The 56,484-nt window shown below is 67.2% G+C and carries 50 protein-coding genes, 2 tRNA genes and 1 pseudogene (1 of these 53 only partly in view); 25 read left to right on the forward strand and 28 right to left on the reverse strand.

All coding sequences use genetic code 11. From position 1 onward, the window contains the following. Positions 1 to 270: pseudogene (locus tag D5084_RS04420) on the forward strand (erythrose-4-phosphate dehydrogenase); the annotation flags it as partial. Positions 271 to 445: 175 nt separating this feature from the next. Beyond that, the gene (locus D5084_RS18530) at positions 446 to 616 is read left to right on the forward strand and encodes a DUF1127 domain-containing protein (protein ID WP_187644568.1); all 171 of its coding nucleotides are present in this window, start codon (positions 446 to 448) and stop codon (positions 614 to 616) included. 5 nt (positions 617 to 621) lie between these two features. On the opposite strand, the gene D5084_RS04425 is transcribed toward D5084_RS18530, so the two are convergent. The 4 genes from D5084_RS04425 to D5084_RS04440 all read right to left on the reverse strand — a co-directional run bounded on the left by D5084_RS04425 (position 622) and on the right by D5084_RS04440 (position 3,620). Beyond that, positions 622 to 1,644: a sensor histidine kinase gene (locus D5084_RS04425; protein ID WP_128514308.1), complete on the reverse strand. Its 1,023-nt coding sequence runs from the start codon at positions 1,642 to 1,644 to the stop codon at positions 622 to 624. An 8-nt stretch (positions 1,645 to 1,652) separates the two neighbouring features. Then, the gene (gene coaD, locus D5084_RS04430) at positions 1,653 to 2,147 is read right to left on the reverse strand and encodes a pantetheine-phosphate adenylyltransferase (RefSeq protein ID WP_128514309.1); all 495 of its coding nucleotides are present in this window, start codon (positions 2,145 to 2,147) and stop codon (positions 1,653 to 1,655) included. A 73-nt stretch (positions 2,148 to 2,220) separates the two neighbouring features. Continuing rightward, positions 2,221 to 2,655 (reverse strand): CBS domain-containing protein, encoded by a 435-nt coding sequence (locus D5084_RS04435; protein ID WP_128514310.1) that lies wholly within the window; start codon positions 2,653 to 2,655, stop codon positions 2,221 to 2,223. A 56-nt stretch (positions 2,656 to 2,711) separates the two neighbouring features. Then, positions 2,712 to 3,620, reverse strand: coding sequence for a LysR family transcriptional regulator (locus D5084_RS04440; RefSeq protein WP_128514311.1), 909 nt, complete (start codon positions 3,618 to 3,620; stop codon positions 2,712 to 2,714). A 129-nt stretch (positions 3,621 to 3,749) separates the two neighbouring features. Between D5084_RS04440 and D5084_RS04445 the strand changes: the two genes are divergently transcribed. From D5084_RS04445 to D5084_RS04455, 3 genes are all read left to right on the forward strand, one after another. Beyond that, positions 3,750 to 5,249, forward strand: coding sequence for a CoA-acylating methylmalonate-semialdehyde dehydrogenase (locus D5084_RS04445; protein WP_128514312.1), 1,500 nt, complete (start codon positions 3,750 to 3,752; stop codon positions 5,247 to 5,249). Between the two features lie 82 nt (positions 5,250 to 5,331). Continuing rightward, entirely contained in the window at positions 5,332 to 5,970 is a 639-nt protein-coding gene (locus tag D5084_RS04450) for a Crp/Fnr family transcriptional regulator (RefSeq protein WP_128514313.1), read from the forward strand. A gap of 68 nt (positions 5,971 to 6,038) precedes the next feature. Then, a complete protein-coding gene (locus tag D5084_RS04455; protein ID WP_128514314.1) occupies positions 6,039 to 6,248 on the forward strand; it encodes a YgaP family membrane protein in 210 nt (69 codons plus the stop codon). Between the two features lie 25 nt (positions 6,249 to 6,273). On the opposite strand, the gene uvrA is transcribed toward D5084_RS04455, so the two are convergent. Further along, entirely contained in the window at positions 6,274 to 9,138 is a 2,865-nt protein-coding gene (gene uvrA, locus D5084_RS04460; protein WP_128514315.1) for an excinuclease ABC subunit UvrA, read from the reverse strand. A gap of 161 nt (positions 9,139 to 9,299) precedes the next feature. Here uvrA and D5084_RS04465 point away from each other — a divergent pair, with 161 nt between their 5' ends. Beyond that, on the forward strand, positions 9,300 to 9,662 hold the full coding sequence (locus tag D5084_RS04465; protein ID WP_128514316.1) for a rhodanese-like domain-containing protein: 363 nt from the start codon (positions 9,300 to 9,302) through the stop codon (positions 9,660 to 9,662). On the opposite strand, the gene D5084_RS04470 is transcribed toward D5084_RS04465, so the two are convergent. Continuing rightward, positions 9,650 to 10,810 (reverse strand): MFS transporter, encoded by a 1,161-nt coding sequence (locus tag D5084_RS04470; RefSeq protein WP_128514317.1) that lies wholly within the window; start codon positions 10,808 to 10,810, stop codon positions 9,650 to 9,652. The two genes, D5084_RS04465 and D5084_RS04470, sit on opposite strands and share 13 nt — an antisense overlap. Positions 10,811 to 11,027: 217 nt before the next feature. Between D5084_RS04470 and D5084_RS04475 the strand changes: the two genes are divergently transcribed. Continuing rightward, positions 11,028 to 11,495, forward strand: a complete 468-nt coding sequence (locus D5084_RS04475) for a DUF6647 family protein (RefSeq protein WP_128514318.1) — start codon at positions 11,028 to 11,030, stop codon at positions 11,493 to 11,495. Here the strand turns inward: D5084_RS04475 and D5084_RS04480 are convergent. From D5084_RS04480 to D5084_RS04510, 7 genes are all read right to left on the reverse strand, one after another. Next, positions 11,489 to 12,055, reverse strand: a complete 567-nt coding sequence (locus D5084_RS04480) for a class I SAM-dependent methyltransferase (protein ID WP_128514319.1) — start codon at positions 12,053 to 12,055, stop codon at positions 11,489 to 11,491. The genes D5084_RS04475 and D5084_RS04480 overlap by 7 nt on opposite strands. Next, complete coding sequence (lpdA, locus tag D5084_RS04485; RefSeq protein ID WP_128514320.1) at positions 12,055 to 13,452, reverse strand: dihydrolipoyl dehydrogenase; 1,398 nt, start codon at positions 13,450 to 13,452, stop codon at positions 12,055 to 12,057. The genes D5084_RS04480 and lpdA overlap by 1 nt, the downstream gene beginning before the upstream one ends. Before the next feature lie 75 nt (positions 13,453 to 13,527). Then, complete coding sequence (locus D5084_RS04490; protein WP_128514321.1) at positions 13,528 to 14,112, reverse strand: DUF924 family protein; 585 nt, start codon at positions 14,110 to 14,112, stop codon at positions 13,528 to 13,530. 61 nt (positions 14,113 to 14,173) lie between these two features. After that, positions 14,174 to 15,400 (reverse strand): MFS transporter, encoded by a 1,227-nt coding sequence (locus D5084_RS04495; RefSeq protein WP_128514322.1) that lies wholly within the window; start codon positions 15,398 to 15,400, stop codon positions 14,174 to 14,176. 12 nt (positions 15,401 to 15,412) lie between these two features. Continuing rightward, positions 15,413 to 15,763 (reverse strand): DUF3147 family protein, encoded by a 351-nt coding sequence (locus D5084_RS04500; protein ID WP_128514323.1) that lies wholly within the window; start codon positions 15,761 to 15,763, stop codon positions 15,413 to 15,415. Then, positions 15,763 to 16,806, reverse strand: coding sequence for a tRNA preQ1(34) S-adenosylmethionine ribosyltransferase-isomerase QueA (gene queA / locus D5084_RS04505; protein ID WP_128514324.1), 1,044 nt, complete (start codon positions 16,804 to 16,806; stop codon positions 15,763 to 15,765). Before queA ends, D5084_RS04500 begins: the two co-directional genes overlap by 1 nt. Beyond that, a complete protein-coding gene (locus D5084_RS04510) occupies positions 16,803 to 20,219 on the reverse strand; it encodes a hypothetical protein (protein WP_238382524.1) in 3,417 nt (1,138 codons plus the stop codon). Before D5084_RS04510 ends, queA begins: the two co-directional genes overlap by 4 nt. Positions 20,220 to 20,374: 155 nt before the next feature. Here D5084_RS04510 and D5084_RS04515 point away from each other — a divergent pair, with 155 nt between their 5' ends. The 5 genes from D5084_RS04515 (at position 20,375) to D5084_RS04535 (ending at position 25,171) form a co-directional block, all read left to right on the forward strand. Further along, a complete protein-coding gene (locus D5084_RS04515; protein ID WP_128514325.1) occupies positions 20,375 to 20,836 on the forward strand; it encodes a peroxiredoxin in 462 nt (153 codons plus the stop codon). A 71-nt stretch (positions 20,837 to 20,907) separates the two neighbouring features. Beyond that, positions 20,908 to 21,723 (forward strand): ferritin-like domain-containing protein, encoded by an 816-nt coding sequence (locus D5084_RS04520; RefSeq protein ID WP_238382525.1) that lies wholly within the window; start codon positions 20,908 to 20,910, stop codon positions 21,721 to 21,723. A 168-nt stretch (positions 21,724 to 21,891) separates the two neighbouring features. Next, positions 21,892 to 23,229: a M23 family metallopeptidase gene (locus D5084_RS04525; protein ID WP_128514326.1), complete on the forward strand. Its 1,338-nt coding sequence runs from the start codon at positions 21,892 to 21,894 to the stop codon at positions 23,227 to 23,229. Then, positions 23,219 to 23,719: a bactofilin family protein gene (locus tag D5084_RS04530; protein WP_128514327.1), complete on the forward strand. Its 501-nt coding sequence runs from the start codon at positions 23,219 to 23,221 to the stop codon at positions 23,717 to 23,719. Before D5084_RS04525 ends, D5084_RS04530 begins: the two co-directional genes overlap by 11 nt. A 45-nt stretch (positions 23,720 to 23,764) precedes the next feature. Beyond that, positions 23,765 to 25,171, forward strand: coding sequence for an MFS transporter (locus D5084_RS04535; protein WP_238382526.1), 1,407 nt, complete (start codon positions 23,765 to 23,767; stop codon positions 25,169 to 25,171). Here the strand turns inward: D5084_RS04535 and D5084_RS04540 are convergent. The 4 genes from D5084_RS04540 to D5084_RS04555 all read right to left on the reverse strand — a co-directional run bounded on the left by D5084_RS04540 (position 25,164) and on the right by D5084_RS04555 (position 31,111). Continuing rightward, a complete protein-coding gene (locus D5084_RS04540) occupies positions 25,164 to 25,931 on the reverse strand; it encodes a DUF2189 domain-containing protein (RefSeq protein ID WP_128514329.1) in 768 nt (255 codons plus the stop codon). The two genes, D5084_RS04535 and D5084_RS04540, sit on opposite strands and share 8 nt — an antisense overlap. A gap of 100 nt (positions 25,932 to 26,031) precedes the next feature. Then, on the reverse strand, positions 26,032 to 27,159 hold the full coding sequence (gene prfB, locus D5084_RS04545) for a peptide chain release factor 2 (protein ID WP_128514330.1): 1,128 nt from the start codon (positions 27,157 to 27,159) through the stop codon (positions 26,032 to 26,034). Positions 27,160 to 27,248: 89 nt separating this feature from the next. Beyond that, positions 27,249 to 29,807: a penicillin-binding protein 1A gene (locus D5084_RS04550; protein ID WP_128514331.1), complete on the reverse strand. Its 2,559-nt coding sequence runs from the start codon at positions 29,805 to 29,807 to the stop codon at positions 27,249 to 27,251. 101 nt (positions 29,808 to 29,908) lie between these two features. Then, positions 29,909 to 31,111: an N-acetylmuramoyl-L-alanine amidase gene (locus tag D5084_RS04555; RefSeq protein WP_128514332.1), complete on the reverse strand. Its 1,203-nt coding sequence runs from the start codon at positions 31,109 to 31,111 to the stop codon at positions 29,909 to 29,911. 156 nt (positions 31,112 to 31,267) lie between these two features. Between D5084_RS04555 and D5084_RS04560 the strand changes: the two genes are divergently transcribed. Then, on the forward strand, positions 31,268 to 32,017 hold the full coding sequence (locus D5084_RS04560) for a DsbA family protein (RefSeq protein ID WP_128514333.1): 750 nt from the start codon (positions 31,268 to 31,270) through the stop codon (positions 32,015 to 32,017). Positions 32,018 to 32,284: 267 nt separating this feature from the next. On the opposite strand, the gene ispG is transcribed toward D5084_RS04560, so the two are convergent. The 3 genes from ispG to hemA all read right to left on the reverse strand — a co-directional run bounded on the left by ispG (position 32,285) and on the right by hemA (position 36,054). Further along, the gene (gene ispG, locus D5084_RS04565) at positions 32,285 to 33,409 is read right to left on the reverse strand and encodes a flavodoxin-dependent (E)-4-hydroxy-3-methylbut-2-enyl-diphosphate synthase (protein ID WP_128514334.1); all 1,125 of its coding nucleotides are present in this window, start codon (positions 33,407 to 33,409) and stop codon (positions 32,285 to 32,287) included. Positions 33,410 to 33,478: 69 nt separating this feature from the next. Then, on the reverse strand, positions 33,479 to 34,702 hold the full coding sequence (locus D5084_RS04570) for a helix-turn-helix domain-containing protein (protein ID WP_128514335.1): 1,224 nt from the start codon (positions 34,700 to 34,702) through the stop codon (positions 33,479 to 33,481). A gap of 119 nt (positions 34,703 to 34,821) precedes the next feature. Further along, positions 34,822 to 36,054: a 5-aminolevulinate synthase gene (gene hemA / locus D5084_RS04575; RefSeq protein WP_128514336.1), complete on the reverse strand. Its 1,233-nt coding sequence runs from the start codon at positions 36,052 to 36,054 to the stop codon at positions 34,822 to 34,824. Between the two features lie 198 nt (positions 36,055 to 36,252). Between hemA and D5084_RS04580 the strand changes: the two genes are divergently transcribed. Further along, positions 36,253 to 37,638 carry a M20/M25/M40 family metallo-hydrolase gene (locus D5084_RS04580; protein WP_128514337.1) on the forward strand — a complete coding sequence of 462 codons (1,386 nt, stop codon included), beginning with the start codon at positions 36,253 to 36,255 and terminating at the stop codon, positions 37,636 to 37,638. A gap of 13 nt (positions 37,639 to 37,651) precedes the next feature. Beyond that, positions 37,652 to 38,092 carry a GNAT family N-acetyltransferase gene (locus D5084_RS04585; protein ID WP_128514338.1) on the forward strand — a complete coding sequence of 147 codons (441 nt, stop codon included), beginning with the start codon at positions 37,652 to 37,654 and terminating at the stop codon, positions 38,090 to 38,092. Between the two features lie 22 nt (positions 38,093 to 38,114). Here the strand turns inward: D5084_RS04585 and D5084_RS04590 are convergent, their stop codons facing one another. From D5084_RS04590 to D5084_RS04610, 5 genes are all read right to left on the reverse strand, one after another. After that, positions 38,115 to 38,336, reverse strand: coding sequence for an RND transporter (locus D5084_RS04590; protein WP_128514339.1), 222 nt, complete (start codon positions 38,334 to 38,336; stop codon positions 38,115 to 38,117). 80 nt (positions 38,337 to 38,416) lie between these two features. Next, positions 38,417 to 38,773: a hypothetical protein gene (locus D5084_RS04595; RefSeq protein ID WP_128514340.1), complete on the reverse strand. Its 357-nt coding sequence runs from the start codon at positions 38,771 to 38,773 to the stop codon at positions 38,417 to 38,419. Positions 38,774 to 38,860: 87 nt separating this feature from the next. Further along, a tRNA-Asp gene (locus D5084_RS04600) sits at positions 38,861 to 38,937 on the reverse strand. Between the two features lie 257 nt (positions 38,938 to 39,194). Beyond that, positions 39,195 to 39,271: transfer RNA gene (locus D5084_RS04605), tRNA-Asp, on the reverse strand. 49 nt (positions 39,272 to 39,320) lie between these two features. After that, on the reverse strand, positions 39,321 to 40,256 hold the full coding sequence (locus D5084_RS04610; protein ID WP_128514341.1) for a pirin family protein: 936 nt from the start codon (positions 40,254 to 40,256) through the stop codon (positions 39,321 to 39,323). Positions 40,257 to 40,588: 332 nt separating this feature from the next. Here D5084_RS04610 and D5084_RS04615 point away from each other — a divergent pair, with 332 nt between their 5' ends. The 7 genes from D5084_RS04615 to D5084_RS04645 all read left to right on the forward strand — a co-directional run bounded on the left by D5084_RS04615 (position 40,589) and on the right by D5084_RS04645 (position 50,944). Next, positions 40,589 to 42,577, forward strand: a complete 1,989-nt coding sequence (locus D5084_RS04615; protein WP_128514380.1) for a CocE/NonD family hydrolase — start codon at positions 40,589 to 40,591, stop codon at positions 42,575 to 42,577. Between the two features lie 102 nt (positions 42,578 to 42,679). Continuing rightward, positions 42,680 to 44,278: an ABC transporter substrate-binding protein gene (locus D5084_RS04620; RefSeq protein ID WP_128514342.1), complete on the forward strand. Its 1,599-nt coding sequence runs from the start codon at positions 42,680 to 42,682 to the stop codon at positions 44,276 to 44,278. 10 nt (positions 44,279 to 44,288) lie between these two features. Beyond that, a complete protein-coding gene (locus tag D5084_RS04625) occupies positions 44,289 to 45,245 on the forward strand; it encodes an ABC transporter permease (RefSeq protein ID WP_128514343.1) in 957 nt (318 codons plus the stop codon). Next, positions 45,242 to 46,057 carry an ABC transporter permease gene (locus tag D5084_RS04630; RefSeq protein ID WP_128514344.1) on the forward strand — a complete coding sequence of 272 codons (816 nt, stop codon included), beginning with the start codon at positions 45,242 to 45,244 and terminating at the stop codon, positions 46,055 to 46,057. Before D5084_RS04625 ends, D5084_RS04630 begins: the two co-directional genes overlap by 4 nt. Beyond that, entirely contained in the window at positions 46,050 to 47,684 is a 1,635-nt protein-coding gene (locus tag D5084_RS04635; RefSeq protein ID WP_128514345.1) for an ABC transporter ATP-binding protein, read from the forward strand. The genes D5084_RS04630 and D5084_RS04635 overlap by 8 nt, the downstream gene beginning before the upstream one ends. Before the next feature lie 65 nt (positions 47,685 to 47,749). Further along, positions 47,750 to 48,583, forward strand: a complete 834-nt coding sequence (locus tag D5084_RS04640) for an alkaline phosphatase family protein (RefSeq protein ID WP_128514346.1) — start codon at positions 47,750 to 47,752, stop codon at positions 48,581 to 48,583. A gap of 345 nt (positions 48,584 to 48,928) precedes the next feature. Next, complete coding sequence (locus tag D5084_RS04645) at positions 48,929 to 50,944, forward strand: AfsR/SARP family transcriptional regulator (protein WP_162302379.1); 2,016 nt, start codon at positions 48,929 to 48,931, stop codon at positions 50,942 to 50,944. A 12-nt stretch (positions 50,945 to 50,956) separates the two neighbouring features. On the opposite strand, the gene D5084_RS04650 is transcribed toward D5084_RS04645, so the two are convergent. Further along, on the reverse strand, positions 50,957 to 51,334 hold the full coding sequence (locus D5084_RS04650) for a hypothetical protein (protein ID WP_128514348.1): 378 nt from the start codon (positions 51,332 to 51,334) through the stop codon (positions 50,957 to 50,959). Positions 51,335 to 51,479: 145 nt separating this feature from the next. On the opposite strand from D5084_RS04650, the gene D5084_RS04655 reads away from it, so the two are divergent. The 3 genes from D5084_RS04655 (at position 51,480) to D5084_RS04665 (ending at position 54,869) form a co-directional block, all read left to right on the forward strand. Further along, complete coding sequence (locus D5084_RS04655) at positions 51,480 to 52,538, forward strand: YcaO-like family protein (RefSeq protein WP_128514349.1); 1,059 nt, start codon at positions 51,480 to 51,482, stop codon at positions 52,536 to 52,538. Between the two features lie 22 nt (positions 52,539 to 52,560). After that, positions 52,561 to 54,222: a peroxidase family protein gene (locus D5084_RS04660; protein ID WP_128514350.1), complete on the forward strand. Its 1,662-nt coding sequence runs from the start codon at positions 52,561 to 52,563 to the stop codon at positions 54,220 to 54,222. Positions 54,223 to 54,374: 152 nt separating this feature from the next. Continuing rightward, positions 54,375 to 54,869, forward strand: a complete 495-nt coding sequence (locus tag D5084_RS04665) for a hypothetical protein (RefSeq protein ID WP_238382527.1) — start codon at positions 54,375 to 54,377, stop codon at positions 54,867 to 54,869. Here the strand turns inward: D5084_RS04665 and aroB are convergent. Together aroB and D5084_RS04675 are read right to left on the reverse strand one after the other, a co-directional pair. Then, entirely contained in the window at positions 54,866 to 55,972 is a 1,107-nt protein-coding gene (gene aroB, locus D5084_RS04670; protein WP_128514351.1) for a 3-dehydroquinate synthase, read from the reverse strand. The genes D5084_RS04665 and aroB overlap by 4 nt on opposite strands. Further along, positions 55,969 to 56,484: the 3' portion of a shikimate kinase gene (locus D5084_RS04675; RefSeq protein WP_128514352.1), read on the reverse strand. Its footprint extends 30 nt past the window's final position; only the last 516 of its 546 coding nucleotides appear in the window; its start codon lies off the right edge, out of view; its stop codon occupies positions 55,969 to 55,971. Before D5084_RS04675 ends, aroB begins: the two co-directional genes overlap by 4 nt.

A 56,484-nucleotide genomic window follows, 5' to 3' on the forward strand; every position in this document is an offset into this window, starting at 1 on the left:
TTCATCGCCAAGCGCGCGACCAGCGTGGAAGAGGTGAACGCGGCGATCAAGGCGGCTGCCGATGGTCCGCTGAAGGGGATCTTGGGCTATACCAACGAGAAGCTGGTGAGCAGCGACTTCAACCACGACCCGCATTCCAGCGTCTTCCACATGGACCAGACCAAGGTCATGGACGGGACCTTCGTGTCGATCCTGTCCTGGTATGACAACGAATGGGGCTTCTCCAACCGCATGGCTGATACGGCCGTGGCGATGGGCAAGCTGATCTGAACCCATTGAAATCACGAAAGAAAGGCGCCTGCGGGCGCCTTTCTTCATGCGCCAAGACATGCGTCGGGCGCATAGCTGCACCGCAGCATTGGGCATTGTTGGCGCTAACAGAGAGCCTATGTTCCGGTCATGCGAAAAGGAAAAGCAGACCTTTCGCCGATGAAAGGAAAAGACCATGACCTCTGTCTATGAAATGCTGAAAACCGCTGCGGCGAATTACGCGCTCTACCGCCAGACCCGCAACGAGATCGCCAACCTGCCCGCCGACATTGCGCTGGACCTTGGGATCTACCCGGGCGACGCCGAACGGATCGCGCGCGAAGCGGTGTACGGCAAGGCCGCCTGAAGCGGCTAATAGCTGAATTCCAGGCGGGCTTCGGTCCCGCCTTCCGGGCGGCGCTCCATCACCAGGGTGCCGCCCAATTGTCTGGCGAATTGCCGCGCGATGGACAGGCCCAGGCTGCGGGCCGTCTCGATGTCGAAACCCTCGGGCAGGCCGCGGCCATTGTCGCGGATCTGCAAGAGCGCCCTGCCCTCTGCCCCCCTGGCGCCAAGCGACACCCCGATCTTCCCGGCGATTTCTCCGGGAAAGCCGTGTTCGAGCGTGTTTGCCAGCAGCTCTGTCGCGATCAGCCCCAGCGGCACCGAGACCTCGGGGCCGACCAGAAGCGGATCCGCCTCGACCGTCAGCGTGATGCGATCCGCGGCGCCGGTGCTTTCCAGGATGTCGCGGCCGGTATCGTGCAGGAACCGCGCCATGTCGACCGACTGGCCCGAAGGGTCATGCAGGTTGCGCATGATCCGTGAGACGACGTCGATCCGGCGCACGGAATCGTCCAGCGCCAGCTGCGCGGCCTCATCCGTCACCATCCGGCGTTGCAGCTTCATCAGGCCCGACACGGTGGCGAGATTGTTCGACACCCGGTGCTGGAGTTCATGGAACATCAGCCGCCGCTGCTCGGCCAGTCGCGCGTTTGCCTGCCGTTCGGCGCTCAAGGCGCGGCGGGCATGTTGGGCAAGGCTGGTGAGGCCGATTTCGGTCGCCACGACGAAGGCGAAGAAGAAAAGCGCGACCAGCGTGGCCCCGGTGACGTCAAAGCTGTGGAACGGCGCGATGAAGTAGTACCAGGCCGCGAGGCCGGATGCGACGGCGACAGCAATCCCCTGCGCCGTGCCCAGGAAATAGGCGCTGATGAGAACCGCGGGGAAGAAGGTCAGGTAGGGGAAGCCGGGCGGCAGAAGGCCATCCAGCTCGTGACGCAAGGCCAGGGCGACGCCCCAGGCCAGCACGGCCAGCCCCCAGCGCAGACCGGGTGAAAGATCGTTGGGCTCCCACCGGCCGATGGTTTCCACAAGTTTCGACAGTGCCGACATTCCCGTGCCTAGCGTTTCAGGTGCGACCGAAGCGCAGCCTGCACCGGCGGCGTGACGAATTTCGACACATCGCCGCCCAGCCGGGCGATCTCCTTGACCAGCTTCGAGGCAATCGCCTGGCGCCGGGCATCGGCCATCATGAACACGGTCTCGATCGAGGCATCCAGCGCCCGGTTCATGCCGACCATCTGGAATTCGTATTCGAAATCCGCCACCGCCCTGAGGCCGCGGACGATGATCCCCGCGCCGACATCGCGGGCGCAGTCGATGAGCAGGTTCTCGAACGGGTGGACGACGATCTCGCCCCCGGTCCTGGCCTGAATCGCGGCGCATTCCGCCTCGACCATGGCCACCCGTTCCTCAAGGCTGAACATCGGGCCCTTGTCGCGGTTGATCGCCACGCCGATCACCAGACGGTCGACCAGCGCCATCGCGCGCTGGATGATGTCGATATGACCCAGGGTGATCGGATCGAAGGTCCCCGGATAAAGCCCGATGCGCATGGATCCCCTCCGAAGCCAGACTGCTTGCGCACGCAACAATATTGCGCGCGTCGGCGCAAGCGGTTTCCCGACGTCAGAAGCCCTTGATCATGCCTTCCAGCGCATCCTTTTCCGCCGCCAGTTCCATCAGCCGCGCCTTGACCACGTCGCCGATCGAGATGAGGCCGACCATCTGGCCGTCCTCGATCACCGGCATGTGGCGAAAGCGGCCGTCGGTCATCCGGCCCAGCACGGCATCGGTGCCTTCGGACCGGGTGCAGGAGACGATATTTGCCGTCATCAGGCTTTCGACCTTGTCGTTCAGGCAGGCCGAGCCGCGCTTGCCCAGCTCGCGCACGATGTCGCGTTCCGAGACGATGCCCTTCGCGGTCTTGCCGTCGGCCGAGACGACCACCGCCCCGATCCGTCTGGAGGACAGCAGTTCGGCAACCTTCTGGACCGACGTGCCGGGCGCGACCGTAACCACGCCATGGTCGCCTTTGGACGCAAGGATTTGCTGTACGAGCATGGGACGGCCCCTCCCTCTGACCGGAGGTCAAGCGTCGGGCCGGAAAGGGGATTCTGTCAAGCGCGGCTTTCGTCGCCTGCCAGCGCGGCCTCCAGACGGCCCATTTCGGCCCTCGCCTCGCGGGTCAGCTGGTCGGCAAAGCGGTTCAGCCGGTCCAGCCGCGCGTCGCTTTCGTGCCGGATCAGCCAGAAGGACCGGGTGAGGCTGACGCGGTCGGTCAGCAGGCGGACGAGGTTCGGCGCGGCGGGCAGCGCGAAGTCATGGACAACGCCGACCCCCGCCCCGTGCCGCAGCCAGTTCAACTGCACCGAGACGGAGTTCGAGGTCAGCACCGCCGGGCCGACCCCGATCTCGGCCAGATAGTCCAGTTCCTTGTCGAAGATCATGTCGGGGATATAGCCGACGATCCGGTGCGCCTTCAGGTCCTGCGTCCCGCGGATCGGCGGTGCCTTGGCCAGATAGTCGCGGCTGGCCGCCAGATGCAGGCGGTAGTCGGTCAGCTTCTGCACGGTCAGCCGACCCGCCTCGGGGCGCGAAACGGCGATGGCCATGTCCGCCTCGCGCTTTGACAGGTTGAACACGCGGGGCAGCGCCACGATCTGCACCTCGAGCCCCGGATTCGCATCGCAGATCCGGGCAAGGATCTGCGGCAAGAGGTAGTTCGCGCAGCCGTCGGGTGCGCCAAGGCGGATCAGGCCGGTAAGGCCCCCGGGGCCGGACAGGCTTTCCTCGGCGCCAAGCGCCGCGCGTTCGGCCGCTTCCGCATGGGGGATCAGCCGGGCGCCTTCGTCGGTCAGCGCATAGCCCTGCGGAGACTTGGAGAACAGCCGGGCCCTTGTCGCCTCTTCCAGCCGGGCGATACGGCGGCCCACGGTGGCCGGGTCGATCTTCAGCCGCTTGCCCGCCGCCGAGAGGCTTTCGGTCCTCGCCACCGCCAGGAACACGCGCAGGTCGTCCCAGTCCATCCGAGCTCCTCGCAGGGTGGGAAATATTGCCCACCCTATCATGCATTCCTGCAAAACCTTTTTGGCAGATTGCCGCTTTGTCTGGCGTTTGTGCAAGAGTAAACAGGGTCCAACTCAAGGGAGGATTCCATGCAAGAGATCGGACACTGGATCAACGGCAAGATCGTGAAGGGCACCTCGGGCCGTTTCGCGGATGTCATGAACCCCGCCACGGGCGAAGTGCAGGCAAAGGTTGCGCTGGCCACGCTTGGGGAACTCGACCATGCGATCCAGGAGGCCGCCAAGGCCCAGGTCGGCTGGGCCGCGACCAACCCGCAGCGCCGGGCGCGGGTGATGATGGCCTTCGGGGCTCTCATCAACCAGAACATGGACAAGCTGGCCGAGATGGTGGCGCGCGAACACGGCAAGACCATCCCCGACGCCAGGGGCGACGTGCAGCGCGGGCTTGAGGTGATCGAGGTCTGCATGGGCGCGCCGGCGATGTTGAAGGGCGAGATGATGGATAGCGCCGGCCCCGGCATCGACCTTTACGCCATGCGCCAACCCCTTGGCGTCGTTGCCGGAATCACTCCGTTCAACTTCCCCGCGATGATCCCCCTGTGGAAGATCGGGCCTGCCCTGTCCTCGGGCAACGCGATGATCCTGAAGCCCTCGGAACGCGTGCCCTCGACCTCGCTGTTCCTGGCCGAGCTTCTGCAACAGGCAGGCCTGCCGGATGGCGTGTTGCAGGTGGTGAACGGCGACAAGGAGGTGGTGGACGGCATCCTCGACCATCCGGTGATCCAGGGCGTGGGCTTCGTGGGATCGACCCCGATCGCGCAGTACATCTATGGCCGGGCGGCCTCGAACGGCAAGCGCGCGCAGTGCTTCGGCGGGGCGAAGAACCACATGGTCATCATGCCGGATGCCGATCTGGACAAGGCCGCCGACGCTCTGGTCGGCGCGGGCTATGGCGCGGCGGGCGAGCGTTGCATGGCGATTTCGGTGGCAGTCCCGGTCGGCGAAAAGACGGCCGATGCGCTGATCGAACGGCTGATCCCGCGGATCGAGAAGTTGAAGGTCGGCCCCTATACCGCTGGAAACGATGTGGATTTCGGCCCCGTCATCACCAAGGCGTCGAAGGACCGTATCCTCGGCCTCATCAATTCCGGCGTCGAACAGGGCGCGAAACTGGTGGTCGATGGCCGCGGCTTCACGCTGCAGGGCTATGAAAACGGCTTCTTCGTCGGCCCGTCGCTCTTCGACCACGTCACCCCGGACATGGAGATCTACAAGCAGGAGATCTTCGGCCCGGTCCTGTCCACCGTGCGCGCCCGGTCCTATGACGAGGCGCTGAAGCTGGTGATGGACAACGAATACGGCAACGGCACCGCGATCTTCACCGCCGACGGCGACACGGCGCGCGATTTCGCAAGCCGGGTCAACGTGGGCATGGTCGGGATCAACTTCCCGATCCCGGTGCCGCTGTCCTATTTCAGCTTCGGCGGCTGGAAGAAATCGGCCTTCGGCGACCTGAACCAGTACGGGCCCGATGCGTTCCGGTTCTACACCAAGACCAAGACCGTCACCGCGCGCTGGTTCAGCGGCATCAAGGAAGGCGCGAGCCTGAACTTCAAGGCGCTGGACTGATCCGCGTCACCACACCGGGAAAGGGGGGCCTCGGGCCCCCCTTTTCGCTTGCGCCCCGGCCGGCCTTCGGCATGATCGCGGCATGTGGTTCGACGATCTCGGCCTTCTGCCCGAAAGCTGCCGCCTGCTGGCCGACCTGCCCGCACGGCAGCTTGCCAAGGGTCAGGTGCTGTTCCGCCCCGGCGATGCGGCGCAAGGCTTCGTCGTGGTGCTGGAGGGTCGGATCGAAGTGCGCCTGACCGCCGCTTCGGGCCGCGAGATCCTGCTTTACGCAGTCGAACCCGGCGAAAGCTGCGTGCAGACCACGCTGGGCCTGATGGGGGACGAACCCTATTCGGGCGAGGCGATCGCGGCCTCGGACATCCGGGTGGTGGTCATCCCGCGCGCGCTGTTCCGCCGCCTGATCGACGGCGACCCCGGCTTTCGCGGCTTTGTCCTGCGCGCCTTCGGGCAGCGGATGGCCGAACTGACCCAATTACTGGAACGGGTCGCCTTCGAGCGGATCGAGGTGCGTCTGGCCGGGGCCCTGCTCGACCTGGCCGAGGGGGACGCGGTTGCCGCCACCCAGGCCGAGCTGGCCGCCCGCATCGGCTCGGCGCGCGAAGTGGTGTCGCGGCGGCTGGAAGCCTTCGAGCGTCAGGGCTGGGTCACGGTCGAGCGTGGCCATGTCCGGTTGCGCGACCTGCCCGAATTGAAGCGCCTGGCCGATCAGGCTGTGTGACGAGGTCACAGACAATTCCTGCCCGACTCGCCAGAATGGGCACATTCGGTCAACCAAGGAGAACGGACATGTTCAAGACCAACGTCGGCGGTATCGACCGCGTGCTGCGGATCGTGGTGGGGCTTGCCCTTCTGGTGTGGTTCTTCGTCGATCAGGGCCAGGGCTTCTGGCACTTTGCCAAGCTGATCGGGATCGTGCCGCTTGCCACGGGGCTGTTCGGCACCTGCCCGCTGTATTCGATCCTCGGCATCTCGACCTGCCCGATGAAGAAGGCCTGAGCGGGTTAACCGGTGCGGCGGCGGATCACTCCGCCGCCATTTTCCGGGGCCGCAGCAGGTCTTTCAGGTAGCGGCCGGTGTGGCTCGCCTCGACCTTGACGATGTCCTCGGGCGTGCCGGTGGCCACGATCTCGCCGCCGCCGTCGCCGCCCTCGGGGCCGATGTCGATGACCCAGTCGGCGGTTTTCACCACATCGAGGTTGTGTTCGATCACCACCACCGTATTCCCCTGATCCACAAGGGAATGAAGCACTTCGAGGAGTTTCCTCACATCCTCGAAATGCAGGCCCGTGGTCGGTTCGTCCAGGATGTAAAGCGTCCGCCCCGTCGCCCGGCGGGACAGTTCCTTGGACAGCTTCACCCGCTGCGCCTCTCCGCCTGACAGCGTCGTCGCCTGCTGGCCGACCTTGATGTAGCCCAGGCCCACTTCGCACAGCGCCTCCATCTTCTCGCGGATCGCGGGGACGGCCTGGAAGAAGTCGCGCGCATCTTCACATGTCATGTCAAGAACATCGGCGATGCTCTTGTTCTTGAACCTGATTTCCAAGGTCTCGCGGTTATAGCGCCGGCCCTTGCAGGTCTCGCAGGTGACATAGACATCGGGCAGGAAGTTCATCTCGATCTTCAGCACACCATCGCCCTGACAGGCCTCGCAGCGCCCGCCCTTGACGTTGAAGCTGAACCGCCCCGGCCCGTAGCCCCGCGCCTTCGATTCCGGCAGACCGGCGAACCAGTCACGGATCGGTGTGAAGGCCCCGGTGTAAGTGGCTGGATTCGAACGCGGAGTCCGCCCGATGGGCCGCTGGTCGATGTCGATCACCTTGTCCAGATGCTCGAAGCCCTTGATCGTCTCGCAAGGCGCGGGCGTCTCATGCGCGCCGTTCAGGCGCATGGCCGCGGTCTTGAACAGGGTCTCGATGGTCAACGAGGATTTGCCCCCGCCCGACACGCCGGTCACGCAGATGAACTTGCCCAGCGGAAACTCTGCCGTCACGTTCTTGAGGTTGTTTCCCGTCGCGCCGACCACGGTCAGCACCTTGCCGTTCCCCTTGCGCCGGGTCTTCGGCACCGCGATCTCTCGCGCGCCGGAAAGATACTGTCCGGTCAGGCTCGCGGGATCGGCGGCCACCTGTTCGGGAGTGCCGTGGCTGACCACCCTCCCGCCGTGCACCCCGGCCCCCGGCCCCATGTCGAAGACATAGTCCGCCTCGCGGATCGCGTCCTCGTCATGTTCCACCACCAGCACCGTGTTCCCCGCATCGCGCAGGTTCTTCAGCGTCGTCAGAAGCCGATCATTGTCGCGCTGGTGCAGGCCGATGCTCGGCTCGTCCAGCACATAAAGGACGCCGGTGAGGCCGGAACCGATCTGCGAGGCCAGCCGGATCCGCTGCGATTCCCCGCCCGACAGCGTGCCCGCCGCACGGCTGAGCGTCAGGTAGTTCAACCCGACATTCACAAGGAATCCAAGACGTTCGCGGATTTCCTTAAGAATTGCCCTGGCGATTTCGTTCTGCTGTTTCGTCAGCGTTCCGGCGACACCTTCGATCCAGGCATGGGCCTCGGTGATCGACATTTGCACCACCTGCCCGATGTGCAGTCCGGCGATCTTCACCGCCAGCGCCTCGGGCTTCAGCCGGTAGCCGCCGCAGGCCCCGCAGGCGCGGTTGGACTGGTAGCGCTCCATCTCCTCGCGGCTCCAGGCCGAATCCGTCTCGCGGTAGCGGCGTTCCATGTTGGGGATGATCCCCTCATAGACACGCTTGACCTGATAGACCCGCCCGCCCTCGTCATAGCGGAACTCGATCTCCTCACCCTTGGAGCCATGCAGGAACAGGTCCTTCACTTTCTCGGGCAGGTCTTTCCACTTGGCCTTGAGGTTGAAGCCGTAGTGCTTGGCCAGCGCCTCCATCGTCTGCGTCAGGTAGGGCGATTTCGACTTGGCCCAGGGCGCGATGGCGCCTTGCAGCAGGGTCAGGTTCTGGTCGGGCACGACAAGGCGTTCGTCGAAGAACAGCTCCACGCCCAGACCGTCGCAGACCGGACAGGCACCGAAGGGGGCGTTGAAGCTGAACAGGCGCGGCTCGATCTCGGCGATGGTGAAGCCGCTGACGGGACAGGCGAATTTCTCGGAATAGGTGATGCGGGTGGGCTCCTCGCCTTCCTTCACGTCGGCCAGCTCGATCACCGCGATCCCGTCGGCCAGGTTCAGCGCGGTGCGGAAGCTGTCGGCCAGCCGCGTCTGGATCCCGTCGCGCACCACGATCCGGTCCACCACCACGTCGATGTTGTGGCGGAACTTCTTGTCCAGCGTGGGCGGCTCTTCCAGTTCGTAGAAGGCCCCGTTGACCTTCACCCGCTGGAAGCCCTGCTTGCGCAGCTCCAGGAACTCCTTCCTGTACTCGCCTTTCCGGTCGCGGACGATCGGGGCCAGCAGATAGGCGCGCGTGCCTTCGGGCAGGGCCATCACCGCATCCACCATGTCCTGCACCTGCATCGCGGTGATCGGCAGGCCGGTCGCGGGCGAATAGGGTGTGCCGACACGGGCGAAAAGCAGACGCAGGTAGTCGTAGATTTCCGTCACCGTGCCGACGGTCGAGCGGGGGTTCTTCGAGGTGGTCTTCTGTTCGATGCTGATCGCGGGGCTGAGGCCCGAAATGTGATCGACATCCGGCTTGCCCATCATGTCGAGGAACTGGCGCGCATAGGCCGACAGCGATTCCACATAGCGCCGCTGGCCTTCCGCATAGATCGTGTCGAAGGCGAGACTGGACTTGCCCGACCCCGACAACCCGGTAATCACCACCAGCTGATCGCGCGGGATCAAGACATCGACGCCCTTGAGGTTATGCTCGCGGGCGCCCCGCACTTCGATGAACTTCTGTTCCGCCATGACCGACCCCAAAGGTGCAGGCGCTAGACATAGGACGGTTTTGCCGAGTCTCCAATCGGAAAAAGTGAACGGACCATGAACACAAAAATCGTCGACGGGGGCTTTACTTTATCACCTTCAAATCTGTATATATATTTCTGAAAAACAAACCGAGGTGCCCCATGTTCTCTGCTTTCCGCAAAGCCCCCGCTCCGCCCCTGACCGTGGCCGAGGTCGCCGACCAGGTGGCCCAGGGCAAGATGCTGCTGCTGGACGTCCGTGAAGTGGCCGAGGCAAAGGCGTCCGGCGTGGCCAAGGGGGCGAAACTGATCCCTCTGTCGATTCTTGGCCTGAAATGCGACCCGAACCAGCCGAACTGTGAACTTCCGCAAGGCTTGCCGATCGCGGTCTACTGCGCATCGGGTGGGCGGTCGGGGATGGCCGCCGATGCTCTGGCCCGGCTGGGCTATGGCCCGATCACCAACCTTGGGGGCCTGCGCGACTGGGTGGCGGGCGGCGGTGCGGTCGTGCCCTACGCGGCCTGACGCGCGCGGCGGGCCTTTTGCAGGGCGTGCACCGCAATGCCGAAGGCACATAGAACGACGGCGGCGACCGTAAGTCCCGCCGGACCGGCGCTGGCCAGCAGGGCTGCCAGCACCGGCGTGCCGGTGGTGGTGCCCAGGTTCCCCAGCTGGGCCACCGCCCCGGCGGCGCGGGCGCGATCCTCGGCCGTGGCATTGAGCTCGGGGATCGCGGCGAAGCTCGCCCCCTGAACGATGCCGAGCGCAGCGGACAGCAGGAACCCTCCCGCCACCATCCCGGCCCCCTGCCCCCAGAACAGCCACAGGATCAGGAACCCCGGGACGGCCAGCGCATAGCCGATCTGGACGATGCGGACGGCTGACATCCGTTTCAGCAGCCTGACGCCCAGGGTCAGCGACACGGCGATGGAGACGAGCGGCATCCCGGCGGCGATGAGGGCGCGGTGGGTCTCGGGCGTCGCGGGCGGCAGCAGGGTCAGGACTGCGACATACAGGAAAGTATAGCAGCAGAACCCCATCGCCGGGGCAGAGAGGCGGGGGGAGAGGTAGATCTGCGCGTGCTGTCGCAGCAGGTTGCCCATCGGCAAGGCTGTCCCGCGCGGGTCGGGCGGCAGGGTCAGCGCGAGGATCGCGGCGAGGGCCGCCATATAGGCGGCGTGGCCGAGAAAGAGGCTTGTGGGGCCCAGGTGGGGGCCGATCAGGGCGAGGATCGTGTAGGTCACGCCGAAGAAGCTGGACCAGAGGGTCATGGCAAGGGGGCGGCGCGCCTCGGGGGCGAGGGCCGCGATCATCGTGGGGCCGACGACGACGATGGCGAGGTGGGAGGCGCCCTCGACGATGCGGGAGGCCAGCATCAGGGGGTAGGCGGGCAGCAGCGACTGAAGGGCGGACATGGCGGCCCCGGCAACCAGCGCGGCGACGATGGCGCGGCGGGGGCCGATGCGGGCGACGAGGAGGCCGGCGGTCGTGCCGAAGATCAGGCCGACCATGCCGACGATCGAGACGACGAGGCCGAGGGCGACCTCGCCGTTCCCGCCATAGGTCGCCCGTAGGGAGTCGTACAGGATCGAGATCTTGCCGAACTGGGCGGCCGCACCAAGGCCGGCGGCCCAGAGGAGGAGGACGAGCAGCATGGGGGGAAGCGGGCGCATGGGGAAGTGGTAGCGGGAAGGGCGGCGGGATGCCAGAGGGGCGCCGCGCGTGGCGCGTTTTGCGGGGCGTTTGTTTTCAAGGGCTTGGCTGCGGGCGTTCAGGATTTCTTAACCTCTCGCGTCTTCCGATTCGCGAAGGAGCAGAGGGCGATTTCTCTTTCAGTCACAGGTGCATGACGCTCTTGCAAATTTTCCGTGACAGTTCAGCATGGGTTTCATGAAAGCCCTGTGCGCCGCCCTGCCCCTTGCCGCCTTTGTCGGTGCCCTCCCGGCGCAGGCCGGGGACCTGTGTCCGCTGGTGGCCGACCTCAATGCGGCCCTGGTCAGGACCACCGATCATGCGCCCGTCGCCTGCCCCGAGATCGGCTTTGCGCTGCTGGATGACCAGCCGGGGCTGCGGTCGCAGGCGGGGGCCTATTTCCCCGACAGCGGCCGGATCGAGCTGGCCCCGGACCTCGACCTGACCACGGCCTATGGGCAGAGCTTCCTGCTGCACGAAATGGTCCATGCCGCACAGTTCGCCGAAGGTGCGGACCGGGTGGCGCGCTGTCCGGCGGCGCTGGAGGCCGAAGCCTATCGGGTGCAGGCCGACTTCCTTCAAGCTGCCGGACTGTCGCGCGATGCCCTGTTCACACGGATGCTGGGCGAGCAGTTGGGGCGTTGCGGCGCGGCGTCCGACTACTGAGAGCCATCCTTCTGCGCCATGGCCCAGGCGACCACCGGAAAGTCCGGGTCGTTGCTCAGATCGTCGTCCTCGCGCAATTCGGGCGGCCAGGGCAGCTCGAGGTTGCGCGCCGCGACATGGCGGTTGCCCCATTGGTGGCCTTGCACGCGGTCGGGGTCGAACCCGGCCTCGACCAGCAGGTTCCTCAGGCCCCGCGCGGTCCAGCGCGAGCAGTCCACCGGCGCGCCGTGGAAGGGCGCAAGGAACGGCACCGCGACCCAAAACCAGCCGCCCGGACGCAGCATCCGGTAGATGTTGCGGGTGGCGGCATAGGGGCGGTCCAGATGCTCCCACACCTGGTTGGCCAGGATGAGGTCGAAGCGGACGACCTTGCCGCGGTCATCCAGCATCGGGCCCTTGCAGGGGTCGAATTTCCAGCGGTTCAGCGCAAGGTAGCTGCGGAAGGGAAAGCCCTGCCCCCATTTTCCCGACAGTTCCAGCACATCCAGCCTGTCGGGGCCAAGACTGGTGATCCAGTCCCGGCTTTCGCGCTGCATGACGACCCGGTTGAGGGAGGCCATCAGATGTGGAGTGCCCGCCCATAGGCGTCGAGCACGGCTTCGTGCATCATCTCGGACAGGGTCGGATGCGGGAAGACGGTGTTCATCAGGTCTTCCTCGGTCGTCTCGAGCGTGCGGCCGACGACATAGCCCTGGATCAGTTCGGTCACTTCCGCGCCGACCATATGGGCGCCCAGAAGCTCTCCCGTCCGCGCGTCGAAAACGGTTTTCACCATGCCTTCCGGTTCGCCAAGCGCGATGGCCTTGCCGTTGCCGATGAAGGGGAAACGGCCGACCTTCACCTGATAGCCTGCGTCCTTGGCCTTCTGTTCGGTCAGGCCGACAGAGGCGACCTGCGGGTGGCAATAGGTGCAGCCCGCGATGGAGCTCGGCTTGATCGGATGCGGATGCCCGCCCGCGATCAGTTCGGCCACCATCACGCCTTCGTGGCTGGCCTTGTGCGCCAGCCAGGGGGCGCCTGCGATGTCGCCGATGGCATAAAGCCCCTCGACCCCGGTGCGGCAGTATTCGTCGGTCACGACATGGGTGCGGTCGATCTTCACGCCCAGAGCCTCCAGCCCGAGGTTTTCCACGTTGCCGACGATCCCCACGGCAGAGATGACGGTGTCGAAGTCCTGCGTGGTGATCTTCCCGTCCTGCTCGATATGGGCGGTGACGCCCTGCCCCGGCTTGCGGTCCAGCTTCTTCACCGCGGCCTTTTCCAGGATCTTCATGCCCTGCTTGACGAATTGCTTCTTCGCGAAGGCGCTGATCTCGGCGTCTTCGACCGGCAGAATGCGGTCCATCACTTCAACAACCGTCGTGTCTGCGCCGAGGGTGTTGAAGAAACTGGCGAATTCGATGCCGATGGCGCCCGAGCCGATGACGAGCAGTTTCCTGGGCATACGGCTGGCGACAAGGGCGTGCTTGTAGGACCAGACCAGATCGCCGTCGGCCTCCAGCCCCGGCAGTTCCCGCGCGCGGGCGCCGGTGGCGAGGATGATCGATTTCGCGGTGAGCTCTTCCGTGCCCTTGTCGGTTTTCACCGAAACGGTGCCCTTCTTCGGCAGGGTCGCCGTGCCCATGAACACCGTGACCTTGTTCTTCTTCATCAGATGGCCGATGCCGCCGGAAAGCTGTTTCGCCACCGCGCGGGACCGGGCGACGACAGCGGGCAGGTCATAGCCGATGCCGTCCGCTTTCAGGCCGAATTCCTTGGCGCGGTGCATCAGGTGGAAGACCTCGGCACTGCGCAGAAGCGCCTTCGTGGGAATGCAGCCCCAGTTCAGGCAGATGCCGCCCAGATGTTCGCGCTCGACGATGGCGACCTTGAGGCCCAGCTGGCTGGCCCGGATGGCGGCGACATAGCCCCCCGGTCCGGCACCGATCACGATCACGTCGAAGTTCTGGGCAGCCATTCTTCCCTCCCTGGAAAAAGTAGTTTGCCATTAAACTATCCGGAAACCCCAGGCAACGCCGGGGCTGCCTTGGCCCTATGCATCCGGCGCATGGCTTTTCAGCCGGTTCACCACTGCCGCATAACCGCCTTCGTCAAGCCAGGCCTGCTCTTCCGGGCTGCTGGTGCGCCCCAGCGCCGCGTTGCGGGTCGGGAAGCGGCCGAAGCGGGCGATCACCCAGTGATGCGCGCGGGCGTGCAGCGCCATGTCGGGGTCGGAGGCCAGACGCTCGGTCATCAGCTGCACCGACAGGGCCTGATCGGCGGGGTCCTCGGAATGTTCGAAGGGCATGTAGAAGAACTGGCGTTCGGGTTCCGGCGCGCCCATGTCCCAGCCGGCCTCGAGCGCCCTGCGGGCGGCGGCGCGGGCGCGGGCATCGGTGGCGAAGGCAAGCGCGGTGCCGCGGTGGATGTTGCGCGGGATCTGGTCGGTCAGGATCAGATAGGCCAGCGTGCCGACCGTGCCCTCGGCCCAATGATCCAGCCCGCCGTCCTGCGCGGCCTGCCAGAGATCGGCGAACCGGTCGCGGCAGAGCGTGTCGATCTCTTCCCCGCCCGCATACCAGCCTTTCGGGCCGATCTCGTGCAGCCAGAAGTCCAGAAGCTCGATCGGATCGGACATGGCGGCCTCCCTGCTGGGTCAAAGACTTGCAGGGATCGGCGGATATCGCAACCGCTGATCGTCAGTCCCTGGCGGCCTCGTCCAGCACTGCCTCGACGGCCAGGGGCGAGGCGGTCGGCGTGACCGAACGGTAGGCGCCGGTGACGGCGGGGGCGGCGCGGCGGGTCATGCGGAAGACGGCATAGCCGACAAGGGCGACATAGAGCAGGCCGATGAACAGGAAGAAGCCCGAGGGGCCGGTCGTCTCCATCATCCAGCCGGTCGCGGTGGGGCCGAAGATCGCGCCGAAGCCGTTCAGGAAGATCAGCCCCGCCGAAGCGCCGGCCATCTGGTCGCGGGGCAGGAAGTCGTTCGTGTAGGCGATGAGGAGCGCATAGACCGGGTTGGTGATGCCGCCCAGCACCATGGCGATGCCGACAAGGGCGGGGAAGGGCAGCGGCAGGAAGGCGGCCAGCGCCATGGCGGCGGCGGCCACGGCCGACAGGCCCATGATCAGCGTCCGCCGGTCCATCCGGTCCGAGACCCAGCCCACGGGGTATTGCAGCAGCAACCCGCCGACATAAAGCGCGCCGACGAAGATCGAGATCTGGCTGACCGACAGCCCCTCTTGCGCGCCCCAGACGGCGGCCATGCCGAACATGGCCGAAAAGATGCCCCCCGTCAGCAGCATCCCGACGCAGCCCAGGGGCGAGATCTGGAAGAGCCGCGCAAAGGAGACGCGGCGCGAACCGTCGAAGGCGGGCGCAGGGGTGGGGGCAAGCAGGATCGGCATGAAGGCCAGCGAGACCAGCACCGAGGGCAGGATGAACAGCGCAAAGCCCGAAGGGTCGGGAAGGTTCAGCAGGACCTGGGAGGCGATGATGCCGATCATCTGCACGATCATGTAGGCCGACAGCGCCTGGCCCCGCGTCTCGTTCGAGGCGGTGTTGTTGATCCAGCTTTCGGCGGTGATGTAGATGCCCGAAAAGCAGAACCCCGCCAGCACGCGCAGGCCTGTCCAGACCATCCAGTCGGGATAGACCGGATAGATCACCAGCACCGCCGAGATCAGCGAGCCGAGCGCGGCAAAGACCCGCACATGCCCGACCCGCCGGATCATCCGGGGCGCGGCCCAGGAGCCGAACAGGAAGCCCAGGAAATAGGCTGCCATCACATAGGACAGCTGATAGGTCGAGAAGCCCTCGATATTGCCGCGGATGCCCAGAAGCGTGCCCTGGACGCCGTTGCCGACCATCAGGAGCATCACCCCCATCAGAAGCGGCCAGGAATGGGTAAGGACCTTCAGCATCGCCGCCTGTCGTCAGATCGGAAGATTGAAGCGCGGCGCGAGCCACACCAGAAGCATGTAGAGGCCGAAGGTCACGGCGCAGCCGACCGCCAGCGACAGCCAGAAGCCCAGACCCGACCGGATCATCCAGGGCATGATAAGAAACATCGGCAGCGAGGGCAGGACATACCAGAACGTCGCCTCGGCATGGGTGGCGATCCGCGCGCTGTCGCCGGTGTCGCGCCACAGCCAGATCATGCCCAGGATCGAGATCAGCGGCAGCGAGGCGACAAGGGCAGCCACGCCGGGACTGCGGCGGGCGATTTCGGAAATGGCGGCGATCAGAAGCCCCGAAAGCGCGGCCTTGAGGACGAAGTAGCTCATCATGCGTCACCCGGAATCAGCAGCGAACTGTCGCCGTAAGAGAAGAACCTATAGCCTTCCCGGATGGCGTGGGCATAAATGTCGCGGATGCGCGCTTCGCCCATCAGGGCCGAGACGAGCATCACCAGCGTCGATTTCGGCAGGTGGAAGTTGGTCATCAGCGCGTCGGTCACGCGAAAGCGGTAGCCGGGGTAGATGAAGATGTCGGTCTCGGCCTCGAAGGGGTGCAGGACGCCCGCCTCGTCTGCCGCGCTTTCGATCAGCCGCAGCGCGGTGGTGCCCACGGGGATGACCCGGCCCCCTGCCCGTCTGGTCGCGTTGATCTCTGCCGCCGCCGCCGCCGAGACGCGGCCCCATTCGGCGTGCATCCGGTGCGTGGTCACGTCCTGAACCTTGACCGGCAGGAAGGTGCCCGCGCCGACATGCAGGGTGACTTCGGTGAAGTCCACGCCCTTGGCGGCCAGCCGCTGCAAGAGGTCTTCGTCGAAATGCAGCGAGGCGGTGGGGGCGGCCACCGCGCCGGTGTGGCGGGCAAAGACGGTCTGGTAATCGGTGCGGTCCTGATCGTCCGCCGCGCGCTTCGCCGCGATGTAGGGCGGAAGCGGCATCACCCCCGCTTCGGCCAGGGCGGCGTCGAAATCCTCTCCCGTCAGGTCGAAGGCCAGGGTCAGGTCGGTGTCGGACTTGTCTGCCACCGTCGCGGAGAGGCGGTCGGAAAAGCGGATCACCTCGCCCGGCTTCACCTTGCGCAGGGGCTTGGCCAGCGCGCGCCAGCCGGTCGGGCGGGGTTCCAACAGGGTGATCTCGACCTTGGCCACCGCGTCCCCCCGCTGGCGGGTGCCGAAGAGGCGCGCGGGCAGGACCCTGGTGTTGTTCAGCACCAGCCGGTCGCCGGGGCGGAGGATGTCCACCAGGTCCGACACCCGCCGGTCGCTGATCCGGTCGCCCTCGGCCAGCAGCAGCCGCGCCGAGGTGCGGGGCCGGGCGGGCCGGGTCGCGATCAGGCTCTCCGGCAGGTCGAAATCGAAATCGGAGAGTTTCATTGCCCCTCGGCGTCCTTCAGGTTCGCCGGGCGCTGGCGGAACAGCTCGCGGAACATGCCGGGGGTCAGGACCGACAAGGGGTTGACCGACACGTCCGGCGCGCTGGCGGTTCCGGTCAGCCGGTAGTTGAAGCCGAAAAGCCCCTCGCCGCGCCGTGTCAGGATCTGTCCCACCCCGTTGACCAGATAGATCGGCGAGATCACGCCCTGAAGGTCGATCGCGCCGCTGCCGGTCAGATAGAGGCCCGCGAAGGAAATGCCAAGCGAGGCGCCGACGGCCGAGCCTTGCGTGATCTCGACCGCGCGGGGGGTCAGGACGAAGGCCACTTCGCCGTTGTTGAAGGCCAGCCCCTCGCCGTTCATCTGCTCCAGCAGCCCCACGACCGAGACGGCCGACAGAAGCTCGGCCAGCGCGGGGGCGCCCTGCACGCGCATCCGGCTGAAGCTGGCCTTGCCGCTGTATTCGCCCTTGGGTCCGCGCGGGACCAGCGTCATGTCCAGCGTCCCGCCGCGCCCCTTGTCGAAGATGCCCGCCGCCGCCATCACCGCGCCCGCGTTTTCAGAGGTGATGCGGACGGCGGTGCCGTTCTTCGCCGGGGCGACAACGCCCGCGATCCGGGCGCTGCCGTTGACCCCGGCGGTGAAGGTGCCGTTGAAGCCCCCCCTGGAGCCGAAATCACCGCGGAAATCGGTCAGGCGGATGCCTTCCGAGAGGCGAAGCGCGTCGAGGCGGACCCTGATCGGACCGCCCCCGCCCGCGGCTTTGCCCATGTCCGGCATCCGCCGCATGTCCAGCGTGCCGCCGGTCAGCGCGACATCGACGGCGGCGCCCTTGCCGCGTCCGGTCAGGGTGACGGCGGCGTCCAGCCAGTCCCCCGCCTTGACCTGGGAGAACACCGCCTTGTCGAGCCCGCCGCTTTCCCGCGTGGTCACGGTCCCGCGCGCCGTGAGGCCAGGGGCAGAGAGCGAGAGCCGCTCCACCACCGGCTGGCGCGAGAGCGTGGCTTCAAGGTCCAGCGCGGCGCGTGTCCCGGCCGGTTTCGACCAGCCAAGCGCGTCAAGCCGCAGCGCAAGCCCGGTGAGGGTCGAGGTCAGCGTCAGTTGCGGCGGCTGGTCCTTGACGAGGGCCACGTCGATGGCAGCGGGCCCCTCGCCCTTGACGGACCCCGCGGGCAGCTCCACCCCGAAATCGCGCAGCACCGCGTCGGACAGCATGACCGTGCCGTTGACCCGCGCGCGGCCCTTCTGTTCGGGACCGAAGCCCTGAAGGTAGGTCAGGTCGATGGGCATCCGGTCAAGCCTGCCCTTCCCGCTCAGCTGCAACCCGTCGGTGTTCACCGCCACGGCAACCTCGGGCGCGGTCAGGATGCGGCCGGGCACCAGAGCGGGCGAGGTGAAGTTGCGGATCGTGCCCGCGACGGTGAAATTCACCTCTTCGAAGGGGATCTTCGGCTTCATCGGCATCAGGATCGTCGCCGTGAGGTCCGCCCGCCCGTCGCCCAGGTTGTAGGGCTGCCCGGCCTTGGAGAAGAAGCTGAACGGTTCCTGGTCCAGAAGCGACAGCGTGGCGGTCAGGCTGGCCGAGGTGACAAGATCGACCTTGGCCGTCGCCGGGCGCTGGGTGATGTCGAGGATCTGGAAGACGGTCCCGTCCGCCTCGATCCGGCCGCCCTCGGGGGCGATGACATGGCCCCGGTCCAGCGCGACGATGTAGGTCTTGTTGTCCAGCGTGGCGTGGCCGCGGCCGTCCAGGATCGGCGGCAGGGTGCGGACGAAACGGACCTCGGTGTCGAGGAATTCGTAGGACAGGTTGAACAGCGGCTGCCCGCCCGGTTCCAGCCGCAGCGCCGCCTGCACGTCGGTCAGCTGACCCTGGCCCACATTGTCGGCGAACCAGTCGCGGGTCTTCGGCACGACCGAAACCGGCCAGAGCTTCAACAGCCGGTCGGCCGCGATCCGGTTCAGCGTCAGATCCAGCGCCCCGCCCCAGCCCGCCTCCTCGGCCGCGACCTGGCCCGACAAGAGCAGCCTTTCGTCGCCTTCGACCAGCGACAGCTGGCCGATGTCCACCCGGAAGGGCGCCAGCTTCAGGCGCAGGTCCAGCGCGCCCTGGCCAAAGCGCACGGGTGCCTCGAACAGGCCCTCGGGGTCCAGCGTCACCTGTTCGAAGGCGATCTGCGTCTGGATGCTGGCAGGCAGCGCGCCCGGCGCGAGGGGCTGGCCCGTCGGCCCTAGAAGGTCGCCATGCCCGTGCGCGGTCAGCCGCAGCGAGGCGCTTTCGACGGACAGGTTGGTCAGCTCGATCCGCGCCGCCACCGGGTCATAGCCAAGCGACAGCGCAGCCCGGTCGAAGGCGATGGGACGGGCGCCGCGCCCGGGGGCAAGGCTGCCCGAGGAAAGGCCAAGCGACCCCGTCAGGCTGGAAAAGCTGCCGGTCTCGTCCAGCCGGGCCTCGAGATTGCCCGAGATCGGGGCGTTGACAAAGCCAAGGAAGGCCAGCGGCGGGGCCATCGCGGCAAGGTCGGTCGCGGCGATGTTGTCGACCCTTGCGCTGAGGCGCGCGGTTTCGGCGGTCTTGTCGGACACCACCGTCAGCAAGGCCTGCGCCGGGTCCGTCCCGTCCAGAAGCGTCAGCCCCAGTTGCGCCGAGATCGCCTCGGCGCCGTTCTCGATCACCAGCCGGCCGTCGCCGACCTCCCAGCTGCGCCCGGCGCGGTCATCTGTCAGCCGCAGGGTCAGGCCCTCGGCCTCGATCGTTTCCAGGGCGGCGAACGAGGGGCTGGCAAACAGCCGCTCGACCGCGGCGAGCGCGCCCGAGACATCCGTCGGGCCGGTCCCGGTGTCGCGGTCGTCCAGTTGCAGGTCGATCAGCCCGTTGGCATCGCGCCGCACGGCGATCCGCGCCCCGGTCAGGCGAATCCGGCTGGGCCGCACCTTGCCGGACAGAAGCGCCCGGGGGTCGAAGGAAAGCGCCGCCTCGGGCAGGGTCAGCAGCGACCGGCCACTGCCGCCCAGAAGGCGGATGTCCTCAAGCCGGAAGCGCGGGACGAAATCGCCGTCGACCGCCAGCTCGACGCCCCCCAGCGACAGGGCCGAGCCCCGGGGCAGGCGCGCCCCGGCAAGCGCCCCGTTCAGGCGCGCCTCGATCTCGGCCACGCCCCAGGTCGGAATGCGCAGGCTCTTGCCGGTATAGGCCATGGTCAGATAGCCGAAGGCCGCCGCCAGAAGGATCAGGGTGACGATCACCGTCAGGCTCAGCCGCCCCCGCCGCGCGGGCCGCCGCAGGCCGGGCGCCGGATCGGGACGGGCGGCCACGCGGTCGGACCGGGTCAGCCGCAACGGCGGCAGCCGCATGCGCGAGGGCACGGCAACCGGGTCAGCCCCGCCTTCCACGCCCGCCGACTGGTCCCGCATCTTCTGACTTCAGCCCCGCTGCCCGGCCTGCCCTGCGGCATGTTCTTCGCCCATCGCGGACCCGGGGCCCGCGACGCGTCTTTATCTTTGCGGATCGTCCGCTAGATGGAAAGACACAATCCCTGACAGGCCCGCGACCGGGCAAGGAGCCGCGCATGATTTCCCAAGGACAGATCGCCCCCGATTTCACCCTGCCCCGCAACGGCGGCGGCACCGTGACGCTCTCGGCCTTCCGGCCCGGAAAGGTGGTGCTGTACTTCTACCCCAAGGACGACACGCCGGGCTGCACGCTGGAGGCGCAGGATTTCACCGCGCGCCTCGACGCCTTCACCGCCGCGAACACCACGGTCATCGGTATCTCGAAGGACAGCGTGAAGGCGCATGACAAGTTCTGCACCAAGCACGGGCTGGGCGTCATTCTTGCTTCGGACGAGACGGGCCATACCTGTGAGGATTACGGCGTCTGGCTGGAGAAAAGCATGTATGGCAAGACCTACATGGGCATCGAGCGGACGACCGTGCTGATCGACGGCGAGGGCAAGGTGGCGCGGGTCTGGCCCAAGGTCAGCGTCAAGGGCCATGCCGACGAGGTGCTGGCGGCGGCACAGGCGCTGTGACATAAGTCCGGGCGCAAATTCCTTCGAAGGAATTTGCAAATCTTTTCGAAAAGATTTGCGGGAGCCTCCTGATGCCCCTGTCCCTTGCCGAAATGGCCGTCGAGGTGCTGACCACCGCCGACGGCCGCGCCAAGAGCGCGCTGGGTCGCGCCCATGCCGCACGCTGGTTTGCGGCGCGCGAGGCGGGTCAGCCCCTGCCCATCGGCCGGGCCGAGCCTCCCCCGCGCCCGGCCCGCCCCGCAAGGCCCGAGCTTCTGGCGCCGAGGGACGTCCCCCGCCGCCGCCCCGGCACGCCCGAGGGACGCATCGCTCTTCTCCATGCCGTGGCGCATATCGAACTGAACGCGGTGGACCTGCACTGGGACATCATCGCCCGCTTCGCCGACCAGCCGATGCCCCTGGGCTTCTACGACGACTGGGTGAAGGCGGCGGACGAGGAAGCCAAGCATTTCAACCTGATCTGCGATTGCCTGGAGGCGATGGGCAGCCATTACGGCGCCCTGCCGGCCCATGCGGGCATGTGGCGCGCGGCCGAGGATACGGCAGGCGATCTTCTGGGGCGGCTGGCCGTGGTGCCGATGGTGCTGGAGGCGCGCGGGCTCGACGTCACCCCCGGCATGATCGAGGTCTTTGCCAGGCATGGCGAGACGCAGGCGCTGGCCGCGCTGGAGGTGATCCATGCCGAGGAAGTGGCCCATGTGGCCTATGGGTCGAAGTGGTTCAACTGGCTGTGCGGGCGCGACGGGCTGGACCCCAAGGATGTGTTCCACGCCCTGGTGCGGCGCTATTTCCACAGCCCCTTGAAGCCCCCCTTCAACGAGGCCAGACGCGCCGATGCGGGCCTGCCGCCCGACTTCTATTGGCCGCTTGCCGAAAGCGCGGAGTGATCGGCGGTTTCTTGCCGATGAAATGCCTGTCCCGCGCGGAAAAACCCTGGATATGGTCAAAATCGTTGCGACCCTGAAACAGGGCCGATAATCAGGGCGAGCCCGAGGCCAAGGCCTTGGGGTAACGTGGCGAAGCCTCTGCCAGGGCTATGAACGGATGACCCCAACGTGCTGAATCGACTTGCCTATCGGATGCATCAAAGCCTTGAGCGGCATTTTCCCGAACAACGGCTGTTCCTGAAGTCCGACACCGAGACCCGGTTCATCCGCCTGCGCCCGGCCACTCAGATCATCGCGATGGTCGGCGGCACGCTGGCGCTGGCCTGGACCATCGTGGCCACGGCGCTGATCATGATGGACAGTATCGGGGCCGGATCGGCGCGTGAACAGTCGGTGCGCCAGCAGGCCCTGTACGAACAGCGGCTGAACGCCCTGTCCGCCGACCGCGACCTGCGCGCCGAAGAGGCGGCGCGGGCGCAGGAGCGGTTCAACATCGCCCTGACCCAGGTCTCGGAGATGCAGGAGCGGCTTCTTGCCTCGGAAGACCGGCGGCGCGAGCTGGAGACCGGGATCGAGGCGATCCAGAACACCCTGCGCGAAGTCATCAAGGAACGCGACGCCGCGCGTGCCGAGGCAGAGCGTGTGACGCTGGCGCTGAACGAGCAAAGCGGCGGCACGACCGAGGCGGGACGCGCCGCGGATACGGTCGCCACGCTGGAGTTCCTGACCGGCGCCCTGGGCGAGGTGGCCGAGGAGCGCAACGAAACCATCGCCGAGGCCGAGGCCGCGCGCGAGGAAGCCCGCCTGATCGCCGACGCCAAGGAAGCTCTGGAACAGCGCAACGACGCCATCTTCTCCAAGCTGGAAGAGGCGCTGACCGTGTCGGTCGAACCGCTGGACAAGATGTTCCGCGAGGCCGGGATGTCGCCCGACGACCTGATCGGCGCGGTGCGGCAGGGCTATTCCGGCCAGGGCGGCCCGCTGACCCCGATCACCTTCTCGACCTCGGGATCGGTGCCCTCGCCCGAGGAGTTGCGCGCGAACGCGATCCTGAACGGGCTGGACAAGATGAACATGTACCGGATCGCCGCCTTCAAGCTGCCCTTCGCGATGCCGCTGAAGGACAGTTTCCGCTGGACCAGCGGTTTCGGCTATCGCCGCGACCCCAAGGGCGCGGGCACCCGGATGCATGAGGGCACCGACATGGCGGGCAGCTACGGCACCCCGGTCTATGCCACCGCCGATGGCGTGGTGACCCATGCCGGCTGGGACAACGGCTATGGCCGGCTGGTCACGATCCGCCATGACTTCGGCGTCGAGACGCGCTATGCGCATCTCAGCCAGGTGCGCGTCGAGGTGGGCCAAAGGGTCTCGCGCGGCGACCGGATCGGTGATATGGGCAATTCAGGCCGGTCCACCGGCACCCACCTTCACTACGAGGTCCGCCTTGGCGGCACCCCCGTAAACCCGATGACCTTCATAAAGGCAGCGAAGAATGTTTTCTAAGAGCCGCATCAACGAGCCGGGCCCCAAGGCCGAGGCCGAGAAGCCCAAAGCCCCGGAGACCCCGATGACCAAGCCGTCCATGGATTTCACGCCTTCCGCGCCGAAGGGCAAGGCAAGCGCCTCGGTCCTGTCCTCGGACCTCACGGTCGTGGGCAACCTGCGGACCACGGGCGACATCCAGGTCGAGGGCACCGTTGAGGGCGACATCCGCGCGCATCTTCTGACCGTGGGCGAAAGCGCCACGATCCGCGGCGAGATCGTGGCCGACGACATCGTCGTCAACGGCCGGGTGATCGGTCGCGTGCGCGGCCTGAAGGTCCGCCTCACCTCCACCGCGCGGGTCGAGGGCGACATCATCCACAAGACCATCGCCATCGAAAGCGGCGCGCATTTCGAAGGCTCGGTCCAGCGGCAGGAAGACCCGCTGGCCAACGGTCGTCCCGGCACCACCGCGCGGCTTGACACGCCCGCCGCGGGCGACGCCGAATAGGCCTTGCCACATATGACCGTCTTGCGGGCATCGGAGGGCACTCCGGTGCCCGTTTCCTTCTGTGCCGAGGGGGACCGGAGGGTCATCCTCTGGGCCGCGATCCTGGCCTCGTCGATGGGCTTCATCGACAGTTCCGTGACCTCGATCGCCATGCCCGCGATGCGCGCCGCGCTGGGGGCCAGCCTGGCGCAGGCTCAGTGGATGAACGCAGGCTACCTGCTGACCCTGTCGGCGCTGGTGCTGGTCGGCGGCGCGATGGGCGACCGCTTCGGGATCGCGCGGGTGTTCTCGCTGGGGATTGTCGTCTTCGTGGCGGGGTCGCTGGCCTGTGCGGCCGCGATGACGCCGGACCAGATGATCGCCGCCCGCGCCGTGAAGGGGGTGGGTGCTGCGCTGATGGTGCCGGGGTCGATGGCCATGGTCTCGCGCGCCTATCCACGCGAGGAGCGGGGCCGGGCGCTTGGCCTCTGGGCGGCGGCCTCGACGCTGACGACGGCGATGGGGCCGGTGCTGGGCGGCATGTTCGTCACCTGGGGCGGCGAGATCGGCTGGCGGCTGATCTTCGCGTTGAACCTGCCGCTCGGCCTTGCCGCGCTTTGGCTGGTGCAGGGCCGCACGCCGGGCGATGTCGGCAGGCCGGGGGTGCGCGTCGATCTGGTCGGAGCGGGTCTGGCCACGCTCGGCCTTGGCCTGATGGCCTGGGCGCTGACCGATGCCACGGCTCCGGTCCGGGTGGCGCTGGCCTCCCTGGCCAGCCTTGCGGCCTTCGTGGCCTGGGAGGCCGTATCCCCTGCCCCGATGCTGCGGCTGGGCCTGTTTCGCAACCGCACGCTTGCGGTGACGAATGTCGTGACCTTCGCGCTTTATTTCGCGCTGAACGGGGTGATGTTCTACCTGCCGATGACCGCCGTTTCGGCCTGGGGCGTGACGGCGCTGGAGGTCACGGCGGCCTTTCTGCCGATCTCGGTGCTGATCGGGGTGATGTCGGCGCCTGCGGGGCGGATGGCCGACCGCTGGGGCGCGGGGCCGCTGATGGCGGCAGGGTCCGCGCTGGTAGCTCTGGCCTATGCGGGGCTGTGGCACTTTGCGCCGGACGGGCAGTTCTGGGCCCATGTCGTGCCCTTCACGGCGCTGGCGGGCTTCGGTCTGGGTCTGGTCGTGGCCCCCCTGACGGCGGCAGCGATGCAGGGGGCCGAGGATGGCGAACAGGGCGCGGCCTCGGGCGTGAACAACGCGGTGGCGCGGGTCGCGGGGCTGATCGCGGTGGCTCTGCTGGGCAGGATGGCGGCGGCGGCCTATGGGCCGGGTGCACCGGGGTTCGGCGTCACGGGCGACACACCCGCGCATCTGGCCGCTACCGGGGCGGCCTTCGGCACGGTTGCGCTGACGGCCAGCGGGATGGCCGCGCTGGCGTCGGCGCTGGCGCTGCTGGTCAGGCGTCCGGTCAGGTGATCGCGCGGCGGTAGAGGTGCCAGCTGGCATGCCCGAACAGGGGCAGGACCAGGAAGAGCCCGAGGAAGCCCGGAAGCATCCCCAGGAAGATGCACACCGCGATCAGCGCGCCCCAGGACAGCAGCACGCGCGGATTTTCCCGGACCAGCGCGAAACTGGTCAGCATCGCGGTGACGAAATCCACCTCGCGGTCCAAGAGCATCGGCAGGCTGACAACGGTCAGGCAGAACAGCAGCGTCGCGAAGGCCGCACCGACCAGCGTGCCGAAGGCCAGCATCATCAGCCCCGGCGGCGTCAGGAACACCGCCAGCGAGGAGGACACGTTGGTCATCGTGGCATTCCCCAGAAACAGCGCGAAGATCATGTGCGCAAGGAAGTTCCAGAACAGGAAATAGACCACGATCACCGCCGCCATGGCCGGGATCTGCCGGTCCTTCTGGCGGAAGATCACGCCGAAGATTTCGCGCGCGACCAGCGGCTCCCCTGCCTCCAGCCGGCGGGAGATTTCATAGAACCCGCAGGCGATGAAGGGGCCGAGGATCGGGAAACCGGCGCCGGCAGGCAGCGTCCACCAGAGCTGGCCCTTGGCCGTCATCGCCCAGAGGATCAGCCAGCCGCCCAGCACATAGACCGCCGAGAAGGCAAGCCCCAGAAGCGGCGCGCGCCGGAAATCCTGCCATCCGGCCGCAAGGCTGGCCCGGAGGTCGGAGACATCGACCTCGTTCACTTCGGGCACGGCGGGCGGAAGCGTGACGCTCATGCCCGAAGATTAAGCGCGAGGCGAAGCGTCAGGCAAGGATTTTGCGGCAGGACAGCCGGATCAGGTCCGGGGCGGGCATTCCCTCACGACCGGGGGCCGATCAGTCGACATCCTCGATGTCGCCGCGCTTCTTGCCCGAGGCCTTCAGGGCCAGCGTGGCCTGCATGAACCCGTCCAGGTCCCCGTCCAGCACGCCCTGCGTGTCGCTGGTCTCATACCCTGTGCGCAGGTCCTTCACCATCTGGTAGGGTTGCAGCACATAGGACCGGATCTGGTTGCCCCAGCCCGCGTCGCCCTTGTTCTCGTAGGCCTCGTTGATCGCGGCGTTCCGCTTGTCCAGTTCCATCTGATACAGGCGGCTTTTCAGCGCCTTCATCGCGATGTCGCGGTTCTGGTGCTGCGACTTCAGGGACGAGGTGACGACGATCCCGGTCGGGAAGTGGGTGATCCGCACGGCAGAGTCGGTCTTGTTGACGTGCTGCCCACCCGCGCCCGAGGACCGGAAGGTGTCGATGCGGATGTCCTTGTCCAGCACCTCGATCTCGATGTTGTCGTCCACCACCGGATAGACCCAGACCGAGCAGAACGAGGTATGCCGCCGCGCCGCGCTGTCATAGGGCGAGATGCGGACCAGCCGGTGCACCCCGGCCTCGGTCTTCAGCCAGCCATAGGCGTTCTTGCCGCTGATCTTGTAGCTGGCTGACTTGATCCCCGCGCCGTCGCCCTCGCTTTCCGACTGGAGTTCGACGGTGAACCCGCGCTTTTCCGCCCAGCGGACATACATCCGCGCCAGCATCGCGGCCCAATCGCAGCTTTCGGTGCCACCCGCGCCCGCGTTGATTTCCAGGAACGTGTCGTTGCCGTCCGCCTCGCCGTCAAGCAGCGCCTCAAGTTCCTTCGCCTCGGCGACCTTGACCAGATCGGCAAGGGCTGCCTCGGCCTCCTTGACGATCTCGGCGTCGCCTTCGGCCTCGCCCAGTTCGATCAGCTCGACATTCTCCTTCAGCCCGCTGTCGATCAGCTTGTAGGCGTTGACCGCATCCAGCAGCGCCTGGCGGTCGCGCATCAGCTTTTGCGCCTTGGCCGGATCGTTCCAGAGGTCGGGCGATTCGATCATCGCGTCGAATTCCTCAAGCCGGTGCGGAGCGGTTTCCCAGTCCATCCGCTGGGCCAGAAGCTTCAGCGTCTTTTCGACGGCTTCGATATTGGCTTGGGTTTCGGCGCGCATGGGTCGGGTCCACCTTTGGTCTTGCGGAGGCGGTCATAAGGGTTTGACCGCGCCCGGGCAAGGGCGCGGGGCCGGATCGGACAATGCGGTCAGTAAAGCCCGCCCGAGGACACGGTGCCGAAATCGGCCTTCTTCGGCACGACCACGGACTTGCCTTGCGAGTTGGTCACCGTCTTGCCCTGGTCGCCACCCTCATCGCCCTCGCCATAGGCGAAGAGCGGCAGGTTTTCGCCCATCGCAAAGCCGCCGTCGACGACCAAGCCCAGACCGATCAGCGCATCCTCGCCCTCGCGGAAATATTCGGACACGACATTGTCGCCGGTGGCGTCATCCGGCAGCGGCTGGCCGGTGAAGCGGTCGATCTTGCGGAAATAGCCGCCCGGCGGAACCTTGAACGCGCCGCCGCCGTATTTCCGGATCGCGTCCTCCATGAAGTCCTGGAAGACGGGGACGCAGAGCGTGCCGCCAAAGGCGCTTTCGCCCAGCGTGCGGGGCTGGTCAAAGCCCATGTAGCAGCCCGCGACGATGTTCGAGGAATAGCCGATGAACCAGACGTCCTTGGCGTCGTTCGTCGTGCCGGTCTTGCCGGCGATCGGCACAGGCAGGTTCAGCCGGCTGGCCGAGCCGCGCTTGACCACGCCCTCCATCATGCTGGTCAGCTGATAGGCGGTGATCGCGTTCATCACGCGCTCGCGGTTGCTGTCGATGGTCACCCCCCGCCCCGGCGGCAGGGTCGGATCGGCGCAGTCTTCGCAGACGCGCTGGTCGTGGCGGTAGATCGTCTTGCCGAAGCGGTCCTGCACCCGGTCGACCAGCGTCGGTTCCACCCTTTCGCCGCCGTTGGCGAACATCGCGTAGGCCGCGACCATCTTGAACAGCGTCGTCTCCTGCGCGCCAAGGGCGTTGGCTAGATACGGGCCCAGCCGGTCATAGACCCCGAACCGCTCGGCATAGGCGGCCACGGTCTGCATCCCGATTTCCTGCGCGACGCGGATCGTCATCAGGTTACGCGACTGTTCGATCCCGGTGCGCAGCGGCGTGGGGCCGTAGTATTTCCCCGAGGCGTTCTTGGGCGTCCAGAGGCCCTGCGGCGTGTCGATCTCGATCGGGGCGTCGACGACGATGGTGGCGGGGGTGAAGCCGGAATCCAGCGCCGCAGCATAGACGAAGGGTTTGAAGCTGGACCCCGGCTGTCGCGTGGCCTGGGTGGTGCGGTTGAACACCGAATCCTGGTAGGAGAACCCGCCCTGCATCGCGAGGACCCGGCCGGTGTTCACGTCCATCGCCATGAAGGCGCCCTGCACCTCTGGCACCTGGCGCAGCGACCAGCGCTTGAAGGTGCCGTCGTCGTTGGTCACCGCGCGGACCAGCACGACATCGCCGACCGAGACCAGATCGCCCGGGACCTTGGCCTTCTTCGCCAGCGTCCCGTCCGGCAGCCGCTTCCTCGCCCAGGTCACGTCCTCGGCCGGGATGAAGTGGCCGTCCCCGTCGTCCATCACGCCTTCGATGCCGATGCGGGCCGAGCTTTCGCCGACCTCGAGCACCACTGCGGGGAACCAGGCGTCGATGTCGCGCGGCACATCGACCTTCGACAGCGCCTCGCGCCAGCTTGCCTCGGAGCCCAGCACTTCGGGCGGCAGGGTCTTGCCGGTGCCGCGCCAGACGCCCTGATTGCGGTCGTAACTCTCAAGCCCCTTGCGCAGCGCCTCGGCGGCGGCCCTTTGCAGTTCGGGATCGACCGTGGCCCGGATCGTCAGGCCGCCGGTGAAGAACTCCTGCTCGCCGAAGACCCCCGACAGCTGGCGCCGGATTTCGTCGGTGAAATAGTCGCGCGGCGGCAGCGCATCGCGGAAGGCCTCGAAATCGCCGTTCTGCACGGAGCGCAGAGGCTGTTCCTTTTCCGACAGATAGGTCGCCTCGTCGATATAGCCGTTCTGCCACATCTCGCGCAGGACGTAGTTGCGCCGTTCCGTCACGCGTTCCTTGTTGGTCACCGGGTCATACTTGCCCGGCGCCTGCGGCATCGCGGCCAGCATCGCGGCCTCGTGCGGGGCGAGTTCCGACAGCGACTTGTTGAAATAGGTCTGCGCCGCCGCGGCCACCCCGTAGGAGTTCTTTCCCAGGAAGATCTCGTTCAGATAGAGTTCCAGGATCTTGTCCTTGGACAGGGTCTGCTCCAGTCGGGTGGCAAGGATGATCTCCTTGATCTTGCGTTCCACCGACCGCGAGCCGTCCAGCAGGAAGTTCTTCGTCACCTGCTGGGTGATCGTGGAGGCCCCGCGCGCGTTCTTGCCGCGGCTTTTCACCGCCTCGATCAGCGCGGCCAGCATCCCCCGGGTGTCATACCCGTGATGCTTGTAGAAATTCTTGTCCTCGGCGCTGATGAAGGCCTGTTTCACCAGATCGGGGATATCTTCCGAGGCGACGAACAACCGCCGCTCCTGCGCGAATTCGTCGATGATCCGGCCTTCGCCCGAATAGATCCGGCTGATCGTGGCAGGGGTGTACTGCGCCAGATTCTCATGGCTCGGCAGGTCGCGGGAATACATGTAGAAGATCCCGCCCAGCGTCAGCGCGCCGAAGATCAGCCCCAGAGTGACCAGGGAAAAGAGACCGCCCAAGACATTGCCGATGAACCGAAGCACCCTATCCCCTCGCTGCCGTCGCACCGCAGTATAGCAGACGCGCGTCCGCGTCAAAACCTTGGCCGGTCACAAGTTTCGGCGCAGGCCGGCTTTCGCGCGACCTAGGGGCCGGCCGTGGCCCGCAGCGCCGCATCCTCGACCGACCAGGCGATGATGCCCTGCACCACCGCCTCGGCCAGCCTTGCGCGCCAGGCCGGGTCGGAGAGCCGCTTGAAGTCGCGGTCCGAGGACAGGAACCCCACTTCCAGAAGCGCCGAGGGAATGTCAGGGGACTTCAGCACGGAAAATCCCCCCTGCTGCTGCGGGTGCCGGTGCATGCGCAACCCGGAGGCCCTGATCGCCGAGACAATTGCGGCGGCCAGGCGGTCGGTGCGCGGGCGGGTCCGGGTGCGTGCCATGTCCATCAGGACCTCGGCCACCACATCGTCCTGATCGGTCAGGTCCACCCCCGCCAGAAGGTCGTCGCGGTCGTGCCGTTCGGCCAGCGCCTCGGAGGCGGCGTCCGAGGCTTCGGCGGCCAGCGTGTAGATCGTGGCGCCCTGCGCGTCGCCTTCGGCCAGGGCGTCGGCATGCAGCGACAGGAACAGGTCCGCCCCCGCCTCGCGCGCGATCGAAGTGCGGGTCTCCAGCGGCACGAAGATGTCGTCGTCGCGGGTCAGCACCACCTGAAAGCGCCCATCGCGCAGCAGCGCCTCCTTCACCTCGCGCGCGAAGGTCAGCATCAACGCCGCCTCGGTCTGCCCCTCGCGTTCGGCACCGGGGTCGATGCCGCCATGGCCCGGGTCCAGCACCACGACAATCGGGCCGCTTCCTTCGGGCACGGGGGCAACCAGCTCGGCTGCCTCGGGCAGGCCCCAGTCCGGCAGGTCGGGGCGCGCGGCCTCGGCGGCAAGGCTTGCGGCGTCGGTCGGCACCAGCACAAGGTCCAGCCGGGGGGCGGCACCGGTGGTCATCTCGGCCTTGGCCAGCCGGTGCGGCCCGTCCAGCTCCAGCACCAGCCGCGACCAGCCGGGCCGGAACGACCCCGCCCGCATGGCCACCGCCGGGCGCACCATGGCCAGCACCTCGGCCCCCGCCCAGTCCACCTCGCGCGTGTCGATCACCATGCGCGGCGGGTTGTCCAGCATCCGCACCCGCCAGGGCACCGGCTGGCTCAGGGCCAGGCGCAGCTCCAGCCCCTCGCCCGTGGCCACCAGCGCCGAGCGCATCGGATCGACCCGCGCCAGCGCCGACAGCCCCTCGGCCCGCAGCGGCAGGGCCAGAAGGATCAGAAGGACAGCACAAAGCGGGCGCAGAAGGCTCATCGCCGCCTTATCCCCGGTTGCCGCGCCGATGTAAATTCCGCCGCGCAGCCGCGCGCTGCCGTCGTGGCCGCCGGATCACAAAGCGGCGAGCGGCTTGTCACGCCCCGCCCCCGCCCCTATCCTGCGCCCCGCCAGATCCGGCCCGCAGGAGACCCCATGAACCGCCTTGCCCTTGGCCTGATGATCGGCCTTGCCAGCCTTCCCGCCCGTGCCGAAGACCAGCCGTCCGCACCCGGGATGACAGAGGCCGAACGGGCGGCCTTCCGCGACGAAGTGCGGGCCTATCTGCTGGAAAACCCCGAGGTCCTGATCGAGGCGATGGACGTTCTTCAGGCCCGCGAGGAAAAGGCGGCGACCCTGCGCGACGTGCAGCTGGTCTCGACGTTCAACGACGTGATCTTCAACAATCCCAACGACTGGGTCGGCGGCAATCCGGACGGCGACCTGACCCTGGTCGAGTTCATGGACTACCGCTGCGGCTATTGCCGCAAGGCCTATGCCGATGTGGCGGAACTGGTGAAGTCGGACGGCAATATCCGCTTTGTCGTCAAGGAGTTCCCGATCCTGGGCGAGGCGTCGCTGCTTTCCTCGCAATTCGCGATCGCGGTCCTGCAACTGCATGGCCCCGAGGCCTATGACAAGGTGCATGACGCGCTGATGACCCTGCGGGGCGAGCCTACGGCCGAAACGCTTGGGCGGCTGGCCAGCGATCTGGGGCTGGAGCCGAAGCCGATCCTCGACCGAATGACCTCGGACGAGGTGATGCAGGTCATCAAGGACAACCATGACCTGGCAACGAAGATGGAGATCACCGGGACCCCGGCCTTCGTCCTGAAGGACATGGTGATGCGCGGCTATGCGCCGCTGGACGTGATGCGCGACTTCGTCTCGGACGCGCGCAGCTGACGCCGACTGGCGCCGGATGACAGCGGGCGGCCCTGCGCAGGGCCGCCCGTCTGCGTCAGGCCTACTGCGCGGTCGGCTCGGGGCGCAGCGTATTCGCCACCCACAGCCCGGCCCCCAGCGTGACCAGCGCCAGCCCCACGGCGGCAAAGGTCCCGGCCAGCCCGGACCAGGCCGCCAGCGGCGCCGAGACGAGGGGCGAGGCGATGGGCGAAGACTGACCGCACGCCCTTGGGGCCCTCGCGCCAGGACGGCGAAGCCGCAGCTCGGCTATTCCGCCGCGAGCTTCTCTGCCGCCTCGATCTCGGCGGCCTTCTTTTCCACCAGTTCCACGATGTGGTCGATCATCCGGTCGTTCGACAGCGTGTGGTCCTGCTTGCCGGCCAGATAGACCATGCCCTTGCCCGCGCCCCCTCCGGTGAATCCGATGTCGGTCATCAGCGCCTCGCCCGGGCCGTTCACCACGCAACCTATGATCGACAGGCTCATCGAGGTGGTGATATGCGCCAGCCGTTCCTCCAGCGCCGAGACGGTCCTGATGACATCGAACCCCTGCCGCGCGCAGGACGGGCACGAGATGATCGTCACCCCCCGGTGCCGCAGACCCAGGGATTTCAGGATCTCGAAGCCGACCTTCACCTCTTCCACCGGGTCCGCCGACAGGCTGACGCGGATCGTGTCGCCGATCCCCATCCACAACAGGTTGCCCAGCCCGATGGCCGATTTCACCGTGCCGGACACCAGCCCCCCGGCCTCGGTGATCCCCAGATGGATCGGGGCATCGGTGGCATCGGCCAGCTGCTGATAGGCCGCTGCGGCAAGGAAGACGTCGGAGGCCTTCACGCTGATCTTGAACTCGTGAAAGTCGTTGTCCTGCAACAGGCGGATATGGTCGAGACCGCTTTCCACCATCGCCTCGGGACAGGGCTCGCCGTATTTCTCCAGAAGATGCTTTTCCAGGCTCCCCGCGTTCACGCCGATGCGGATGCTGCACCCGTGATCCTTGGCCGCCCGCACCACCTCGGCCACGCGCGACGCGTCGCCGATGTTGCCGGGGTTGATGCGCAGACAGGCAGCCCCCGCTTCGGCCGCCTCGATCGCGCGCTTGTAATGGAAATGGATGTCCGCGACGATCGGCACCGGGCTTTCGGCCACGATCTCCTTCAGCGCGCGGGTGCTGGCCTCGTCCGGTGTCGAGACCCGCACGATATCCGCCCCGGCCACGGCGCAGCGCTGGATCTGCTCGATGGTCGCGGCGACATCCGTGGTCAGCGTGTTGGTCATCGTCTGGACCGAGATCGGCGCATCGCCCCCGACGAGAACCTTGCCCACGCGGATCTGCCGCGACGCCCGTCGCGCGATGTTGCGCCAGGGGCGAACGGGATTGTGAGTCATCGGTCAGGCTCCGGTTTCGTGCCATCGCAGCATAGGCCGCGCAGCAGGCTCGGGCAATGGGCGGGACGCTTACTCGGACGCCGCCGGAGCCGGCAGGACATCCGCCGCATCCGCCGTGGCGAAATTGGCAAGGTCCTGATCCTTGGTCAGGTCGGCCTGGGCGAAGGTCTGGGTCAGCGCCTCGGGCGACAGCTTGATGTCCTTGACCACCTGGGCCCCCGGCGCCGCCGGGCCATAGGCCACGCCATCCACGACAAAGTAGATCGCGCCGGAGTTGCCGGTGCGGAACACGGCGGCGGTTTCCAGCGGCGGAACCGCATAGCGTTCGCCCGCGTCGAGGATCTTTTCGAACAGCACCGTGCCGTCGGCGGCATTCACCCGCACCCAGGAGGGCCGGACCGCCAGCACTTCGACGCCTTCCTTGGCATCCGCAATCACCTGCACATCGCCGCCCACCGCTTCGTCGATGGCGGCATCCACGGCATCGGCTTCGGCCACGTCGGCCAGGACGCCGGTCTGGCGCGGGTTGATCGCGGCAATCGGGCCATCGCGCGCGGTCAGGACCGGCACATCCAGCGCCTTCGGGCGATAGAGGCGATCCATCACATCGACGGATGCCGTCCCCTCGGCGCTGGCAACGGTCTGGGCCGCAGGCTCGGCCGGGCGGGTAGCAACGACCTTCGGCGCTGCGGTCCCCACATTCGACAGCGGATCGATCTGCGCGACCACGGTCGGGGCCTCGTCGACCGGGGCAAGCTGCACGCGCTGGACTTCCTGCAGCACGGACCAGCCGCCATAGCCGATGGCACCGATCAGCGCGATCAGGACGGCGACGGACCCGATGGCACCCGGTTCGATCTGGCTCCAGATCGCCTCGCCGCGCGGGATGAAACTGGCATTCGGATCGCCCAGCGGATCCGACACGGCCCGACGCGCGCGCGCCTTGACGATCTGCTGCGGCGCGGCAGCGGACGACAGCCCATGCGATACGGAATAGCCCGCCTCGGCGCAGAACCGCTCGAAGGCCCATTCCGGGTCCATTGCCAGGTAGCGCGCGTAAGAGCGGACATAGCCCGCGACGAAACCGGGGGTTTCAAAGGCCGACAGATCGGCGTTCTCGATGGCGGCGATGTAGGTGGCCTTGATCTTCAGTTCGCGCTGGACGTCAAGCAGGGACTTGCCAAGCGTGGCCCTCTCGCCGCGCATGAGATCGCCGAGCCGCAACTCGAAGTCGTCAAAGCCCTTTGGCTTGTCCTCTTCGGTCGTGGAAGGTTTGGACCTCCAACCGATCATACGCCCGCTGTCCCCTTCGGTGCACCACTCTACGCGGTCGCCTTCCCCGGCGACTCACTGCACTGTTCTATTGGTCAAACCCTACCACAGGGCAAGGGGTTTTCCATGGGGCAAAGGCCCTAGGCAACCGCTTCGGCGCGATTCAGCGCACACTGCGCCCAAAGCGCATCCATGGCGCGCACAAGCCTGTCGATCTCTTGCGGGCCATGCACCGGCGAAGGAGTGAAGCGCAGCCGTTCCGTCCCGCGCGGGACGGTGGGGAAGTTGATCGGCTGGACGTAGATGCCGTGATCTTCCAGCAGCATGTCCGACAGCATCTTGCAATGCACGGGGTTGCCGACATGGACCGGCACGATGTGCGACCCGTGGTCGATGATCGGCAGGCCCATCCCCTTGAGCCGGGTCTTCAGGATACGGGCCTGGGTCTGGTGCTGCACGCGCAGCGCCTGGCCGCCCTCGCCCTTCAGGAAGCGGACCGAGGCGGCAGCACCCGCAGCAACGGCCGGGGGCAGCGAGGTGGTGAAGATGAACCCCGGCGCATAGCTGCGCACAGCATCCACCATCCGGGCCGAGGCCGCGATATAGCCGCCGAACACGCCGTAGGCCTTGGCCAGGGTTCCGTTGATGATGTCGATCCGGTGCATCTGCCCGTCGCGTTCGGCAACCCCTGCCCCGCGCGGGCCATACATGCCGACGGCATGGACCTCGTCGATATAGGTCAGCGCATCGAATTCCTCGGCCAGATCGCAGATGTCGCGGATCGGGCCGAAGTCGCCATCCATCGAGTAGATCGATTCGAAGGCGATCAGTTTCGGCGCCGCCGGATCGTCCCGGGACAGAAGCTCGCGAAGGTGGGCCACGTCGTTGTGCCGGAAGATCCGCTTCTCGCCCCCCCCGCGCCGGACGCCCTCGATCATGCTGGCATGGTTCAGCGCGTCGGAATAGATGATGAGACCGGGGAAGATGGTCCGCAGCGTCGACAGCGTCGCGTCGTTGGCGATGTAGGCGCTGGTGAAGACCAGGGCGGCCTCTTTGCGGTGCAGGTCCGCCAGCTCTGCCTCGAGCCGCCGGTGCCAGACCGTCGTGCCGCTGATGTTGCGCGTCCCGCCCGAGCCGGCACCGGTGGCGTCCAGCGCCTGATGCATCGCGGCCAGCACTTCGGGATGCTGCCCCATGCCCAGATAATCGTTGCCGCACCAGACGGTGATCTCTTTCCGGCTGCCATCGGGCCGCGTCCATTCGGCATGGGGGAACTGGCCCTGCCGCCGCTCGATGTCGATGAAGGTGCGATAGCGCCCCTCGTCGTGCAGGCGTTGCAGGCTCTGGTCGATTGCGTCGGTGTATCTGGTCATGTGTCCGGTCCCTTGTGCGGCTGTCTTCGCAGTTCCCGCGCCGTGGTGCCTTGATTTCGGTCAATCCGCAGTTAGCGACCAGAGGGCGAATTGTCACCCCCGGCCCTGGTCACTATCTCTTCTTACCGCGGACCGGCCGCTCTGGACAGTGGCGAACCGGCTGATAGGCTGCCCGGCACTTACATCCCGGAGAGCCCGATGTCCCCCACACCGTCCCTTGACGCCGTGCTTCAACGCATCGACGACACCCTGCCGCAGTCGCTGGACCGGCTGATGGACCTGCTGCGCATCCCCTCGATCTCGACCGACCCCGCCTACAAGGCCGATTGCGCCCGCGCGGCCGAGCTGATCGCCGCCGACCTTGCCGCGCTGGGTTTCGACGCCCGCGCGGCCCAGACCCCGGGCCATCCGATGGTCGTGGCCCATGGCGGAGAGGGCGCGCGCCATCTTCTGTTCTACGGCCACTACGATGTGCAACCCGTTGATCCGCTAGACCTCTGGGACCGTCCCCCCTTCGACCCCGAAGTGCAGGACACCCCCAGGGGCAAGGTGATCCGCGCCCGGGGGGCATCCGACGACAAGGGCCAGCTCATGACTTTCATCGAGGCCTGCCGAGCCTGGAAGGACGTCCACGGCACCCTGCCCGGCAAGCTCACGATCTTCCTCGAGGGCGAGGAGGAGTCGGGGTCCCCCTCGCTGATCCCCTTCCTTGAAGCGCACCGGGACGAACTGTCCTGCGACCTCGCGCTGATCTGCGACACCGGGCTGTTCGAGGGCGCGACGCCAGCGATCACCACCATGCTGCGCGGGCTTTGCAAGGCGGAATTCACCATCCGCGCCGCCAGCCGCGACCTGCATTCCGGCATGTATGGCGGGCTGGCGCAGAACCCCTTGCACCTCATGGCGCGCCTTCTGGCCGGTCTGCACGACGCGCAGGGCCGCGTGCAGGTGCCGGGTTTCTATGACGACGTGGACGAATTGCCCGACACGCTACGCCAGCAATGGCAGGCGCTGGCCTTCGACCATGCCCGCTATCTTGGCGACGTGGGCCTCTCGGTCCCCGCGGGCGAACAGGACCGCACGCCTCTGGAGAAGATCTGGTCGCGCCCGACCGCCGAGGTGAACGGCATGTGGGGCGGCTACACCGGCGCCGGCTTCAAGACCGTGCTTCCGTCCGAGGCGCATGCGAAGGTCTCGTTCCGCCTCGTCTCGCGCCAGGACCCGGAGAAGATCATCACCTCCTTCAAACGCTGGGCCGAGGCGCAGATGCCCGCCGACTGCACGATCCACTGGCACGGCGGCAGCGACGGCGCCCCGGCTTCGGTGATGGAGATCTCCGACCCCGCCTTCGAGGCCGCCCGGCAGGCGCTGACCGAGGAATGGGGCCGCCCCGCCGCCTTCGTGGGGGCCGGAGGCTCGATCCCGGTGGCGGGATACTTCAAGTCGATCCTCGGGATGGACGCGATGCTGATCGGCTTCGGCCGCGACGACGACCAGATCCATTCCCCGAACGAGAAATACGACCTGGAGTCGTTCCACAAGGGCATCCGCTCCTGGGCGCGCATTCTGGCGCGCATCGCGTGACGGGCTTCGCAAGATGCTTGAACTGCGCAATGCAACCCACTCGGACGAAACGGATTTCCTGCGGCTGTGGCAGGGCTTCTGCGACGGCTACGGCATCGCTCTGCCCGCCGAAGTCACCGCCTTCACCTGGACCCGCCTGATGGACCCCGCCTGCCCGATGACCGCCCGTCTGGCCGTGCTGGACGGGGTGCCGCAGGGCTTTGCGATCCACCAGCATCACCCCTCGACCTGGGTGATGGGCGATGACGGCTATCTGGAGGACCTTTTCGTCGCCCCCGAAGCCCGCGGCCAGGGCCTGGGCCGCGCGCTGATCGAGGACCTGATCGCCATCGCCCGCGCGAACGGCTGGCGGCGGCTCTATTGGCTGACCGAGATCACCAACACCACCGCCCGCCGCCTGTATGACCAGTTCTGCGACAACGACGGCCACATCCGCTATCGCATGACGCTGTAGGTCGGGGCTTGCCCCGACTCCGCTACCCCCGCGCCACCGCCATCCGCGCCAGCTTGGCCAGCAGCAGGACCCAGGGCGCGCCGTGCATCGCCAGATCGAAGATGTCCACCGGCTTCACCAGTTGCCCGGCGACCAGCATCTTCAGCTTTTCCCAGATATGCGGCTCGGGGAAGAACGGCGCCAGGCCCAGCGTCAGCGCGGCGATCACCAGAACCGACAGGGGCAGATTGTCCAGAAAGTGCATCCGTCAGCTCCGGTCGAACGTCACGCGCAGGCTTGATCCACCCCGCGGGCAAGGTCAAGCCTTGCCGATGCCGCAGGCGATCACGGGCAGCGGCTCCAGACCACCGAGGTCCCGTCGGGATAGTCGAACCGCAGCGTCGTTCCGTCCGCGGACAGGGTCAGGATTGCCGAATCCTCCCAGTCACCACCGCCGCCCTGGTTCAGCATCGTCGCCTCGACGCGGTTCGGCTCGCCGGGAAACTCGACAAGATCGGTGACGGTGATGGCGAACTCGCTGCCGGTCATGACCCCCGCCTCGACCGAAATGGCCGAGAAGCCGGTGCAGGCCATCCCTTCGGGCGCGTAAAGCCCGTCGAAGCCCGGCGGCAGCAGGATGCCTTCGGCGCACAAGGGGCTGGCAGCAAGCAGGAGGAGGACAACAAGGGCTGGTCGGGTCATGCGGGTCTCCTGGTCTGATGGGCCGACCGATATCCCGGGGCCGCCTGTCTGGCGAGGCCGGGAAACATGACCTTTGGAAGGGGAAACTGGCGCGGTGGACGGGGCTCGAACCCGCGACCCCCGGCGTGACAGGCCGGTACTCTAACCAACTGAGCTACCACCGCGCGCTGAGGGGCCAGATAAGGGGTTGGTCGGGGGGCGTCAAGCGGGAAAAGCGGCGGGGGCCGGTGCGCCCCCGCATTCCCGCGCAGGGGCGGTGCGTCCGGCGCGGGGCGCCCCGACCTTGCCCGTGCGATCGCGGCGGAAATGCCCCGGATCCGGTCAGCCGAAGCCACATGTCCGCGGGCAGGATGTTGATTTCCTTGTGTCAAAGCGGCTGCCCACGCGCGGGCACCTTGCCAGGCTTGTTTGGGGGAAATGCTGGCGCGGTGGACGGGGCTCGAACCCGCGACCCCCGGCGTGACAGGCCGGTACTCTAACCAACTGAGCTACCACCGCGCGCTGCGGGGCGGGATAGACGGTCTGCCGAGGGGCGTCAATGGGGAGTTTATCGGTCCGGGGCCGGGATGAACTCGGCATCGTCGCCGGGGGGGAGGGAGAAGCGGCCGTGCATCCAGTCGCCCGCCCGCCAGGCTTCCTTGGCGGCGTCGATCTTCTCGCGGGAGGAGGCGACGAAGTTCCACCAGATGAAGCGGGGACCGTCCATCGTGGCTCCGCCCAGCAGCATCACCCGCGCGCCCTGCGGGCCGGCCTGGACCGAGACCCTGTCGCCGGGGCGGAAGACGAGCATCCGGCCCGCCTCGAAGGTCTGCCCGGCGCAGGTGATCTCACCTTGCAGGACATAGACCCCCCGGTCCTCGTGGTCGTCGGGGAGCGGGATCGAGGCGCCGGGCCGGAGGATGGCGTCGGCGTAGAAGACCTCGGAGGGCATGTCGAGGCCGACCCGCGCGCCCCAGGCCCGGCCGAGGATCAGGCGAACCTGTTTGCCCTCGCCTTCCAGTTCCGGCAGCTGGGCCTTCCCGACATGGACGAACCCGGCCGGGTCCTCCTCGCGGTCCTTCGGCAGGGCGAGCCAGGTCTGGAGGCCGAACATCGAGAGGGGGGCCTGACGGGCCGCGCCGTCGGTCCGTTCGGAGTGGGTGATCCCCTGCCCGGCCAGCATCCAGTTGACCGCTCCCGGTTCGATCCAGGCGTCGGTGCCCAGGGAATCGCGGTGGTGGAGGCGGCCTTTCATCAGGTAGGTGACCGTCCCGAGCCCGATATGGGGGTGAGGGCGGACGTCGATGCCCTGCCCGGTCAGGAACTCGGCCGGGCCCATCTGGTCGAAGAAGATGAAGGGGCCGACCATCTGCCGCTGGGCGGAGGGAAGGGCGCGGCGGACCTCGAAGCCGCCGAGGTCGCGGGCGCGGGGGACGATCACGGTCTCGATCTGGTCGACCTGGGTGCCGATCGGGATCGAGGGGTCGAGAAGCGGGTTCCACATGGGGCGTCTCCTTTGGAAGGGAAGGTAGACCCGAGGGGGCGGAATTTCATCCCGATCAAGGCGCGCGGGGGCTGTGCGGGGGTGAACAGGCGGGTGCGCCGCGCGCGGCGGCTTTTTCGGGACCAAGGAAATCAATGGGTTGCGTGCGGGCATTTACGTTTGGTTAGGGCTTCTCTCGGGGCCGCTCGTCGGGGACTTCGTTCCTCCTCGCGGGGGAGGAGATCGCGCGTGGCGCTCCGACGAGAAGCCGAAGGCGCAGGAGAAGGCTCACGCGAGGCTTGAATTGTACGAACGGATAATATCGGATGGAGGCAGAGAATCGGAGGGGCCTCGTGACGATCCGCAGCAGTCTTCCCGAAACGGTCACCGAGATCGAGGACCTGGCCATCCCGATGCCCGATGGCACCCGCCTGTCGGCGCGGGTCTGGATGCCGCAGAGCGCCAAGGCGAAACCCGTCCCGGCAGTGCTGGAATACATCCCCTACCGCAAGCGTGACGGGACCCTGCCCCGGGATGAGCTGATGCACCCTTATGTCGCGGGTCATGGCTATGCCTGTATCCGGGTGGACATCCGGGGCAACGGCGACAGCGACGGGCTGATGGAGGACGAATACTCGGCGCAGGAGTTGCAGGACGCCTGCGATGTGATCGGCTGGCTGGCCAGGCAGGACTGGTGCAGCGGTGCGGTGGGAATGATGGGAAAGAGCTGGGGCGGGTTCAACTGCCTGCAGACGGCCTTCCTGCAACCGCCCGCGCTGAAGGCCGTGATCAGCGTCTATTCCACCACCGACCGCTTTGCCGATGACATCCACTTCAAGGGCGGCGCGCTGCTGGGCGAGAATTTCGGCTGGGGCTCGGTCATGCTGTCCTACTCCTCGCGTCCGGCCGATCCGTTGCTGCGGAACGGCTGGCGCGAAGACTGGCTGATGCGGCTTGTCGCAGAGCCCTTCCTTGCCCCGCGCTGGGCGGCGCACCAGACGCGGGACGCCTACTGGAAGCACGGCTCGATCTGCGAGGACTGGGACCGGGTGACGGTGCCGATCCTGTCCATCGGCGGCTGGAACGACAATTACATGAATACGGTCGTCAAGCTGCTGGAAGGCGCAAAGGGCCCGGTGAAGGGGATCATCGGCCCCTGGGTGCACCAGTATCCGCATACGGCGGTGCCGGGGCCGCGGATCGGGTTTCTGCAACTGGCGATCCGCTGGTGGGACCGCTGGCTGAAGGGGATCCCGAATGGCGCAGAGGATGACCCTGCCCTGCGCGCCTACATGCTGCATTCCGCGCCCCCGGACCCGAGTGCTGCCCATCGGGACGGCCACTGGATCGCCGAGGCGGAATGGCCTTCGCGCCGCGTCAGTCGCCGGGTCTTGCCGGTGTCGGATGCGGGGCTGGGGGTGGCGGGGCCGCTGTCCTCCCGGGTCTGCACGCCGCAGCATCTGGGGATGGCGGCGGGCGAGTTCTTTCCGATGGGGCTGAATGCGGAAATGGCGGGCGACCAGCGGGCGGATGACGCGCTGTCGGTCTGTTTTGATGGCGCGACGTTGGCGGAACCGCTGGAGCTGCTGGGGGCGGCGCGGCTGACGCTGCGGCTGGCCTCGGACAAGCCTCTGGCCTTTGTCGTGGCCCGGCTGTGCGATGTGGCGCCGGACGGGTCCTCCACCAGGATCGCGCATGGCATCCTGAATCTCTGCCACCGCCACAGCGCGGAAAGCCCGCAGCCGATGCGTCCCGGCGTGGCGGAGGATGTGGTCGTGGTGCTGGACCAGATGGGCTATCGGCTGGCGGCGGGGCACCGGCTGCGGCTGGCCCTGTCCACGACCTACTGGCCCTTCGTCTGGCCCAGCCCCGAGGCGGCGGTGCTGACCCTCATGCAGGCGAGCCTGGATCTGCCGGTGCATCGGGGGACGGCTGCGGAATGGGAGCCTTTGCCCGCCGAGACCGCGCCGCCCTGGGCGCACCGGGTGCTGCGCGAGGGGAAATCCAGCCGCCGGATCGAGAGCGACCTGATCGCGGGGACCCATGCGCTGGTCGTCGAGGACGATACGGGCGACACGGAGAACCTGGGCCACGGCCTGGTCACGGGCGAGACGACGACCGAGCGCTGGGAGATCGGCGCCGATCCCCTGTCGGCCCGGGCCGCGATCACCTGGGAGCAGCGGCTGTCGCGCGGCGACTGGCGGGTGCGGACGCGGGCGGAGACGATGATGACGGCTTCGGCCACGCATTTTCGGATGCAGGCGACGCTGACCGCCTGGGAGGGCGATCAGGTCGTTTTCCGGCGCGACTGGGATGAGGCGGTCGCACGAGACTTTGTGTGAGCCGGGGCAAGAAAAGGTTTGTCGCACGGCGCGGTTCGCGGTTTATTGATTCTCAAGTCAACAAAAGACTCCCCGCAACGGGGGCCAAACAGGGAGACGACAATGGACGACAAGCACAGACAGCTTGACTGGATGGTGGCGCAGGCGCAGGCCGGGCGGATGACGCGGCGCGAGTTCGTCGGACGGACGACGGCGCTGGGTGTGTCGGCGGGGCTGGCCTCGGCGCTGTTCGGCAAGGCGGCCCGGGCGGAGGAGCCGAAAAAGGGCGGTGTGATCCGCCTGGGGATGCAGGGCGGGGAATCGACGAACAGCCTGGACCCGGCGCTGGCGGCGTCCGAGGTGCCCTATCAGGTCAACATGACCTGGGGCGAGATGCTGTGCGACGTGAAGCCGGACGGCACCATCGACCCCCGGATCGCCGAAGAGATCTCGTCCAGCCCGGATGCGAAGGAATGGAAGTTCAAGATCCAGAAGGGCGTGGAGTATCACAACGGCGCCACGGTCACGGCCGAGGACGTGGTGGCGACGCTGAAACGGCACACCGACGAGAAGTCGCAGTCGGGGGCCCTGGGCATCGTGCAGGGCATCGCGGACATGAAGGCGGAGGGTGACATGGTCACGCTGACGCTGACTGCGGCCAACGCCGACCTGCCCTTCCTGATGGCGGACTATCACCTGATGATCCAGCCGGGCGGCGGCGTGGACAATCCGGCCGCCGGGATCGGCGCGGGGCCCTATGCGGTGGTGGTGAACGAGCCGGGCGTCCGGCACACCTTCAAGAAGCACGCGAACTATTTCGATTCCACCATCGGCCATGCCGACGAGGTCGAGATCCTGGTCATCAACGACAACACGGCGCGGACGGCGGCGTTGCAGTCGGGCCAGGTGCACATGATCAACCGGGTCGATCCGAAGATCGTGGAGCTGCTGAAGGGCGTGCCGGGCGTGCAGATCAAGGCCGTCGCGGGGCGCGGGCATTACGTCTTCATCATGCATTGCGACAAGGCGCCCTTCGACAACAACGACCTGCGGATGGCGCTGAAATATGCGATCAACCGGCAGGAGATGGTTGACAAGATCCTCGGCGGGCTGGGCAGCCGGGGCAACGACTTCCCGATCAACGCGGCCTATCCCCTGTTCGAGGATAAGTTCGAGCAGCGCGAATACGATGCGGCCAAGGCGGCGGAGTATTACAAGAAGTCCGGCCACGACGGCAGCCCGATCGTGCTGCGCACGGCTCCGGGCGCGTTTCCGGGGGCGGTCGATGCGGCCAACCTTTTCGCGGCATCCGCCAACGCGGCGGGCATCCCGCTGCAGGTGCAGCTGGAACCGGACGACGGCTACTGGTCGAACGTCTGGAACGTGCAGCCGTTCTGCGCCAGCTACTGGGGCGGGCGGCCGGTGCAGGACCAGATGTATTCCACCGCCTATCTGTCCACGGCGGAATGGAACGACACCAAGTTCAGGAACGCGCGGTTCGACGAGCTGCTGCTGGCCGCGCGCGGCGAGCTGGACGAGGCCAAGCGCAAGGGCATGTATACGGAAATGGCGCAGATCCTGCGCGACGAGGGCGGGCTGATCCTGCCGATGTTCAACGACTTCGTCTCGGGCGTCAGCGACAAGATCGGCGGCTGGGAGGACGACCCGAACGGCGAGCTGATGAACGGCCGCGCGCAGGTCCGCTGCTGGCTGAACGCCTGAGGCCCGCGCGGTGCATCCGATCCTGAAACTGGTGGTCCAGCGCATTGCGCTGGGCCTCCTCCTGCTCTTGGCGGTCTCGGCGGTGATCTTCCTGGGCGTCGAGGCGCTGCCGGGCGATACCGCGCAGGCGATCCTGGGCCAGCAGGCGACGCCCGAGGCGCTGGCCAACCTGCGCGAGAAGATGGGGCTGAACCAGCCGCCCCTGACCCGCTATTTCCAGTGGCTGGGCGGCATCCTGACCGGAGACCTGGGCAAGGCGCTGACCAATGGCGCGGATATCGCCACATCCATCGGGCAGCGGCTGGGCAACACGCTGTTCCTGGCCGGTTGCGCCGCCGTCATCGCCGTGCCGCTGGCGATCATCCTTGGCCTTGTCGCGGCGCGCTATGCCGGGAAATGGCCGGACAAGGTGATCTCGGGCATCACGCTGACCACGATCAGCCTGCCCGAGTTCGTCGCGGCCTATTTCGTGATCTACATCTTCACGCAGGCGATCCCGATCTTTCAGCCCGTGGCCATGGTCTTTCCGGGCATGAGCTTCTGGGCCAAGCTGCAGGCTGTCGCCCTGCCCGTGATCGTGCTGGTGCTGGTGGTCCTGGCCCACATGATGCGGATGACGCGGGCGGCGATCCTGAACGTGATGCAGTCGGCCTATATCGAGACCGCAGAACTCAAGGGCCTGTCGCCGATGACGGTGATCTGGAAGCACGCCTTCCCCAACGCCATCGCGCCCGTGGTCAGCGTGGTCATGCTGAACCTGGCCTATCTGGTCGTCGGCGTCGTCGTGGTCGAGGTGGTCTTCGGCTACAACGCCCTGGGGCAATACCTTGTGGACCATGTGACCAAGCGCGACCTGCCGGTGGTGCAGGCGGTGGGGCTGATCTTTGCGGCCGTCTACATCTTTCTGAACATGGCGGCGGACATCATCGGCATCCTGGCCAATCCGCGTCTGAGGCATCCGAAATGAGGATACCCCTGTCCGCCCTGATCGGGCTGATCCTGACCGGGATCTTCCTGTTCGTCGCGATCTTCGCGCAATGGATCGCTCCCTATGCCATCAACGATGTCTCGGGCGGGCAATGGGAAGGCCCTTCGGCGAAGTTCTGGCTGGGCACCGACACCATCGGGCGCGACATCCTGAGCCGGCTGATCTACGGCGCGCAGATCACCATCTTCGTGGCGCTGGCCTCGTCGCTGCTGGCCTTCTCGCTGGGGGCCTTCCTGGGATTCCTGGCGGCGGTGAAGGGCGGCTGGATCGATCAGGTCCTGTCGCGGACCGTGGACCTGGTGATGGCGGTCCCCTCGCTGATCGTGGCGCTGGTCATGCTGTCGGTGCTGCCCTTGAACCTGACGGTGCTGATCCTGGTGATGGGCATCCTGGACAGCACCCGCGTCTTTCGCCTGTCCCGCGCCGTCGCCGCCGACATCGCGGTGATGGACTTTGTCGAGGCCGCCCGGCTGCGGGGCGAGAAAGGCATCTGGGTCATCTTCCGCGAGATCCTGCCCAACGCCCTGTCGCCGCTGGTCGCCGAATTCGGCCTGCGGTTCATCTTCGCGGTCCTGTTCATCTCGACCCTGTCCTTCCTGGGCCTTGGCATCCAGCCGCCGCTGGCCGACTGGGGCGGGATGGTGAAAGAGAACAAGGACGGGCTGATCTACGGCAAGTCGGCCGCCCTGCTGCCCGCAGCCGCCATCGCGGCGCTGGCGATCAGCGTCAACCTGGTCGCGGACTGGATCCTGACCCGGACCTCCAGCCTGAAAGGAGGGCGCGGTGGCTGAGCCGTTGTTGCAGATCAGGGGCCTGGTGATCGAGGCGACGTCCTATCCGCCGGGCGAGCCGCCGAGGGAGGTCACGCTGGTCCATGGCGTGGACCTGACGCTTGAGCGCGGCAAGGTGCTGGGGCTGATCGGGGAATCGGGTGCGGGGAAATCCACCATCGGTCTTAGCGCCATGGCCTATGGCCGCGGCGGCGTGCGGCTGACCGCGGGCACGATCCACCTGAACGGGCGTGAAATCCGGCTGGCCGATGCGAAGGCCCTGCGCAGCCTTCGGGGGCGCGAGGTGACTTACGTCTCGCAATCGGCGGCGGCGAGTTTCAACCCGGCCCGGCAGATCATGGAGCAGGTCATCGAGACCTGTCTGAGCCATGGGCTCTGCGGGAAGGCCGAGGCCGAGGCGCGCGCGGTGGGGCTGTTCCGCAAGCTGGGCCTGCCCAACCCCGAGACGATCGGGAACCGCTATCCGCATCAGGTCTCGGGCGGGCAGTTGCAGCGCTGCATGACGGCGATGGCGCTGTGTCCGAAGCCGGATCTGGTGATCTTCGACGAACCCACGACCGCGCTGGACGTGACGACGCAGATCGACGTGCTGGCGGCGATCAAGGAGGCGATCCGGGATACCGGGGTGGCGGCGCTGTACATCACGCATGACCTGGCCGTGGTGGCGCAGGTTGCCGACGAGATCATGGTGCTGCGCCACGGCCGGATGGTCGAACTGGGCGAGACCGGGCAGATCATCCACGCCCCGCGCGAGGACTATACCCGGGCGCTGGTGTCGGTCCGCAGTCTGGAGCATCAGGAGAAGCCCCCTGCCCCGCCTGTCCTGCAGGTGCAGAACCTGACGGCGCGGTATCGGGGGACGAATTTCGATGTGCTGAAGAACGTCTCGCTGGACCTGCCCGTGGGGCAGACGCTGGCGGTGGTGGGGGAATCGGGCTCGGGCAAGTCGACGCTGGCCCGCGCGATCACCGGGCTGTTGCCGCCCACCCAGGGCCGGATCACCTTTGCCGGGCGGCAGTTGTCGGCGGACCTGAAAGGCCGGACCAAGGATGATCTGCGCGAGATCCAGATGATCTACCAGATGGCCGACACGGCGATGAACCCGCGCCAGACGGTCGGCACGATCATCGGGCGGCCGCTGGAGTTCTACTTCGGCCTGCGCGGGGCCGAGAGGGACCGCCGGGTGCAGGAGCTTCTGGACCAGATCGAGATGGGCAAGGGCTTTGCCGACCGCTATCCGGCGGAGCTGTCGGGGGGGCAGAAGCAGCGGGTCTGCATCGCCCGCGCGCTGGCGGCGAAGCCACGGCTCATCATCTGCGACGAGGTGACAAGCGCGCTGGATCCGCTGGTGGCGGACGGAATCCTGAAGCTTCTGCTGGCGTTGCAGGCCGAGGCCGGGGTGGCCTATCTGTTCATCACCCATGACCTGGCGACGGTGAAGGCGATTTCCGACAAGATCGCGGTGATGTTCAAGGGGGCGGTGGTGCGCTATGGGCAGAAGTCGGACGTGCTGACCCCTCCGTTCGACGATTACACCGACCTGCTCTTGAGTTCGGTGCCCGAGATGGAACAGGGCTGGCTGGAGCAGGTGATCGCGCACCGCCGGATGGAAAGCGCGGGGAATTGACGGCGGGGCGATTCCTTCGAAGAAATCGCGGCGTGCGTCAGGGAGTTGCGGGGCGGACTTAACATATGACCAAGATTCTTCTGATCATCCTGGACGGGGTGCCTTACCGCAACTGGCGGCGGCTGTTCGGCAACCTCGAAGGCTGGGTCGAACAGGGCGAGGCGCGCGTCCGGCGGATGCGGTCGGTGCTGCCCTCGACCTCGGCCTCGTGCTATGCCTCGATCCACACGGGCCTGCCGCCGCAGGTGCACCGGATCTGGGACAATGCCGACATCCGGCGGCTGGAATTCCCCGATGTGTTCAGCGAGCTGACGAAGGCAGGCCGCAGGACCGGGGCGGTGACGCACAGCTACTGGTCGGAGTTCTTCAACCGCGCGCCCTTCGACGTGGTCCGCGACATCGAATATGATGAACCCGAGGGGCCGATCACTCATGGCCGGTTCCACACCATGCACGGCTATGGGCACGCGAACCAGATGACGCCGTCGGACTATGACCTTTTCGGCACGCTGACCCGCCTTTGCGAGGTCAAGGGCATCGACTATGGCATCCTGCACAGCTGCACGCTGGACAGCATGGGGCACCGCTTTTTCCACGACTGCGCCGAGATGGACCATGCCTGCGCCCATCTCGATGCGATCCTGGCGCCATGGATCCATCGCTGGCGGCAGAACGGCTATGAGGTGATCGTCACCGCCGACCACGGTCAGGACGCGCGGGGGCATCATGGCGGCACGGGCGAGGATCAGCGCGACTTTGCGTTTTACTACTTTGGAACCAGCAGCTTGCCGCCCGAAGATCAGATTCTGGATCAACTGGCGCTGGCGCCGTCGATCCTGACCCGGATGGGGGTTCCCGTGCCGGCCACGATGAAAGCCGCGCCCTTCCTGATCCGATAGGACGCGCCGGAGGAGGGCCTGTTTCCAGGCCGGACCCAGCGACTTTCGCGTCCGGGATGGGCAGGCCAGATGGCTTGCCCGGCTGCCGTGACCGTTCATCTGGCCGGTGACGCCGGTGCGTTCGACGCTGGCAAGGCGGCAATCGGACGTGCGAACAGGCGCAGGAATGGGGCCAGCTTGTCAGGCCTGCGTGGGTTCCGCGCGACAGCGGCGCAAGAACGCGACCACCATCGCGCAACCGGAAGGCAACAACCGGCGGTTTTGGGCGGACGTTTCGAGGCTGGGCGGTTGAAAGCTGCCTTTGGCCTGTGCCACGTTAACGCTTGAGGTATGGGGGCCTCCGGCATGTTCCGGTTTCAAGTCGATCTTCTGGGATCCTGCCGGGTCGTCCGCATCGCTTCGGGCGAGGAGGTGGCCTTCAAGACCCGCAAGGCGCGCTGCCTGCTGGGCCTGTTGCTGCTGAGCCCGGGCTGCCGGATGAACCGGGAGCAGCTGGCCTCGCTGTTGTGGGACCCCGCCCCCGAGGCGCTGGCGCGGTCGAGCCTGCGGCAGGCGCTGCGCGAGTTGAAGGAGGTCCTTGGGCCGAACGGCGAGGATGTGGTCGAGGCAGACCGCTTTTCGGTGGGCCTGAAGGGCACGGCCTTCGATCTGGACGTGCGGCGGTTCCGCGACTTGATTGCCGCTTCGGCGCAGGACCAGAGCGCGCTTCTGGCGGCGGCGGCGCTGTGGCAGGGCGAGCTGTTCGGCCCGGCCCAGCCCAGCGCCCCGGTCTTCGAGGCCTGGTTGCAGATCGAGCGGTCGCAACTGCGGTCGGTGCTGACCACGGCGCTGGCCGATCAGCTGGAAAAGCTGATCGCCACGGGGGTTTTCACGGACACGCGGGTTGCCGAAGAGCTGGTCCGCATCGAGCCGAGCCATGAATTGGCGCATCAGTTCATCATGCGCTTTCACGCGCAGAGGGGCGACCAGTCGGCGGCGCTGCGGCAGTATGCGATGCTGGAGCAGGCGCTGGCCGACGAGCTGGACAGCGAGCCGAGCGAGGCGTCGAACGAGCTTCTGGTCGCGATCAAGAGCGGCGAAATATCGTTGCAGCGCGCGCCCGCGATGGCGTCGGCCCCTGCCCCGGCCCGAACGCGCAGCGGACCGCCACGGATCACCATTCGCCCGCCGCTGACGCGCTATGTCGACAGCAGCAAGGATTACCTGGGCGAGGGCTTTGCCTTTCTGGCCAAGTCCTGCCTGTCGCGCTTTCGCTGCTGGATCGTGATCCCCTGGCCGTCCAGCGGGTTCGACTCGACCACGGCGGTGGATTTCACCGCAGTCGGTCAGGTGATCGACGCGGATTATGCGGTGGACTGCGTGCTGGACTGGCGCACCGGCGAGGGCAAGCTGTTCGTGACGCTGATCGACTGCCGCGACGGCAGCGAGGTCTGGTCGGCGCTCTACCCGGTGGCGGAGACCGAGTTGCAGGAGGTCAGCTCTTCGGTCGCGGGGGCGGTGGCGGCGCATCTCGCCAGCCAGGTCAACCACAGCACGCTTTTGCGTCACGCCCGCAGCACCCCGGGCAATCCGGTGGCCTATGACCTTTGGCTGAAGGGTCATCAGCTGTCGCGGCTGTGGACGGCCGAAGCCGATGCCGAGGCCGAGGAGATGTTCCTGAAAGCGATCGAGCTGGACCCCGGTCTTGCGGGCAGCCATGCGAGCCTGGCGCAGATCCTGTGCAGCCGGAGCCTGGTGCGACCGGGCTATCCGGGGCGCAAGGCCGATTGCGCGGCGGCCTTCCGTCATGCACGCGAGGCGATCGCGCTGGACCCCTACGATCCGCGCTGCCACATCAGCATGGCCTGGAACTGGCTGATCGCCAAATCGGCCGAGCGGGCGAACACCCATTTCCGGATGGCGGTGGACCTGAACCCGAACGATGCCGAGGCGCTGATCGCCGCCGCCTGCGGCCTGGCGTTCCTGGGGCACATCGAGGACGCCAAGGGTCTGGCCGCGAAGGCGGTGCAGATGAACCCGGTCTATCCCGAGTATTACACCGACTATCTGTCCGCGATCCAGTTTCTGGACGGCGATTATGCGGCCACGATCGAGACGGTGGAGAAATGCTATGAGGGCTTCCCGGACCGCGCCGCCCTGGCTGCGGCCGCCTGGGCCCTGCAAGGCAACATCGAAAAGGCCGAGGCGGTCTATCGCTATTTCGCCGAGCTGACGGAATCGAAATGGGAAGGCGCAGGGCGCGCGGACGACAACGACCTGGAAGGATGGATCATGGACGTCCTGCCGATCCACTGGCCGAAGGGTCGCCAGAGCCTGCTGAAGGGTCTGCGGCTTGCCCGCCAGATGGCCGAGCAAGCCTGATCCGGGCCCTGCCTACCGGCACTTGCGCATGAAGTAGCGCGCCAGCACCACCCTGGAGCGGACCTTGTCGGTGTTGCCGTAGGTGGCTTCGTCCTTGACCTTGAAGGTCTTCAGATCGCCCGCCCAGGGCACCCTCACATGCATCCGGTTCGGCGTGTCATAGACCGGCACGATCTCGATGCTGTCCGGGATCTCGCCGTTCGGGCCGGCCCCCGGGCCTTCGTAGCGATAGCCGTTGTCGAAGAGCCATTTGCGGGTGTCGTCGTTGAACTTCTTCCATTCCGAATTCGGCGTGTCGCGGAAGGCGCTCTTGCTGACGCGGATGATCGCCTCGCCCGTCGCTTCCTGATCGGCAATTGCGTCGCTTTTCAGTGTGAAGAACCCTGCCATTGCTGTCTCCCTCTCCCGTATCGGGCTGCTTGTTGACGATTGCCTTGACCCACTCTTCCGACGGGTCGTGATGCCAGCGTGAAATGGGCCGAGGGTTTCTGATTCCGGCCTTGAACCTTGTCGGCATCCTGCCTTGAATGGCGGCATGAAGCAAAACCCGGCCGAGATGAATGCACGGGTATCGCGCGCCTTGAGCCAGGATTTCCGGGTCATGGCGCTGGATGCTCCCGAGGCGCCGTTGTTCCTGGCAATCGCCGTGCCGCTGGAGGACGGTGTCACGGGCCTCAAGCCGCGGCTGCCGGCCGGGCGGGGGATGACGTTGCAGCAGGCGCTTCTGTCGGCAGGGGCCGAGGCGCTGGAGCTGCGGGCGAGCCTTGCGCAGCAGCATCTGGCCGCGCTGCGCGCGCTGCCGCGGCGGGACGGGCTGGCCATGGTCGGGGCGACCGACATGGCGTCGGGCGCGGCGGTGGAGGTCGCGGCGCAAGGCGTCTACCTGGACTGCGCGGCGGTGCTGTCCGAACCTTTGCAGACCGACGCGGGGTCCACCGGCTGCGCGGCGGGGCCGGATCGTGACAGCGCGCTGGCGCGGGCGCTGTGGGAATGTGTGGAGCGCGACGCAGTGGCCCTGTGGTGGCACGGCCACCGGCAGGGCGGCGCGGTCGCGACCGAGATCATCGACGCGCAGCAGCCCCGGCTGTTCTGGTGGCTGCACCAGCGCAGCCGGGTGACGCGGCTGATCGAGGTGACGACCGATATCGGCCTGCCGGTGGTGGTCGCGGTGGCGGCAGAGCCGGACGGGACAAGGGTCGCGGTAGGCTCGGCGGCGCGGCCAAGGCTGGCGGATGCGGCGCTGGCGGCGGTGACCGAGATGGTGCAGACCGAAGTGAGCCTGGATCATGCCTCTGCCGCAGGCGATCCCGAGGCGCTGGCCTGGATCGCCAGGGCCTCAACGCTGGAGCAGCCGCAGTTCATCGCGGGGCCGGAGCGGCCCGGGGCGACGCTGGAGCTGCCCGCGCTTCTGGCCCGGCTGGCCGATCTGGGGCTTCGCGCCCTGGCGGTGGACCTGACCCTGCCCGGAGATCCCTTGCCGACAGTGCGGGTTCTGGTCCCCGGCCTGTGCGCAATGGGCGAAGCGACCGACCTGCCCCGCTTTGCCCGGCTTTGTCCGGGTGTTCCGCGCCTGAGCCTGCCCGAACCCTACTGACCCCAGAGCCGCGAGGCCACCCATGCCGACCATCACCAGCCCGCACAGTCTTTTCCCCGAGGGTGTCCCCGAGGCCCGCGGCACCCGGAGCGCAAGGCCGTCGCAATCGGGCTACTGCTTTCTTTTCCCCGATCTGGCGCGCCGCGACGATGTGGGATGCTTTGCCGGAACCTCGGCCGCGCTGAGCTTTGCCCGGCTCGTCGCCTTCGAGAAGGCCAGCCGCGAGCCCTTGAGCGCGCCGGAAGTGCTGCCGATGCGGTTGCCGGCGGCCTACACCTATTTCGGGCAGTTCGTGAACCACGACATCTCGGCCCCGGTGGGGGATGTGGTCACGCTGGCCGAAATCCCGGCGGGGGTGGGCGTGATCGGCACCGCCTTGCCGGGCGGGCTGGACCGGGCGCAGCGTGCGCTGCCCGAGGTGATCCTGGACAATTTCGTCAACGAACAGGCCAATCCGCTTGCGCTGGACAGTCTGTACGGCGACGGGCCGGACAGCGCCGATCCGGCCATCCGGGCGCTCTATGCGGCGGATGGCAAGCGGTTCAGGCTGGGCGTCACGCGGACCGAGGACCCGCAGGTGTTCATCGACAGCGGGAAGGATCCGGCGCGGGTCATCCATGACATCGGGGCACCCGACATCCTGCGGCGGAACGGCAAGCCGCTGATTGCCGACCACCGCAACGACGAGAACCTGATCATCAGCCAGCTGCATCTGGCGTTCCTCCTGTTTCACAACAAGGCCGTCGCGGTTCTGGAGCGGGACCTCCCCGATCCGGCAGCATGCTTTGCCGCGGCCCGGCAGCTGGTGACGCTGCACTATCACTGGCTGATCCTGAACGATTTCCTGCCGAGCCTGCTGTCGCCCCAGGCCCTGCGGATCCCGCTGGCGCAGCGGCCGCAGAAACTGCCCGCCGCGCGGACCGTGCCGCTGGAGTTCACCACGGCCGCCTTCCGCTTTGGCCATTCGATGGTCGGCGCCTTCTACGATTTCAACGCGAATTTCGGCCGCGGCGGGCGGATCGAACGTGACGGCGCCAGTCTGGCCGAGCTGTTCTCCTTCACCACGCAGCGCAACATGGGCAGACCGGGGGCCGCGACCTTGCAGCTTCCCGACCACTGGGTGATCGACTGGGACCGGATGACCCGCCCGCCGCGCCGCACTCCCGGGCCGGGCGGGGCGGAACGGATCGACCTGACCTTCGCGCCGGACATGCTGAACGCGATGGGACATTCGAATGTGGCGGTGCACGGGTCGATCCTGTTCCGCAACCTGATGCGCGGGTTTCAGCGCCGGATCGCCTTTGGGCAAGAGCTGGCGCAGGCCTGCGGGCTGACGCCGATGTCGCCGGACGAAGTGCGCGCCGCCCTGCCGGACACCAACCCGGCCAAGCCCGGAGCGAAGAGCCTGCGCACCACCGCAGAGGAGCTGGGGATGCTGGACCAGACGCCGGCCTGGCTGTATTTCCTGTGCGAGGCGCGGCACTACGAACAGGGCGAGCGGCTGGGGCCTGCGGCAAGTCTTGTCATCGCCGACACGATTTCCGGGCTGATGCAGTTCATGCCGACATCGGTGGTGAACCACGCCGGCGGCACCTGGCACCCGCGGCAGAGCCCGTTGCGGGGGCCGGGCGGGCGGGGGCTGACCACGCTGCGGTCGCTGCTGACCTTTGCTGTGGCCAGGTAGTCGCCCCTGCCTGCGCTGACGCGATCGTCAGGGGCACCGGGCTGGACAGTCGGGCGAATTCATCTCATAGACACGGCGTCGGGCAAGGCGCACCGCGCTGTCCGACATCGACCTTGCGCCCCCGTGACGTCCTGCCAGAGACAGCTTCACCCATGACCGTTGACCCGACCCAGCCGTCCCCGCGCCATCCCCGCCTGCCCAGGTCCCGCCAGTTGGTCCTGGCGCTGATCCTGCCGCTGGCGGCCTGTGCCGATTCGACCAGCACGATGCAGCTGTACCCGCTGTCGGGCGAGATCGCCGAAGCCAACCCGACCCTGGTGATCCGCGCCACCGCCCGGAACACCAGCGGCACCTCGGGCCCCCTTGCCTTCCGCATCCCCAAGCGCGGCAAGTGCACCGGCACCTGGACCTCGCTGACACCGCGCGTGGTGTCGAACTCGCAAGGACTGGCGCTGACCTGGAAGAAGACCGGCGGCGAGGTCGGCGTGAAGCGCGAGACGGTCGCGGGCGTCAACAACGGGGAAATCTACGCGGTCTGCGACGACGGCACCCGGGTGCAGGGCACCTTCGTGGTCGGATCGGGCACGGCCAGCGGCACGGGACAGGCCACGGACACCAACGGCAACGTCTACAAGCTCTTGTTCTAGGCGCGAAGCGCGTCGTCCAGAACGGCGCGCACCCTGTCGCCCGGCACGTCATCGGCCACGAAGGCCCGACCGATGCCGCGCGCGAGGATGAAGCGCAGGCGGCCGTCGACCACCTTCTTGTCCTGACCCATCAGCGCGATCAGACCATCCGCGTCCGGCAGGTCGCCCGGAATGTCGCGGATGTCGACCTTCATCCCCATCGCGGCCAGATGCGCGCGGACGCGGCTGGGGTCTTCCTGGCTGCACAGGCCCAGCCGCGACGACAGATCGAACGCCAGCGCGCAACCGATGGCTACGCCTTCGCCATGCAGAAGCCGGTCGGAATATCCCGTCGCCTTTTCAAGCGCATGGCAGAAGGTGTGGCCCAGGTTCAAGAGCGCGCGTTCGCCTTCCTCTGTTTCGTCTCGGGAAACGATCCCGGCCTTCATCTCGACGGATCGCGTCACGGCCCTCAGGCGGGCAGCGGCGTCCCCGGCCCGCAGCGCGGGGCCGTCGCGTTCCAGCCAGTCGAAGAAGGCGGCATCACCCAGAAGGCCGTATTTCACCACCTCGCCATAGCCGGACAGGAAATCGCGGTCGGGCAGCGTGGAAAGCACGTCGATGTCGGCCAGCACCAGGCTGGGCTGGTGGAAGGCGCCGACCAGGTTCTTGCCCTGGGCGGTGTTGATCCCGGTCTTGCCGCCGACAGAGCTGTCCACCTGGGCCAGAAGCGTGGTGGGCAGTTGCACGAAGCGCACGCCGCGCCGGAGGATGGCGGCGGAAAAGCCCACGAGATCGCCGATCACCCCGCCGCCAAGGGCGAGGACCACATCCTTGCGTTCGACCTGCCTTTCCAGCAGCCATTCGGTGCAGCGGGCCAGGTTGTCCCAGTTCTTCGTCGCCTCGCCGGGCGGCAGGGCAAGCGCGGTGACGGCGATGCCTTCGGCTTCCAGTGCGGCCGTGAGAGCGGGAAGGTGCAGCGCGGCCACGGTTTCGTCCGTCACCACGGCCACGCGCTTGCGGCGGAGAAGCGGCGCGATCTCGGCGCCGGCGCGGGCGATCAGGCCGGGGCCGATCCGGACCTGATAGGACCGGGCGCCAAGATCGACGGCGACTGTGTTCACGCCTTGTCCTCCAGCACGTCCGGCCGCGCCTTCAAGGCGTCGCGCACCCGCGCGGCCATATCCTCGATCGAGCGATCCGCCTCGCTTTCGACCACGATGTCGGCCTTCGCATAGAACGGCTGGCGTTTCTCGTAAAGCTCGCGCAGCGTCTCGCGCGGGTTCGGGGTGCGCAGAAGCGGGCGCGTCGTCTTGTGGCGGACGCGCTGCCACAGAAGGTCAAGCTCGGCGCGCAGCCAGACCGAGACGCCGACGTCGTGGATCAGGGTGCGGTTCGCCTCGGACAGGAAGGCGCCGCCGCCGGTGGACAGAATGCAGGGCGTGCCGCGCAACAGCCGGCCGATCACCTCGGTCTCACGCGCGCGGAAGAAGGCCTCGCCGTCGCGTTCGAAGATTTCGGCGATGGAGCGGTTGGCGGCGCGGACGATCTCTTCGTCGGAATCGCGGAACTCGACCCCGAGTTGACGGGCAAGGGCCGTGCCGACGGCCGTCTTGCCCGCCCCCATCATTCCCAC

The sequence above is a fragment of the Tabrizicola thermarum genome (genome assembly GCF_003574395.1).
In the GTDB taxonomy this organism is placed as follows: domain Bacteria; phylum Pseudomonadota; class Alphaproteobacteria; order Rhodobacterales; family Rhodobacteraceae; genus Tabrizicola; species Tabrizicola thermarum.

Excerpts from the sequence above, each read along its gene's own strand:
- D5084_RS04655 (WP_128514349.1), top strand. The coding sequence starts at position 51,480 with ATGAAGCAAAACCCGGCCGAGATGAATGCACGGGTATCGCGCGCCTTG.
- D5084_RS04650 (WP_128514348.1), bottom strand. The coding sequence starts at position 51,334 with ATGGCAGGGTTCTTCACACTGAAAAGCGACGCAATTGCCGATCAGGAA.
- D5084_RS04475 (WP_128514318.1), top strand. The coding sequence starts at position 11,028 with ATGAAAGCCCTGTGCGCCGCCCTGCCCCTTGCCGCCTTTGTCGGTGCC.
- D5084_RS04515 (WP_128514325.1), top strand. The coding sequence starts at position 20,375 with ATGATTTCCCAAGGACAGATCGCCCCCGATTTCACCCTGCCCCGCAAC.
- D5084_RS04665 (WP_238382527.1), top strand. The coding sequence starts at position 54,375 with ATGACCGTTGACCCGACCCAGCCGTCCCCGCGCCATCCCCGCCTGCCC.
- D5084_RS04585 (WP_128514338.1), top strand. The coding sequence starts at position 37,652 with ATGCTTGAACTGCGCAATGCAACCCACTCGGACGAAACGGATTTCCTG.
- D5084_RS04590 (WP_128514339.1), bottom strand. The coding sequence starts at position 38,336 with ATGCACTTTCTGGACAATCTGCCCCTGTCGGTTCTGGTGATCGCCGCG.
- D5084_RS04610 (WP_128514341.1), bottom strand. The coding sequence starts at position 40,256 with ATGTGGAACCCGCTTCTCGACCCCTCGATCCCGATCGGCACCCAGGTC.
- D5084_RS04440 (WP_128514311.1), bottom strand. The coding sequence starts at position 3,620 with ATGGACTGGGACGACCTGCGCGTGTTCCTGGCGGTGGCGAGGACCGAA.
- D5084_RS04580 (WP_128514337.1), top strand. The coding sequence starts at position 36,253 with ATGTCCCCCACACCGTCCCTTGACGCCGTGCTTCAACGCATCGACGAC.
- D5084_RS04645 (WP_162302379.1), top strand. The coding sequence starts at position 48,929 with ATGTTCCGGTTTCAAGTCGATCTTCTGGGATCCTGCCGGGTCGTCCGC.
- prfB (WP_128514330.1), bottom strand. The coding sequence starts at position 27,159 with ATGCGCGCCGAAACCCAAGCCAATATCGAAGCCGTCGAAAAGACGCTG.
- D5084_RS04630 (WP_128514344.1), top strand. The coding sequence starts at position 45,242 with ATGAGGATACCCCTGTCCGCCCTGATCGGGCTGATCCTGACCGGGATC.
- D5084_RS04640 (WP_128514346.1), top strand. The coding sequence starts at position 47,750 with ATGACCAAGATTCTTCTGATCATCCTGGACGGGGTGCCTTACCGCAAC.
- D5084_RS04660 (WP_128514350.1), top strand. The coding sequence starts at position 52,561 with ATGCCGACCATCACCAGCCCGCACAGTCTTTTCCCCGAGGGTGTCCCC.
- D5084_RS04435 (WP_128514310.1), bottom strand. The coding sequence starts at position 2,655 with ATGCTCGTACAGCAAATCCTTGCGTCCAAAGGCGACCATGGCGTGGTT.
- D5084_RS18530 (WP_187644568.1), top strand. The coding sequence starts at position 446 with ATGACCTCTGTCTATGAAATGCTGAAAACCGCTGCGGCGAATTACGCG.
- D5084_RS04540 (WP_128514329.1), bottom strand. The coding sequence starts at position 25,931 with ATGAGCGTCACGCTTCCGCCCGCCGTGCCCGAAGTGAACGAGGTCGAT.
- D5084_RS04495 (WP_128514322.1), bottom strand. The coding sequence starts at position 15,400 with ATGCTGAAGGTCCTTACCCATTCCTGGCCGCTTCTGATGGGGGTGATG.
- D5084_RS04480 (WP_128514319.1), bottom strand. The coding sequence starts at position 12,055 with ATGGCCTCCCTCAACCGGGTCGTCATGCAGCGCGAAAGCCGGGACTGG.
- D5084_RS04465 (WP_128514316.1), top strand. The coding sequence starts at position 9,300 with ATGTTCTCTGCTTTCCGCAAAGCCCCCGCTCCGCCCCTGACCGTGGCC.
- D5084_RS04595 (WP_128514340.1), bottom strand. The coding sequence starts at position 38,773 with ATGACCCGACCAGCCCTTGTTGTCCTCCTCCTGCTTGCTGCCAGCCCC.
- D5084_RS04510 (WP_238382524.1), bottom strand. The coding sequence starts at position 20,219 with ATGCGGGACCAGTCGGCGGGCGTGGAAGGCGGGGCTGACCCGGTTGCC.
- D5084_RS04455 (WP_128514314.1), top strand. The coding sequence starts at position 6,039 with ATGTTCAAGACCAACGTCGGCGGTATCGACCGCGTGCTGCGGATCGTG.
- D5084_RS04445 (WP_128514312.1), top strand. The coding sequence starts at position 3,750 with ATGCAAGAGATCGGACACTGGATCAACGGCAAGATCGTGAAGGGCACC.
- D5084_RS04470 (WP_128514317.1), bottom strand. The coding sequence starts at position 10,810 with ATGCGCCCGCTTCCCCCCATGCTGCTCGTCCTCCTCCTCTGGGCCGCC.
- uvrA (WP_128514315.1), bottom strand. The coding sequence starts at position 9,138 with ATGGCGGAACAGAAGTTCATCGAAGTGCGGGGCGCCCGCGAGCATAAC.
- D5084_RS04490 (WP_128514321.1), bottom strand. The coding sequence starts at position 14,112 with ATGTCCGATCCGATCGAGCTTCTGGACTTCTGGCTGCACGAGATCGGC.
- ispG (WP_128514334.1), bottom strand. The coding sequence starts at position 33,409 with ATGACTCACAATCCCGTTCGCCCCTGGCGCAACATCGCGCGACGGGCG.
- D5084_RS04555 (WP_128514332.1), bottom strand. The coding sequence starts at position 31,111 with ATGAGCCTTCTGCGCCCGCTTTGTGCTGTCCTTCTGATCCTTCTGGCC.
- D5084_RS04520 (WP_238382525.1), top strand. The coding sequence starts at position 20,908 with ATGCCCCTGTCCCTTGCCGAAATGGCCGTCGAGGTGCTGACCACCGCC.
- D5084_RS04425 (WP_128514308.1), bottom strand. The coding sequence starts at position 1,644 with ATGTCGGCACTGTCGAAACTTGTGGAAACCATCGGCCGGTGGGAGCCC.
- coaD (WP_128514309.1), bottom strand. The coding sequence starts at position 2,147 with ATGCGCATCGGGCTTTATCCGGGGACCTTCGATCCGATCACCCTGGGT.
- D5084_RS04570 (WP_128514335.1), bottom strand. The coding sequence starts at position 34,702 with ATGATCGGTTGGAGGTCCAAACCTTCCACGACCGAAGAGGACAAGCCA.
- hemA (WP_128514336.1), bottom strand. The coding sequence starts at position 36,054 with ATGACCAGATACACCGACGCAATCGACCAGAGCCTGCAACGCCTGCAC.
- D5084_RS04530 (WP_128514327.1), top strand. The coding sequence starts at position 23,219 with ATGTTTTCTAAGAGCCGCATCAACGAGCCGGGCCCCAAGGCCGAGGCC.
- queA (WP_128514324.1), bottom strand. The coding sequence starts at position 16,806 with ATGAAACTCTCCGATTTCGATTTCGACCTGCCGGAGAGCCTGATCGCG.
- D5084_RS04620 (WP_128514342.1), top strand. The coding sequence starts at position 42,680 with ATGGACGACAAGCACAGACAGCTTGACTGGATGGTGGCGCAGGCGCAG.
- D5084_RS04500 (WP_128514323.1), bottom strand. The coding sequence starts at position 15,763 with ATGAGCTACTTCGTCCTCAAGGCCGCGCTTTCGGGGCTTCTGATCGCC.
- D5084_RS04560 (WP_128514333.1), top strand. The coding sequence starts at position 31,268 with ATGAACCGCCTTGCCCTTGGCCTGATGATCGGCCTTGCCAGCCTTCCC.
- lpdA (WP_128514320.1), bottom strand. The coding sequence starts at position 13,452 with ATGGCTGCCCAGAACTTCGACGTGATCGTGATCGGTGCCGGACCGGGG.
- D5084_RS04450 (WP_128514313.1), top strand. The coding sequence starts at position 5,332 with ATGTGGTTCGACGATCTCGGCCTTCTGCCCGAAAGCTGCCGCCTGCTG.